Annotated in this window: 47 protein-coding genes (1 of these 47 only partly in view); 21 read left to right on the top strand and 26 right to left on the bottom strand. The window is 72.0% G+C overall.

Translation table 11 applies throughout. The annotated features are described in order from the left end of the window. Positions 1-162 precede the first annotated feature (162 nt). Positions 163-1,005 carry a mycothiol conjugate amidase Mca gene (gene mca, locus AB0L00_RS26810; protein ID WP_364439533.1) on the top strand — a complete coding sequence of 281 codons (843 nt, stop codon included), beginning with the start codon at positions 163-165 and terminating at the stop codon, positions 1,003-1,005. 21 nt (positions 1,006-1,026) lie between these two features. On the opposite strand, the gene AB0L00_RS26805 is transcribed toward mca, so the two are convergent. Next, on the bottom strand, positions 1,027-2,250 hold the full coding sequence (locus AB0L00_RS26805; protein WP_364439521.1) for a PP2C family protein-serine/threonine phosphatase: 1,224 nt from the start codon (positions 2,248-2,250) through the stop codon (positions 1,027-1,029). Positions 2,251-2,410: 160 nt separating this feature from the next. On the opposite strand from AB0L00_RS26805, the gene AB0L00_RS26800 reads away from it, so the two are divergent. Further along, positions 2,411-3,145 carry a hypothetical protein gene (locus AB0L00_RS26800; RefSeq protein WP_364439519.1) on the top strand — a complete coding sequence of 245 codons (735 nt, stop codon included), beginning with the start codon at positions 2,411-2,413 and terminating at the stop codon, positions 3,143-3,145. A gap of 48 nt (positions 3,146-3,193) precedes the next feature. Here the strand turns inward: AB0L00_RS26800 and dapB are convergent, their stop codons facing one another. From dapB to AB0L00_RS26770, 6 genes are all read right to left on the bottom strand, one after another. Next, complete coding sequence (gene dapB, locus AB0L00_RS26795; protein ID WP_364439516.1) at positions 3,194-3,931, bottom strand: 4-hydroxy-tetrahydrodipicolinate reductase; 738 nt, start codon at positions 3,929-3,931, stop codon at positions 3,194-3,196. Positions 3,932-4,142: 211 nt separating this feature from the next. After that, a complete protein-coding gene (gdhA, locus tag AB0L00_RS26790) occupies positions 4,143-5,492 on the bottom strand; it encodes an NADP-specific glutamate dehydrogenase (RefSeq protein WP_364439513.1) in 1,350 nt (449 codons plus the stop codon). Between the two features lie 147 nt (positions 5,493-5,639). Continuing rightward, the gene (locus AB0L00_RS26785) at positions 5,640-6,968 is read right to left on the bottom strand and encodes a pitrilysin family protein (RefSeq protein WP_364439510.1); all 1,329 of its coding nucleotides are present in this window, start codon (positions 6,966-6,968) and stop codon (positions 5,640-5,642) included. After that, on the bottom strand, positions 6,965-9,322 hold the full coding sequence (locus AB0L00_RS26780) for a polyribonucleotide nucleotidyltransferase (protein ID WP_364439507.1): 2,358 nt from the start codon (positions 9,320-9,322) through the stop codon (positions 6,965-6,967). Before AB0L00_RS26780 ends, AB0L00_RS26785 begins: the two co-directional genes overlap by 4 nt. 217 nt (positions 9,323-9,539) lie before the next feature. Then, entirely contained in the window at positions 9,540-9,809 is a 270-nt protein-coding gene (rpsO, locus tag AB0L00_RS26775) for a 30S ribosomal protein S15 (RefSeq protein WP_252776688.1), read from the bottom strand. Positions 9,810-10,047: 238 nt separating this feature from the next. Next, positions 10,048-11,016 carry a bifunctional riboflavin kinase/FAD synthetase gene (locus tag AB0L00_RS26770; protein WP_364439504.1) on the bottom strand — a complete coding sequence of 323 codons (969 nt, stop codon included), beginning with the start codon at positions 11,014-11,016 and terminating at the stop codon, positions 10,048-10,050. Between the two features lie 432 nt (positions 11,017-11,448). Here AB0L00_RS26770 and AB0L00_RS26765 point away from each other — a divergent pair, with 432 nt between their 5' ends. Then, positions 11,449-11,793 carry a hypothetical protein gene (locus AB0L00_RS26765; protein ID WP_364439501.1) on the top strand — a complete coding sequence of 115 codons (345 nt, stop codon included), beginning with the start codon at positions 11,449-11,451 and terminating at the stop codon, positions 11,791-11,793. On the opposite strand, the gene AB0L00_RS26760 is transcribed toward AB0L00_RS26765, so the two are convergent. After that, positions 11,790-11,945, bottom strand: coding sequence for a hypothetical protein (locus tag AB0L00_RS26760; RefSeq protein ID WP_364439498.1), 156 nt, complete (start codon positions 11,943-11,945; stop codon positions 11,790-11,792). The two genes, AB0L00_RS26765 and AB0L00_RS26760, sit on opposite strands and share 4 nt — an antisense overlap. An 85-nt stretch (positions 11,946-12,030) precedes the next feature. On the opposite strand from AB0L00_RS26760, the gene AB0L00_RS26755 reads away from it, so the two are divergent. After that, entirely contained in the window at positions 12,031-12,570 is a 540-nt protein-coding gene (locus tag AB0L00_RS26755) for a CGNR zinc finger domain-containing protein (protein WP_364439495.1), read from the top strand. 45 nt (positions 12,571-12,615) lie between these two features. Here the strand turns inward: AB0L00_RS26755 and truB are convergent, their stop codons facing one another. The 8 genes from truB to rimP form a co-directional block, all read right to left on the bottom strand. Beyond that, on the bottom strand, positions 12,616-13,482 hold the full coding sequence (truB, locus tag AB0L00_RS26750) for a tRNA pseudouridine(55) synthase TruB (RefSeq protein WP_364439492.1): 867 nt from the start codon (positions 13,480-13,482) through the stop codon (positions 12,616-12,618). Further along, complete coding sequence (locus AB0L00_RS26745) at positions 13,479-14,507, bottom strand: bifunctional oligoribonuclease/PAP phosphatase NrnA (RefSeq protein WP_364439490.1); 1,029 nt, start codon at positions 14,505-14,507, stop codon at positions 13,479-13,481. The genes truB and AB0L00_RS26745 overlap by 4 nt, the downstream gene beginning before the upstream one ends. Beyond that, the gene (rbfA, locus tag AB0L00_RS26740; RefSeq protein WP_364439487.1) at positions 14,504-14,986 is read right to left on the bottom strand and encodes a 30S ribosome-binding factor RbfA; all 483 of its coding nucleotides are present in this window, start codon (positions 14,984-14,986) and stop codon (positions 14,504-14,506) included. The genes AB0L00_RS26745 and rbfA overlap by 4 nt, the downstream gene beginning before the upstream one ends. 71 nt (positions 14,987-15,057) lie before the next feature. Then, positions 15,058-15,357 carry a DUF503 domain-containing protein gene (locus AB0L00_RS26735; RefSeq protein ID WP_345362488.1) on the bottom strand — a complete coding sequence of 100 codons (300 nt, stop codon included), beginning with the start codon at positions 15,355-15,357 and terminating at the stop codon, positions 15,058-15,060. A gap of 189 nt (positions 15,358-15,546) precedes the next feature. Then, positions 15,547-18,666 carry a translation initiation factor IF-2 gene (gene infB / locus AB0L00_RS26730; RefSeq protein ID WP_364439484.1) on the bottom strand — a complete coding sequence of 1,040 codons (3,120 nt, stop codon included), beginning with the start codon at positions 18,664-18,666 and terminating at the stop codon, positions 15,547-15,549. A 118-nt stretch (positions 18,667-18,784) separates the two neighbouring features. After that, positions 18,785-19,045: a YlxR family protein gene (locus tag AB0L00_RS26725; RefSeq protein WP_364439481.1), complete on the bottom strand. Its 261-nt coding sequence runs from the start codon at positions 19,043-19,045 to the stop codon at positions 18,785-18,787. A gap of 19 nt (positions 19,046-19,064) precedes the next feature. Continuing rightward, positions 19,065-20,087 (bottom strand): transcription termination factor NusA, encoded by a 1,023-nt coding sequence (gene nusA, locus AB0L00_RS26720; RefSeq protein WP_345361838.1) that lies wholly within the window; start codon positions 20,085-20,087, stop codon positions 19,065-19,067. 11 nt (positions 20,088-20,098) lie between these two features. Then, on the bottom strand, positions 20,099-20,632 hold the full coding sequence (gene rimP / locus AB0L00_RS26715; RefSeq protein WP_364439478.1) for a ribosome maturation factor RimP: 534 nt from the start codon (positions 20,630-20,632) through the stop codon (positions 20,099-20,101). Between the two features lie 167 nt (positions 20,633-20,799). On the opposite strand from rimP, the gene AB0L00_RS26710 reads away from it, so the two are divergent. The 8 genes from AB0L00_RS26710 (at position 20,800) to AB0L00_RS26675 (ending at position 30,857) form a co-directional block, all read left to right on the top strand. Then, positions 20,800-21,303 (top strand): hypothetical protein, encoded by a 504-nt coding sequence (locus AB0L00_RS26710; protein ID WP_364439475.1) that lies wholly within the window; start codon positions 20,800-20,802, stop codon positions 21,301-21,303. Between the two features lie 105 nt (positions 21,304-21,408). Beyond that, positions 21,409-21,864: a ferritin-like domain-containing protein gene (locus AB0L00_RS26705; RefSeq protein WP_364439472.1), complete on the top strand. Its 456-nt coding sequence runs from the start codon at positions 21,409-21,411 to the stop codon at positions 21,862-21,864. 331 nt (positions 21,865-22,195) lie between these two features. Then, positions 22,196-23,524, top strand: coding sequence for a threonine/serine exporter family protein (locus AB0L00_RS26700; protein ID WP_364439469.1), 1,329 nt, complete (start codon positions 22,196-22,198; stop codon positions 23,522-23,524). 439 nt (positions 23,525-23,963) lie between these two features. Further along, positions 23,964-24,968, top strand: coding sequence for an acyl-CoA dehydrogenase family protein (locus AB0L00_RS26695; RefSeq protein WP_364439466.1), 1,005 nt, complete (start codon positions 23,964-23,966; stop codon positions 24,966-24,968). 714 nt (positions 24,969-25,682) lie between these two features. Further along, positions 25,683-26,825, top strand: coding sequence for a lysylphosphatidylglycerol synthase transmembrane domain-containing protein (locus AB0L00_RS26690; protein WP_364439463.1), 1,143 nt, complete (start codon positions 25,683-25,685; stop codon positions 26,823-26,825). 149 nt (positions 26,826-26,974) lie between these two features. Continuing rightward, the gene (locus AB0L00_RS26685) at positions 26,975-28,042 is read left to right on the top strand and encodes an LLM class flavin-dependent oxidoreductase (protein WP_364439460.1); all 1,068 of its coding nucleotides are present in this window, start codon (positions 26,975-26,977) and stop codon (positions 28,040-28,042) included. A 99-nt stretch (positions 28,043-28,141) separates the two neighbouring features. Then, positions 28,142-29,218, top strand: a complete 1,077-nt coding sequence (locus tag AB0L00_RS26680; protein WP_364439457.1) for a hypothetical protein — start codon at positions 28,142-28,144, stop codon at positions 29,216-29,218. Positions 29,219-29,258: 40 nt separating this feature from the next. Then, the gene (locus AB0L00_RS26675) at positions 29,259-30,857 is read left to right on the top strand and encodes an AMP-binding protein (protein ID WP_364439454.1); all 1,599 of its coding nucleotides are present in this window, start codon (positions 29,259-29,261) and stop codon (positions 30,855-30,857) included. Between the two features lie 4 nt (positions 30,858-30,861). Here AB0L00_RS26675 and AB0L00_RS26670 read toward each other — a convergent pair whose 3' ends face one another. From AB0L00_RS26670 to AB0L00_RS26660, 3 genes are all read right to left on the bottom strand, one after another. Then, positions 30,862-31,779, bottom strand: a complete 918-nt coding sequence (locus AB0L00_RS26670; protein ID WP_345361805.1) for a hypothetical protein — start codon at positions 31,777-31,779, stop codon at positions 30,862-30,864. A 179-nt stretch (positions 31,780-31,958) separates the two neighbouring features. Continuing rightward, complete coding sequence (locus AB0L00_RS26665) at positions 31,959-32,372, bottom strand: OB-fold domain-containing protein (protein ID WP_364439452.1); 414 nt, start codon at positions 32,370-32,372, stop codon at positions 31,959-31,961. A 27-nt stretch (positions 32,373-32,399) separates the two neighbouring features. Then, positions 32,400-33,557 carry an acetyl-CoA acetyltransferase gene (locus AB0L00_RS26660; RefSeq protein WP_364439449.1) on the bottom strand — a complete coding sequence of 386 codons (1,158 nt, stop codon included), beginning with the start codon at positions 33,555-33,557 and terminating at the stop codon, positions 32,400-32,402. Between the two features lie 469 nt (positions 33,558-34,026). Here AB0L00_RS26660 and AB0L00_RS26655 point away from each other — a divergent pair, with 469 nt between their 5' ends. Together AB0L00_RS26655 and AB0L00_RS26650 are read left to right on the top strand one after the other, a co-directional pair. After that, positions 34,027-34,494 carry a flavin reductase family protein gene (locus AB0L00_RS26655; RefSeq protein ID WP_345362485.1) on the top strand — a complete coding sequence of 156 codons (468 nt, stop codon included), beginning with the start codon at positions 34,027-34,029 and terminating at the stop codon, positions 34,492-34,494. Then, positions 34,494-35,645 carry an acyl-CoA dehydrogenase family protein gene (locus tag AB0L00_RS26650; RefSeq protein WP_364439446.1) on the top strand — a complete coding sequence of 384 codons (1,152 nt, stop codon included), beginning with the start codon at positions 34,494-34,496 and terminating at the stop codon, positions 35,643-35,645. The genes AB0L00_RS26655 and AB0L00_RS26650 overlap by 1 nt, the downstream gene beginning before the upstream one ends. Before the next feature lie 44 nt (positions 35,646-35,689). Here AB0L00_RS26650 and AB0L00_RS26645 read toward each other — a convergent pair whose 3' ends face one another. Continuing rightward, positions 35,690-35,857: a hypothetical protein gene (locus AB0L00_RS26645; protein WP_364439443.1), complete on the bottom strand. Its 168-nt coding sequence runs from the start codon at positions 35,855-35,857 to the stop codon at positions 35,690-35,692. 472 nt (positions 35,858-36,329) lie between these two features. Here AB0L00_RS26645 and AB0L00_RS26640 point away from each other — a divergent pair, with 472 nt between their 5' ends. Beyond that, a complete protein-coding gene (locus tag AB0L00_RS26640; protein ID WP_364439440.1) occupies positions 36,330-37,679 on the top strand; it encodes a hypothetical protein in 1,350 nt (449 codons plus the stop codon). A 28-nt stretch (positions 37,680-37,707) separates the two neighbouring features. Here the strand turns inward: AB0L00_RS26640 and AB0L00_RS26635 are convergent, their stop codons facing one another. Then, positions 37,708-38,829: a hypothetical protein gene (locus tag AB0L00_RS26635; protein WP_364439437.1), complete on the bottom strand. Its 1,122-nt coding sequence runs from the start codon at positions 38,827-38,829 to the stop codon at positions 37,708-37,710. A 233-nt stretch (positions 38,830-39,062) separates the two neighbouring features. Between AB0L00_RS26635 and AB0L00_RS26630 the strand changes: the two genes are divergently transcribed. After that, the gene (locus tag AB0L00_RS26630) at positions 39,063-39,944 is read left to right on the top strand and encodes a polysaccharide pyruvyl transferase family protein (protein ID WP_364439434.1); all 882 of its coding nucleotides are present in this window, start codon (positions 39,063-39,065) and stop codon (positions 39,942-39,944) included. A 127-nt stretch (positions 39,945-40,071) separates the two neighbouring features. Here AB0L00_RS26630 and AB0L00_RS26625 read toward each other — a convergent pair whose 3' ends face one another. Continuing rightward, entirely contained in the window at positions 40,072-41,103 is a 1,032-nt protein-coding gene (locus AB0L00_RS26625; RefSeq protein WP_364439431.1) for an SDR family oxidoreductase, read from the bottom strand. 103 nt (positions 41,104-41,206) lie between these two features. Here AB0L00_RS26625 and AB0L00_RS26620 point away from each other — a divergent pair, with 103 nt between their 5' ends. Beyond that, positions 41,207-42,664, top strand: coding sequence for an MFS transporter (locus AB0L00_RS26620; RefSeq protein WP_364439428.1), 1,458 nt, complete (start codon positions 41,207-41,209; stop codon positions 42,662-42,664). Positions 42,665-42,669: 5 nt separating this feature from the next. Here the strand turns inward: AB0L00_RS26620 and AB0L00_RS26615 are convergent, their stop codons facing one another. Then, on the bottom strand, positions 42,670-43,299 hold the full coding sequence (locus tag AB0L00_RS26615; RefSeq protein WP_364439425.1) for a hypothetical protein: 630 nt from the start codon (positions 43,297-43,299) through the stop codon (positions 42,670-42,672). 84 nt (positions 43,300-43,383) lie between these two features. Here AB0L00_RS26615 and AB0L00_RS26610 point away from each other — a divergent pair, with 84 nt between their 5' ends. The 4 genes from AB0L00_RS26610 to AB0L00_RS26595 all read left to right on the top strand — a co-directional run bounded on the left by AB0L00_RS26610 (position 43,384) and on the right by AB0L00_RS26595 (position 46,558). After that, positions 43,384-43,797, top strand: coding sequence for an RpiB/LacA/LacB family sugar-phosphate isomerase (locus tag AB0L00_RS26610; RefSeq protein WP_345361766.1), 414 nt, complete (start codon positions 43,384-43,386; stop codon positions 43,795-43,797). A 23-nt stretch (positions 43,798-43,820) separates the two neighbouring features. Further along, entirely contained in the window at positions 43,821-44,360 is a 540-nt protein-coding gene (locus AB0L00_RS26605; RefSeq protein ID WP_364439422.1) for an NUDIX hydrolase, read from the top strand. Between the two features lie 98 nt (positions 44,361-44,458). Then, on the top strand, positions 44,459-45,880 hold the full coding sequence (locus AB0L00_RS26600) for an aspartate aminotransferase family protein (protein ID WP_364439419.1): 1,422 nt from the start codon (positions 44,459-44,461) through the stop codon (positions 45,878-45,880). A 276-nt stretch (positions 45,881-46,156) separates the two neighbouring features. Further along, entirely contained in the window at positions 46,157-46,558 is a 402-nt protein-coding gene (locus tag AB0L00_RS26595) for a hypothetical protein (RefSeq protein ID WP_364439416.1), read from the top strand. Positions 46,559-46,729: 171 nt separating this feature from the next. On the opposite strand, the gene AB0L00_RS26590 is transcribed toward AB0L00_RS26595, so the two are convergent. From AB0L00_RS26590 to AB0L00_RS26580, 3 genes are all read right to left on the bottom strand, one after another. Next, positions 46,730-48,013, bottom strand: a complete 1,284-nt coding sequence (locus AB0L00_RS26590) for a serine/threonine-protein kinase (protein WP_364439413.1) — start codon at positions 48,011-48,013, stop codon at positions 46,730-46,732. 40 nt (positions 48,014-48,053) lie between these two features. After that, the gene (locus AB0L00_RS26585; protein ID WP_364439410.1) at positions 48,054-49,088 is read right to left on the bottom strand and encodes a LacI family DNA-binding transcriptional regulator; all 1,035 of its coding nucleotides are present in this window, start codon (positions 49,086-49,088) and stop codon (positions 48,054-48,056) included. A gap of 88 nt (positions 49,089-49,176) precedes the next feature. Next, positions 49,177-50,439: the 3' portion of a GH1 family beta-glucosidase gene (locus AB0L00_RS26580; protein WP_364439407.1), read on the bottom strand. 165 nt of this gene lie beyond the right edge of the window; 1,263 of the gene's 1,428 nt are visible here — the last part of the coding sequence; its start codon lies beyond the right edge, outside the window; the stop codon is at positions 49,177-49,179.

Genomic DNA, 50,439 nt, shown 5'->3' with positions numbered 1-50,439 from the left:
CCCGCGCTCCCGAGCGCGGGCGTGGGCCCGGTCCGGTGAGTGAGCGCCTCCGGCCGGCCCGCCGCTTCCCACCACGACCGCGTTCCTCCGCCGCCTGGCGGACTTCACCGATGAAAGGCAGCCGTGAATCTGCGCATCACCCCCGGCGAACCGCTTCGCCTGATGAGCGTGCACGCCCATCCCGACGACGAGTCCAACAAGGGCGCGGCGACACTGGCCAAGTACGCCGCCGAAGGCGTGGACGTCCTGGTGGTCACCTGCACCGGAGGGGAACGCGGCGACGTGCTCAACCCAGCCATGGACCGGCCCGGCGTCCGGGAGAACCTCGCCGCCGTCCGGCGCGCCGAGATGGAGGCCGCCCGGCGGATCCTCGGAGTCCGGCAGCGGTTCCTGGGATTCGTCGACTCCGGGCTGCCCGAGGACGGCGAGCCGCTGCCCGACGGCTGCTTCGCCCGCACGCCGCTGGAGGAGGCGACCGGACGGCTCGTGGCCCTCATCCGCGAGTTCCGCCCACACGTGATCGTGACCTACGACGAGACCGGCGGCTACCCGCACCCCGACCATGTCAGGACGCACGAGGTCACCGCGGCCGCCTTCGACGCCGCCGGGGACGCCGGCCGCCATCCCGAGGCGGGTACGCCGTGGCGGCCGGCCAAGCTCTACTACCACGGCGCCCTGTCCAAGGCGTGGTTCCAGACCCTGCACGACGCCATGACCGCCTGCGGCCTCGACTCCGCCATGCGCGACGTGCTGGCCGAGTTCCCCGACGACGCCCCCGCGCCCGAGTTCTCCGCGCGCGTCCCCTGCGCGGAGTACTTCGCGGTCCGGGACCGGGCGCTGCTCGCGCACGCCACGCAGATCGACCCGAACGCCGGTTTCATGCTCCACGACCGCGACGTCGAACGCCGGGTCTGGCCCACCGAGGACTACCACCTGGCCCGTTCCCACGTCGCGGTCACGCTGCCTGAGGAGGACCTGTTCGCCGGCCTGCGTCCCGGCCGCTGAGCGCGTGGCCGAGGACCGGCGTCAGAACGCGTACTTCGGCCTCAGGTTCCCGGGCCGCCACTCCACGAGCACGGTGGTGGCGTCGTCGGCCAACCGGCCGTGCTGGAAGTCGAGGATGGCGCGGTTGAGGCGGCGCAACGTCTCGGGAGCGGGCAGGCCGGCCGCGCCGTGGCGGATGACGAAGTCGCCGAGGCGCCGCACGCCGAACTGGCTGCCGTCGGCCGCCCGTGCCTCGATGACGCCGTCGGTGTAGAGCAGCAGCCGGTCCTGCGGCTGGAGCTGCTCGGTGTAGACGGGCGGACTCTCGTCGAGGTCCGGCCCGTTCCGGTCGCTCCCCAGGCCGAGCGGCAGCCGTGGCCGGTGGAAGAGCTCCTTGATGACCTTGTTCCCCCGGATCAACAGGGGTGGCGGATGCCCACAGGGAACCCAGCTGAACAGGCCGGTGCCGACGTCGAGGTCGCACAGCAGCGCGGTGGCGAACCGGGACGTGCCGAACTGGCTGACGATCGCGTGGTCGGCGTACGCCACCATGTCGGCGAGCTCTCCGCCGGCGCGACGGGTGTTGCGGCAGCTGGCCAGCGCGACGCTGGCGATCAGCCCGGCCGGGAGGTCGTGCCCGACCGCGTCGAGGACCGAGACGTGCAGATGGTCACCGACCAGCGAGTAGTCGTAGGCGTCTCCGCCGACCCCGTAGACCGGCCTGATCGCGCAGGCGACGACGACCTCCTCGGTGGCGAAGGTCGGCGGGGCCATGAACGCCCACACCATCTCGGCCTGCAGCGCCATCTTCTGGCTCCGCCGGACCTGGGCGTGGGTGTCGCTGTAGTGGCTCTTGCTGACGACCATGAGGCCCGCCAGCGAGGCGAACGCCCGGCACCAGTCCAGCGCCTCCTCGCTCAGATCCTCGACGAGGAGTTCCAGCACGCCCAGCCGTTCGCTGCCGTCCATGAGCGGCAGCCACACCAGTTGCGATCCGCCCTCGTCCGCCGGGCCGCGCCGGATCTCGATGGCCCGGTAGCTCCGCCCGGCGACGGTCGAGTCGATCCGCAGGGCCGGCACCAGCCGGCCGTCCGGACGCGGCATCGGCCGCAGGTACTCCTGCTCCAGGTCGGCAAGGTAGATCGTCGCGTCCCGGACGCCGAGCGGGCGTCCCTCCTCGGCGATGATCTGCGCGGTCGCGCCCGGCCGTAGCAGGTGCGCGCGGTTCAGCACCTCCGAGAGGACCTCTCCTACCAACTCGTCCATCTCGTTGACCGCCTACCCTGCCGCGTTCGCGGTGAAACGGTGCGGCGGACCTCCCGGGCCGCCTTAGTCCCCGGTGCACGGCGGGTCGAAGTGCACCGGATGCCCAACGGCGCGACAATGTTCGCCGCAGCGAACACTTCCCCCGTACGGAGTTCATCCTGTGGGCCTCGCCGACCTCGACAGCGCCGACCTCGTGACAGGTCCCCCCGGCGGCGACCAGGGGCTGTGGCTCGTGGCGGACGACTGGGCGCCGGACCGCGAGGCCCTGGAGTACGTCCAGCTGATGATCAAGGTGGCGGGCGCACTGGCGCACGCCGAGCGGCTCGGCAGCGAGGGACACCGCTCCACCGTTCTGGTGCACAGCACCGGCCAGCCGCCCGAGAGCGTGCTGCAGTTCCTGTGGGACCGCGACATCGCGGCGACGATCGGCAGTCCCCTGCGCCCCCGCCCGGCCACCGGACGCCCGGCCCGCCATCCCAACCTGCTCGACGGCACACCGGACCTGGGCGCCCTGCAGGGCGCGAACGCGGCCGAGTTCGCCGCCCTGCACGGGCTGGACGGCTCGGTCGAGTCGCTCGTGCTCCTGGACGACGCGCTGGAGGAGCGGCGGCGCCTGCACGGCCTGCGCGCCGACGACGAGGACGAAAAGTTCTCCGACGGGGACCTGATCGTGCTCGCCGGGGCGTACGCGGGCGAGGTGCTGCGGCGGCACACCCGTGAGGCCGCCTGGTGGTTCGGGCCGCCGGGCCGCTCCGGTCCCCTGCACCTGCGGGCGGGCCTGGGCCACGGGACGCGCGTCGATGTGCTGGGCCGCGTCCGCGCCTACCTCCGGCGCGGCTCCCGCGAGTCCGTCCAGGCCCTGGTCGCGACCCTGCTGACCCGCCTCAACGCCTAGGCCCTGTCTCAAAGCCCGCTGTCCTACTGCGCGGCTTTGAGATGAGCCCTAGAGGCCGAGCAGCGACTCGATCCCGATCGTGAGGCCGGGCAGTTCGGCGACGCGGCGGACGGCGAGCAGCACGCCGGGGCTGAACGACTCGCGGCTGAGCGAGTCGTGCCGGATCGTCAGCGTCTCCCCGTGCCCGCCCAGCAGCACCTCCTGGTGCGCGATCAGCCCGGCGAGGCGGACGGCGTGCACGTGGACGCCGTCCACGTCGGCGCCGCGCGCTCCGTCCAGACCGGTCGTGGTCGCGTCCGGAGAGGGGCCCACACCGGCCTTCTCCCGCGCGGCCGTGATCAGCTCGGCGGTGCGCCGGGCCGTGCCACTCGGGGCGTCCGCCTTGTTCGGGTGGTGCAGCTCGACGATCTCCACCGAGTCGAAGAACGGCGCGGCCTTCTGCGCGAAGCTCATCATCAGCACCGCGCCGACGGCGAAGTTGGGAGCGATCAGGACGTTCGTACCGGGCCGCTCCGCGAGCCGGCCGCGCACCGTCGCGAGCCGCTCGTCGTCGAACCCGGTGGTGCCCACGACGGCGTGCACGCCGTTCTCGATGAGCCAGCGCAGGTTGTCCATGACCGCGTCGGGATGGGTGAAGTCGATGGCGACCTCGGCGGCCTGGAGGGGTGCCCGGTCGTCCCCGGCGTCCACCGCCGCGACCAGCTCCAGGTCCTCTGCGGCCTCGACCGCCCGGCACAGCTCAGCCCCGACGCGCCCACGCGCCCCCAGCACCCCGACTTTGATCACGACGTCCTCCCGGTCCGGTTGCGCAGCCGAGCCTATCGCCGAGCCCCGGACGACCGCGTCCCGGACCGGGCCAGGGACAGGCCACGGGTCCCCGCGCCTGGCCTCCGCGCTCGGCGCCAAGACCCACTTCCAGGCCGGCGCCCTCGCCGCCCGCCAGGGCTGGATCTGAGCAGCGGGCGCGCGGCCGAAGCGCCGGTGCCGCGAAGCCGCTCTAGATGACGCCGAGTGCGAGCATGGCGTCGGCGACCTGGGTGAATCCGGCGATGTTGGCCCCGGCGAGGTAGTTGCCGGGGCTGCCGTACTCGTCGGCCATTTCCAGGCAGCGGTCGTGGATGCCGCGCATGATGTCCGCGAGACGCTGCTCGGTGTGGTCGAAGGTCCAGGAGTCTCGGGAAGCGTTCTGCTGCATCTCCAGCGCGCTGGTCGCGACGCCTCCGGCGTTGGCGGCCTTGCCCGGAGCGAAGATCACGCCGGCGTCGGCGAAGAGCTGGACGGCCTCGGGGGTGCAGGGCATGTTCGCGCCTTCCGCGACGACCCCACATCCGTTCCGGATCAGTGTCGCGGCGTCGGTGCCGTTGAGTTCGTTCTGCGTGGCGCAGGGCAGGGCGACATCGCAGGGAACCTCCCACACCGAGCGGCCCTCAACGTATTCGACCGCGTCACCGCGGATCTCGGCGTACTCGGAGATGCGAGCGCGGCGGACCTCCTTGAGGTCCTTGAGCAGTCCGAGGTCGATGCCCTTCTCGTCGACGATGTAGCCACCGGAATCCGAGCAGGCCACCACGGTTCCGCCGAGTTGCTGGACCTTCTCGATCGCGTAGACGGCCACGTTGCCGGAGCCCGACACCACGACCTTCTTGCCGTCGAAGGAGTCCTGGCGGGTCCGGAGGATCTCCTCGACGAAGAACACCGTGCCGTAGCCGGTGGCCTCGGTGCGTACCTGGGAACCGCCCCAGCTCAGGCCCTTGCCGGTCAGGACACCGGACTCATAGCGGTTGGTGATCCGCTTGTACTGGCCGAACAGGTAACCGATCTCGCGGCCACCGACCCCGATGTCGCCCGCGGGAACGTCGGTGTACTCGCCGAGGTGCCGGTAGAGCTCGGTCATGAAGGCTTGGCAGAACCGCATGATCTCGCCGTTGGAGCGGCCCTTCGGATCGAAGTCCGAGCCTCCCTTGCCACCGCCGATCGGCATGCCCGTGAGTGCGTTCTTGAAGATCTGCTCGTAACCGAGGAACTTGATGATGCCGAGGTAGACGCTGGGGTGGAAGCGCAGACCGCCCTTGTACGGGCCGAGCGCGGAGTTGAACTCCACCCGGAAGCCCCGGTTGATCTGCACCACGCCGGTGTCATCGACCCACGGAACGCGGAAGATGATCTGCCGCTCGGGTTCGCACAGCCGGCGGATCACGGCCGCGTCGGCGTACTCGGGATGCTTGGCGACGACCGGACCGAGGCTGGTCAGGACCTCGTGCACTGCCTGGTGGAATTCGTCCTCGCCGGGGTTGCGGCGCAACACCTCGTCGTAGATCTCAAGCAGTTTCTCGTCCAGACCGGGCACGCCGCCGTTCCTCTCTGCCGTTCTGCCGCCGCTCGGCGATCGTAAGATCCTTTGCGGCCGGGCGCTCGCCAGGATAAGTCATCAGGCGAACGCCAGAGAGGGGTCCTGAGGCCGTCGCAGTCTCAGAACCCCTCTCGAGGACGTGTGTCAGAGCGTGAAGTCGCGGCCCTCGAACGGCCCGATGGCGGTCATCGTCATCGGGCGGCCCAGGATCTCGCGGCCGACCGTACGGACGTCGTCCAGCGTGACGGCCTCGATGCGGCCCAGGATGTCGTCGACCGAGAGCAGGCTGTCGTAGACCAGCTCGCTCTTGCCGATGCGGCTCATCCGCGACCCGGTGTCCTCCAGGCCCAGCACGAACGATCCGCGCAGCTGGCCCTTGCCGCGTTCGAGCTCCTCCTCGGTGATGCCGTGCTCGGCCACCTTGGCGACCTCGTCGCGGCAGATCGCGAGGACCTCGTCGACCTTGGCCGGCAGGCACCCGGCGTACACCCCGAAGATGCCGGTGTCGGCGTACTGGGAGTTGTAGCTGTACACCGAGTACGCGAGCCCGCGCTTCTCCCGGATCTCCTGGAACAGGCGGGAGGACATCCCGCCGCCGAGCGCGGCGTTCAGCACGCCGAGGGCGAACCGGCGCTCGTCGACGCGGGTGATCCCGACCGTGCCGAGGATGAGGTTCGCCTGCTCGGTCTGGCGGACGATCGAGCGTACGCCCGATGTGGGAGACGCGCCGGGTCCGCCGATCCGCGGGGCGCTGGGCAGCTGCGCGGCGTCGCCGAGCACGCCCGCGAACGCCGTCTCGACCAGGCGCACGACCTCGTCGTGGTCGACGTTGCCGGCGGCCGCGACGACGAGATTCTGCGGGACGTAGCGGTCCCGGTAGTACCGCGCGATGCGGTCCCGGCCGATCCCGCTGATCGACTCGACCGTGCCGAGGATCGGCCGCCCCAGCGGGGTGTCGCCGAACAGCGCGGCGGAGAACTCGTCGTGCACGGCGTCGGTGGGGTCGTCGTCGTGCATGGCGATCTCTTCGAGGATCACCCCGCGCTCGGCGTCGACGTCCTGCGGCTCGATGAGGGAGTCCGTCACCATGTCGGAGACGACGTCGATGGCCAGCGGCATGTCGGAGTCGAGCACCCGCGCGTAGTAGCAGGTGTACTCCTTGGCGGTGAAGGCGTTCATCTCGCCGCCCGCCGCGTCCATCAGCGAGGAGATCTCCAGCGCGGTGCGCTTGCGGGTGCCCTTGAAGAGCAGGTGCTCGAGGTAGTGGCTGGCGCCGGCGTCCTCGATCGACTCGTCACGCGACCCGACGCCGGCCCAGATGCCGAAGGCCACCGAACGCACGGTGGGCACGGTCTCGGTGACGACGCGCAGCCCGCCGGGCAGGACCGTCCGCCGGACCACCCCGGCGCCGTCGGCGCCGGGGTGAACGACGAAGGTGGAGCCGGGCTCCTGTTCCCTGGCGAGAAGCGTCATGAGTTGCGGTCGCTGTCGCCGCGGCCGCTGCCGCCGCCGCTGCGGGTGCGACGCCGGCGGGGGCGCTCACCCCCGTCGCGGCTCTCGCGGCGCTCCGGACGCTCGGCCTGGGCGGTCTCGCCGCCGTCGGACGACGGGGCCGCCGCCTCGTCGCCGGCGCCGCCGGCCTCCGCGGCCGCGGCCTCCCGCTCGACCACCTCGACCGGCACCAGCGACAGCTTGCCGCGGGGGTCGATCTCGGTGACCTCGACCTGGACCTTGTCGCCGACCTTGATGACGTCGTCGATGTTCTCGATCCGCGCGCCGCCGTGCAGCTTGCGGATCTGGGAGATGTGCAGCAGGCCGTCCTTGCCGGGCAGCAGCGACACGAAGGCGCCGAACGTGGTGGTCTTCACCACGGTGCCGAGGTAGCGCTCGCCGACCTCCGGCATGTGCGGGTTGGCGATCGAGTTGATCGCCTGCCGCGCGGCCTCGGCGGACGGGCCGTCGGTGGCGCCGACGTAGATCGTGCCGTCGTCCTCGATGGTGATCTCGGCGCCGGTGTCGTCCTGGATCGAGTTGATCATCTTGCCCTTGGGGCCGATGACCTCGCCGATCTTGTCGACCGGGACCTTGATCGTGATGATCCGCGGCGCGTTCGGGCTCATCTCGCCGGGGGCCTCGATGGCCTCCTGCATGACGTCGAGGATCGCCAGCCGGGCGCCCTTGGCCTGCTTGAGCGCGGCGGCCAGGACGGTCGCCGGGATGCCGTCGAGCTTGGTGTCGAGCTGCAGCGCGGTGATCACGTCACGGGTGCCGGCGACCTTGAAGTCCATGTCGCCGAAGGCGTCCTCGGCGCCGAGGATGTCGGTCAGCGTGACGTACTCGTCGCCCTCGTTGATCAGGCCCATCGCGATACCGGCGACCATCTGCTTCAGCGGGACGCCGGCGGACAGCAGCGACATCGTGCTGGCGCAGACCGAGCCCATGGAGGTGGAGCCGTTCGAGCCGACCGCCTCCGAGACCTGCCGGATGGCGTACGGGAACTCCTCGCGGGTCGGCAGCACCGGGATCAGGGCGCGCTCGGCGAGGGCGCCGTGCCCGATCTCACGCCGCTTGGGCGAACCCACGCGGCCGGTCTCCCCGGTGGAGTACGGCGGGAAGTTGTAGTTGTGCATGTAGCGCTTGGTGCGCTCCGGGTTGAGCGTGTCGATCATCTGCTCCATGCGGAGCATGTTCAGCGTCGTGACGCCCAGGATCTGGGTCTCGCCGCGCTCGAACAGCGCCGAGCCGTGCACGCGCGGCACGACGCCGACCTCGGCGGTCAGCTGGCGGATGTCCTTCACACCACGGCCGTCGATGCGGACCTTCTCCGCGATGACCCGCTCGCGCACCAGCTTCTTGGTCAGCGCGCGGAACGCGGCGCCGATCTCCTTCTCGCGCTCGACGAAGTCCGGGCCGACCTTCTCGGCCGCCAGGGCCTTGACGCGGTCGAGCTCGTTCTCGCGCTCCTGCTTGCCGGCGATCGTCAGCGCCTGGGCCAACTCGGTGCGGACCGCGGCCTCCACGGCGGCGTACACGTCGTCCTGGTAGTCCAGGAAGATCGGGTACTCGGCCGTCTCCTTGGCCGCCTCCTGGGCGAGCCGACTCTGCGCCTGGCAGAGCACCTTGATGAACGGCTTGGCGGCCTCCAGGCCCTCCGCGACCGTCTCCTCGGTCGGCGCGACGGCGCCGTCGGCGATGAGCTTGAGCGTTCTGGGGGTCGACTCGGCCTCGACCATCATGATCGCGACGTCGCCGTCCTCGAGCACGCGGCCCGCGACGACCATGTCGAACGTGGCGTTCTCCAGCTCCGAGTGGGTCGGGAACGCCACCCACTGACCCTCGATCAGCGCGACGCGCACGCCGCCGATCGGGCCGGAGAACGGCAGGCCCGCGAGCTGCGTCGACATCGACGCGGCGTTGATCGCGACCACGTCGTACAGGTGGTCCGGGTGCAGGGCCAGGATCGTCTCGACGACCTGGATCTCGTTGCGCAGGCCCTTCTTGAACGAGGGGCGCAGCGGCCGGTCGATCAGCCGGCAGGTGAGGACGGCGTCCTCGCTCGGCCGGCCCTCGCGGCGGAAGAACGAGCCGGGGATGCGCCCGGCGGCGTACATGCGCTCCTCGACGTCGACGGTGAGCGGGAAGAAGTCGAGGTTCTCCTTCGGCTTCTTCGACGCGGTGGTGGCGGACAGCACCATCGTCTCGTCGTCGAGGTAGGCGACGGCCGAACCGGACGCCTGACGGGCGAGTCGGCCCGTCTCGAATCGAATCTTGCGTTCGCCGAACTTGCCGTTGTCGATGACGGCTTCGGCGCTCTTCACACCATCCACGATGTGAAACCTCCTCGGGTGTGGTGAACCCGCAGTGCGTACCCGGAGGTGCGGCGCTCTGGTAAGAGGTGCCGGTCTTCGATCGAAGCCGTCGGATCCGTCTCATGATCCGAGGGCCACTACCGAGGACCGGCGCCCGGCGCACCGTACGGGGCGGCCGCGGGTATCTGGAGTTATACGAAGAGAGGGAGCGGCATACGCCGCTCCCTCCCGGACGCTATCGGCGGAGGCCGAGGCGCTCGATCAGCTGCCGGTACCGGTTGATGTCCTTCTTCTGGAGGTATCCCAGAAGACGACGGCGGCGGCCGACCATCAGAAGCAGGCCACGACGGCTGTGGTGGTCGTGCTTGTGCGTCTTCAGGTGCTCGGTGAGCTCGTTGATCCGCTTGGTGAGCAGCGCGACCTGAACCTCGGGCGACCCGGTGTCACCCTCGACGGTGGCGTACTCGGCCATGATCTGCTTCTTGGTGGCGGTGTCCAGCGACACGGCTCTCCTTCTCGTTCGGGTACGCGATCATCTGGGACACACCCGGGAACCATGCGTACCCACAGTCTCCCGGGTGGAGGGGCCACGACTCGGGTGAGCCGTATCGCCCTGCGCGGGGCAGCCGACTACTGCCGGTCACTTCCCCAGCGGCAAATCACGGTACCACGTCATGCCGGGCAGCCCATTACCAAGCTAACGCGGGTGTCCGCCGGGATGTTCCCCCGACGCCTCCGCCCGGTCAGGAACCGGTGATCTCCCGGACGCGTTCGACGTCGCGGCGCATCTGCTCGATCAGGGATTCGATCGAGTCGAATTTCAGCGTGTCCCGCAACCGGACCCCGAAGTCGACGCTCACGTGCTCGCCGTACAGGTCGAGGTCGTCGCGGTCCAGGGCGTACGCCTCGACCGTGCGCTCCTCCCCTTCGAACGTCGGGTTCGTGCCGATGGAGATCGCCGCCGGCCAGCAGGCGTCCGGGAACCCGGCCGAGTCGTCGTTCCGCGCCCGCCCGTAGCCGGCGCAGTTGAGGTGGCCGGCGTACACCCCGTCGCTCGGGATGGCCGTGTGCGACGGCGTCTCCAGGTTCGCGGTCGGGAAGCCGAGCTCACGGCCGCGCCGCGCCCCGCGTACGACGACGCCCTCCACCCGGTGCGGGCGGCCGAGCAGCTGCGCCGCGCCGTCGACGTCTCCGGCGGAGAGCCGCTCACGGATCCGGGTCGAGGAGATCGGCTCACCGTTGGCGACCAGCGGGACGCCCTCCGCCTCGAAGTCGTACTTGTCGCCCAGCTCCCGCAGCAGGGCGACGTCACCGCGCGCCTTGTGGCCGAAGCGGAAGTCCTCCCCCACCACGACGCGGGCCGCGTGCAGCCGGTCGACGAGGACCGACTGCACGAACTCGTCGGGCCCCATCCGGGACAGCTCCAGCGTGAACGGCAGGATCATCACGGCGTCGGCCCCGAGGCCCGCGAGCAGCTCGGCGCGCCGCTTCGGCGAGCACAGCAGCGGCGGGTGCGTGCCGGGACGGACGACCTCGTCCGGATGCGGATCGAAAGTGATCACCACCGCGGGCAGTCCCAGCTCGCGCGCGAACTCCGAGGCCCGGGCGACGATGCGCTGGTGTCCCCGGTGCACCCCGTCGAACACCCCGATGGTGACGACGGACCTGCCCCAGTCGGCGGGAACCTCGTCGAGGCCATGCCAGCGTCGCACCTGTCCACCCCTTTCGCGGTCGTCCCAAGCCTGCCACACCGGTGACAGCGGATCGGTTCCGGCTCATGATCAGGCCATGCCCCTCGCCTGGAGACCCGTTTTGACGGTCGGCGTCGTACTGACCGCACTGAGCGCCCGATACGGCTATCACCGCGACGAACTCTACTTCCGCGTCATCGGCTCCCATCCGGCGTGGGGGTACCCGGACCAACCGCCGCTGGTCCCGCTGTACGCGGTCGGCGCGGCGGTCGCCGTGCTCGCCGCGCTGCCGGGCCTGTGGTGGCAGGCCCGGCACGGCTGGCCGCAGCTCGAGATGGGCCGGGTCATCGCGGCCAAGGGCACCGATGGCGGCCGGCTGGGCTTCCTACCCTGGCAGGTGATCGACACGGGCGTCTTCACGGCGCCGATCTGGATCGCCGGGCTCGTACGGCTGTGGTCGCCAAGGTGTACCGCCCGGGCTACGTCATCCTGGCGGGCGACTACGGCGTCGCCGGGGCGATCGACCGGTACGGCGCGGCGTACGGCCTCCCGAAGGCCTACAGCGGCCACAACGGGATGTGGTACCTCGGCCGGCCGGCGGACGACGGTGCTCCGGTGATCGTCGTGCGGGCGTCCCGAGAGCAGCTCACCCCGTACTGGTCGGACGTCCGGGTCGCCGGGCGCGTGGACGACGGTGTGGGGATCCACAACGAGGAGCAGGGCCGGCCGATCTGGATCTGCCGGGGTCAGCGCGTGTCCTGGGACCGGCTCCGGCCGCGGCTGAAGACGCTCGCCTAGACCGGACGATCGGCCGCGTACGGGCGCAGGCGGACCTGGACCTCGCCGCAGACGCACCGGCTATAGGTCACGACGCCTTCCGATGTGAGGTGCCGGGACAGCACCTCGTACACGTCCGAGCCGGGCCAGCCGCAGGTCGGGCACTCGCTCACGAGGGATTCCACCTATGCGTCGCGTCGTGTAAGTCTTTAGATTGAGAAGACGCTTACAGCTTCTCATATACGGGAAAATGCGGCAATGCGGATTACGGGCTACAAGAGCCATGGCGTCGGCGCCGCCGCCGCGCTCGTCAACGCGGTCACGAGCCATGACGGGGACGCCGGCGACGACGCGCTGCGAGCGGTCCTCGCCGAGCACGGATTCTTCGTGCAGCGCTTCACCCCGGCGACCGCGGCGGCGTTGCGGCCCTGGGCCCGGGCGCTGCGCCCCTTCTTCGAGGCCGAGAGCCTCGACGCGGCCGTCACGCTGCTCAACGGGCTGCTGTCGGACGTGCCGATGCACCCGCACCTGGCCGACCACGACGAGCTGGGGCTGCACGTCCACTTCGCGCCGCCCGAGGTCGAGCTGGCGCACCGGGTCCGCGCGACGACGCTGATGAACCTCGCCGAGCTGCTGTGCGACCACGGCCTCGACCGGATCGGCGTGTGCGCGGCCGCGGACTGCGACCGGGTGTACGCCGACGACTCACGGGGCGGACGGCGGCGCTTCTGCTCCGACGCCTGCGCGAACCGCACGAACGTCGCCGCCTACCGCGCCCGCCGCCGCACCGCCGACTGAGGTCCGCCTCGCGGTGCGCGCGACGTGACCGGACGGCGCGCCGAGTCAGGACACGAAGACGGCGAGGGGCTTGGCGACCGGGCCGTGCTCCTCGACGAGGGCCAGCAGGGTTCCGTCGGGGGCGAATACCCCGATCGGGCCCTGGCCGAGCCCGGTGGCGGCCAGCGTGCCGCCGTGCGCGACCTTGCGCGCGTCGTCCTCGGAGACGTCCATCCGCGGGAACGCGGCGGCCACGGCCTCCTCCATCGGCAGCACGGTGAGCTTCTCGGCGAGCTGGTCCACCGTGTGCGCCATCGACAGGTCGTACGGCCCGACGCGGGTGCGGCGCAGCGCGGTCAGGTGGCCGCCGACCCCCAGGGCCGTCCCCATGTCGCGGGCCAGCGCCCGGATGTAGGTGCCGCTCGAGCAGGTGATCGTCGCGGTGACGTCCAGCAGGTCGCCCTCGAGGCGCAGCGCGCCGATCCCGAACTCGTACACGGTGACGGGCCGCGGCTTGAGCTCGACCTCCTCGCCGGCGCGGGCTCGCTTGTAGGCGCGCTTACCGTTCACCTTGATCGCGCTGACCTGCGGGGGGATCTGCTCGATCGGCCCGGTCAGGTCGACGACGGCGTTGCGCACGGCGTCCTCGGTCACCTCCGCCGCGGAGGCCGCGGCGGTGAGTTCGCCCTCGGCGTCGTCGGTGTTGGTCGACTGCCCGAGCCGGATGACCGCCTCGTACGTCTTCTCGGTCAGCGCCAGGTGCCCGAGCAGCCGGGTGGCCTTCTCCACCCCGATGACCAGGACACCGGTCGCCATGGGGTCGAGCGTGCCGGCGTGTCCTACGCGGCGGGTGCCCGCCAGCCGGCGCATCTTGCCCACGACGTCGTGGGAGGTCCAGCCGGCCGGCTTGTCGACGATGACAAGTCCGTTCATGGGCGTGCCGCTACCTCGTTCTCGGTCAGGAGGTCGCGCAGCCGCTCGACGGCCGGCTCCACCTCGCCGTGCAGGGTGAATCCCGCCGCCATCCGGTGGCCACCGCCACCGAGGGCCACGCAGGCCGATCCGACGTCGATGCGGCCCTTGGACCGCGTTGATACCTGCCAGGCGCCCTCGTCGTCCTCCTTGAAGACGACGGCGACCTCCGCCTCGTCCGTCCGGCGGACGACGTCGATGACGCCTTCCAGCAGGTCGTACGGGAGGTCGTGGGCGGCGCGGTCGGCGCGGGTGACGGCCGTCCAGACCAGGCCCAGCCCGTTCGCGACGTCCGGCTCCAGCCGGGCCCGGCCCAGCGCGGCCGCCAGCACGGGCAGGTAGCCGAACGGCGCGCGGTCCCACACCTCGCGGGCGACCCGCTCGGGCCGGATGCCCGTCGCCAGCAGCCGCTGCGCGAGGGCGTGGACCTCCGGCGTCGTGGAGCGGTACTTGAACGAGCCGGTGTCGGTGACCAGCCCGACGTACAGGTCCAGCGCGATGTCGTGGGTGAGCGGCACCCCGAGCAGGTCGATGAGGTGCTCGGCGACCACGGCCGTGGCCGCCGCGCCGGGGTCGACCAGGTGCGTGGTGCCGAACCGCGTGTTGGACGCGTGATGGTCCATGACGATCAGCTCCCCGGCCTTGCCCGCATTGGCGGCGAGCGTGCCGAGGCGGTCGCTGCTCGCCGCGTCGAACGTGATCATCACGTCCGGCTCGGCGGGGAAGTCGGCCGGGTCGGTGAGCAGGTCGAGGCCGGGCAGGAAGCGCAGGATCCGCGGTACGACGAACGCGTCACCGAACGAGGCCGTGAACGGCTTGTCCAGCACGCGCAGCGCCTGCGCGAATGCCAGCATCGAACCCAGCGCGTCGCCGTCCGGGCAGACGTGGCAGGCGAGGCAGACCTCGTCGGCCCGCCCGATCGCGTCGACCGCCCTGGCCCACTCGTCGGCGGCGATGGCTGGGACCTTACCCGGCGCGGAGCTCACGACCGGGAGTATCCCGCGTCGTCGCCGCCGTCGCTGTCGGTTTCGTCAACATCGTCGGAGATCAGCGTCTCCCGGTACGGGTTGGCGTCACCCGCGGGCCGGGCGTTCTCGGCCGCCTTGGCGACCCGCTCGTCGGCGGCGCGCGCCTTGGCGAGCAGGTCGTTGATCTGGCGGGCGTTCTCGGGCAGCGCGTCCGGCACGAAGGTCAGGCTGGGCGTGTGCCGCACGCCGGTGCGCTTGCCCACCTCCGAGCGGATGATGCCCTTGGCGCTCTCCAGCGCCGCGGCGCTGTCGGCGCGCTCGGCGTCGCTGCCGTACACGGTGTAGTAGACCGTCGCCTCCCGCAGGTCGTTGGTCAGCCTGGTGTCCGTCACGGTCACGAAACCGAGCCGCGGATCCTTGATCCGCCGCTCCAGCATCTCCGCGACGATCTGCTGAATGCGATCGGCGAGCTTTCGGGCCCGCGCGGGGTCGGTCACAGTTCCTCCATTGTCGTTCGGCCGCTGGGGGCGGCCGGTACGTGTCCTCGCCGATGCCTCGCGGGCCTCGATCACGCCTCTTCTTCGTTGAAGAGCCGCTGCCTGGTGGACAGGAGCTCGATCTCCGGTCGCCCGGCGATGAGACGCTCGCAGGCCTCGAGCACCTCGACGCAGTTGCCCGCCGTGTCGGACACGACCGCGACACCGATCTCCGCCCGCCGATGCAGGTCGAGATGACCGGTCTCGGCCGCCGCCACCGCCGGGAACCGGCGCCGTACCTCGGCGACGATCGGGCGGACGACGGAACGCTTCTGCTTCAGCGAGCGTACGTCGCCGAGCAACAGGTCCAGGGTCAGCGATCCCACATACACAACGGTCACCCCGCGCGATCCGTTCCGGTCATCCGCATCATCACCCTAGGGGAACGGGCCGACAGCCAGGACCCGTCTCGAAGTCCCCGTCCGCAGCGCGCGGGGACTTCGAGACAGGCCTAGGTGGCGTGCGACAGAGCCGCACGCCACCCACGCCGGGTCGGCCGTCTCAGGGCCTTCGGGTCTGGATCAGACTCGCGGCTTCTCCCGCATCTCGAAGGTCTCGATGATGTCGCCGATCTTGATGTCGCCGTAGCCGACCCCGATACCGCACTCGAAGCCCTCGCGGACCTCGGTCGCGTCCTCCTTGAACCGGCGGAGCGAGGACACCGTGAGGTTGTCGGCGACCACCACGCCGTCGCGGATCAGACGCGCCTTGCTGTTGCGGTTGATCGTGCCGGACTGGACCATCGAGCCCGCGACGTTGCCGATGCGCGGCACCTTGAAGATCTCGCGGATCTCCGCCGTGCCGAGCTGGGCCTCCTCGAACTCGGGCTTGAGCATGCCCTTGAGGGCCGCCTCGACCTCTTCGATCGCCTGGTAGATGACCGAGTAGTAGCGGATGTCGACGCCCTCGCGGTCCGCCAGCTCCTGAGCGTTGCGCTCGGGACGGACGTTGAAGCCGATGATGACCGTGCCCTGGGACGTGAGCGCGAGGTTCACGTCGTCCTGGGTGATCGCACCGACACCGCGGCGGATGACGCGCAGACCGACCTCGTCGCCGACGTCGATCTTGAGGAGCGCGTCCTCCAGGGCCTCCACCGAACCGGACACGTCGCCCTTGACGACGAGCAGCAGCTCCTGCACCTCGCCCTTCTCGAGGTCCTTGAACAGCTCCTCGAGGGTGCGACGGCCGCGACTGCGGAGCAGCTCGGCGTTGCGCTTGCGGGCCTGACGGCGGTCGGCGATCTGCCGGGCCATCCGGTCGTCGTCGACGACGATGAAGTTGTCGCCGGCGCCCGGCGTGGCCGACAGGCCCAGCACCAGGACCGGACGGGACGGCAGCGCCTCATCGACGTTGTTGCCGTTCTCGTCGAGCATCGCCCGGACGCGACCGAAGGCCTCACCACAGACGATCGAGTCGCCGACCCGCAGCGTGCCGCGCTGCACGAGCACGGTCGCCACGGAACCGCGGCCCTTGTCGAGGTGCGCCTCGATCGCGACGCCCTGCGCGTCCTGGGCCGGGTTGGCCCGCAGGTCGAGCTCGGCGTCGGCGGTCAGCACGACCGCCTCGAGCAGGTCCTCGATGCCCAGCCGCTGCTTCGCCGAGATGTCGACGAACTGCGTCTGGCCACCGAACTCCTCGGCGACGAGGCCGTACTCGGTGAGCTGGGCACGCACCCGCTGCGGGTCCGCCCCCTCCTTGTCCACCTTGTTGACCGCGACGACGATCGGCACACCGGCCGCGTTCGCGTGGTCGATGGCCTCGGTGGTCTGCGGCTTCACCCCGTCGTCGGCGGCGACCACCAGGACGACCAGGTCGGTCGTCTCGGCACCACGGGCACGCATGGCGGTGAACGCCTCGTGACCCGGGGTGTCGATGAAGGTGATCTTGCGCTCCTCGCCGTCGACCTCGGTCGCGACCTGGTAGGCGCCGATGTGCTGGGTGATGCCGCCGGCCTCGCCGGCCACCACGTTGGCGTTGCGGATCGCGTCGAGCAGCTTCGTCTTACCGTGGTCGACGTGGCCCATGACGGTGACCACCGGCGGCCGGGAGACGAGGCTCTCCTCGCCGCCCTCGTCCTCGCCGAACTCGATGTCGAAGGACTCGAGCAGCTCGCGGTCCTCGTCCTCCGGGCTGACGACCTGGACGTCGTAGTCCAGCTCGGTGCCGAGGACCTGCAGCGTCTCCTCGTTGACCGACTGGGTCGCCGTCACCATCTCACCGAGGTGCAGCATCACCTCGACGAGCGACGCCGGGTTGGCGCCGATCTTCTCGGCGAAGTCGGTCAGCGAGGCGCCCTGCGGCAGCCGGATGGTCTTGCCGTTACCACGGGGAACACGCACGCCGCCGATCGCCGGCGCCTGCATGTTGTCGAACTCTTGACGCCGCTGCTTCTTGGACTTGCGACCGCGTGCGGGACGCCCGCCCGGACGGCCGAACGCGCCCTGCGTGCCACCACGGCCACGACCGCCGCCACCGGGGCGCGGGCCGCCGAAGCCGCCGCCACCACCGGGACGACCGGCACCGCCGCCGGCACCGGCCGGACGGCCGAAGCCGCCGCCACCACCGGGACGACCGCCACCACCGGGACGGCCACCGCCGCCGCCGGGACGGCCACCGCCGCCGCCACCACCGGGACGACCGCGACCACCCGGGCCGCCGGGGCCACCCGTGTCACGCTGCGGACGGGACGGCATGTTCATCGGGCTGGGCCGCGGGCCTCCCGGCCGGGGCGGCATGCTGCCCGGGTTCGGACGGGGACCGCCGGCACCGGGAGCACCCGGACGGCCGCCGGGCGGTGCCGGACGCGGCGGGGCGCCCGCCGGACGGTCGCCACGAGGCGCGCCGCCGGGACGGTCACCACGGGGCCCGCCCGGACGGTCGCCGCGCGGACCCGCGGGGCGGTCGCCGCGCTGGCCGGGGGGACCCGGACGCGGACCCGGCTTGGCGGAACCCATGCCGGTGTTGGTCGAAGAGAACGGGTTGTTGCCCGGACGCGGGCGACCGCCGCCGGGACGCTGGCCGGGCGCGGCCGGACGCGGCCCACCGGGACCGCCCGTGCCACCGGCACCACCGGGACCGCCCGCGCCACCGGGACGCGGACCGGGCTTCGGCGCGGAGCCGGGACGACCGGCCGCAGGCCCCGGACGGGGACCGGGCCTGGGCCCGGGAGCACCGCCGCCGCCCTGCTGGGCCGGGCCGGGACGGGGCGTCGCGGGTCGCGGCGCGGGCTGACGGGGACCCGGCTTCGGAGCCTGGGGGGCGGACGGCGCCTCGGAGCGCGCCGCCTCCGGCTTGAACTCGGGCTTCAGATCCGGCCGGGGCTGCTGCTCCTGCCGGGGCTGCTGCTCTTGGCGGGGCTGCTGTTCTTGGCGAGGCTGCTGTTCCTGCCGCGGTGCGGCCGGCTTCGGACCCGGAACGGGCCTGCGCGGACCCGGCTTCGGAACCGGAGCCGATCCTCTTCTGTCGGCGGACGGCTTGGCCGGCCCGCCACCGAATGCTTCTTTAAGTCTGCGTACTACCGGCGCCTCGATCGTCGAGGACGCCGAACGGACGAACTCGCCCATCTCGTTGAGCTTGGCCATGACGGCCTTGCTCTCAACACCGAACTCCTTGGCGAGCTCGTACACCCGGACCTTTGCCACTGCACTCCCTACTCGGCCCGGGGAAACGTCCACGGACCGTCGCTACCTTGCGGTAATCATCGCTGCGTGCTCATCGAGCGCTCATAGCAATCTCGACCTGCTTCCGACTAGACGTCGCTTACGAACCGCCCTGCCCTGTCTCGAACCAGCGCCGGAGCGCACTGATGTCGAGCGGTCCCGGCAGGCGGAATGCCCGCGAGAACGCCCGACGACGCTCGGCCAGCTCAAAACACGCCAGGTCGGGGTGCAGGGAGGCGCCCCTTCCCGGCAGTCGCCCCTGCGGATCGGGGACGATGGAGCCCTCGATCACGACCAGGCGCAGCAGGTCGGACTTGGCCGTGCGAACCCGGCAGCCCACACACGTGCGCCGTGGGGCCACTCGGCCACAATTCATCAGTCTACCGCGTCGAGGCGTCGGCGGGACCTGCCGCATGCTCCCCTTCGGTAGAAGATCCCGACTCGGTGTCGGGACGGATATCGATTCGCCAGCCGGTGAGCCGTGCGGCGAGACGGGCGTTCTGCCCTTCTTTTCCGATCGCCAGGGAGAGCTGGTAGTCGGGCACCACGACCCGCGCGGCCCGCCCTTCGGCGTCGACGACCTCGACATGGTTAACCCGCGCCGGGGACAGTGCATTCCCGACGAACTCGGCAGGTTCGTCCGACCAGTCGACGATGTCGATCTTCTCGCCGTGCAGCTCGTGCATGACGTTCCGGACCCGGCTGCCCATCGGCCCGATGCAGGCGCCCTTGGCGTTGACCCCGGCCTTACGGGACCGCACGGCGATCTTCGTACGGTGGCCGGCCTCCCGGGCGATCGCCGCGATCTCCACGGTGCCGTCCGCGATCTCCGGAACCTCGAGCGCGAAGAGCTTCTTCACGAGGTTCGGGTGGGTACGGGACAGCTTCACCAGCGGCCCGCGGTGCCCCTTCTTGACCTGCACGACGTACGAGCGGATCCGCTCGCCGTGGTCGTAGTTCTCACCGGGGACCTGCTCCTCCGGCGGCAGCACGCCCTCGAGCTTGCCGAGGTCGACGAGGACGTTGCGCGGGTCCTTGCCCTGCTGGATCACGCCCGCGACGATGTCGCCCTCACGCCCGGCGTACTCGCCGAACGTCAGCTCGTCCTCGGCGTTGCGCAGGTGCTGCAGGATGACCTGCTTCGCGGTGGTCGCCGCGATCCGGCTGAAATTGGTCGGCGTGTCGTCGTACTCCCGGACGCCCACGCCCTCCTCATCGGTCTCCGTCGCCCACACGGTGACGTGACCGGTGTTCCGGTCGAGCTCGACGCGCGCCTTCGGCGCCGCACCCTCGGTCCGGTGGTACGCGATGAGCAATGCTTCCTCGATCGCCTTGACCACGAGGTCGAGAGAGATGTCCTTCTCACTCTCGAGACTCCGCAGGGCGGTCATGTCGATGTCCACGAGGCCTCCCCCTAGTCCTCGTCGCCGGCGGCGTCGTCGCCCCGGCGATTGAACTCCACCTGGACCAGTCCGCGGGTGAGCTCGTCGTAGCCCAACCGGCGCTCACGGCCGTCACTGTCCAGTACGACGGCCGTGTCGTCGGCACTCACGACCCGGCCGGTGAGGTCTCCGCCCTCGGAGAGCGTCGCGCGGACGAGACGGCCGGCCGCGCGCCGCCAGTGCCGCGGCTGTGTGAGCGGCCGGTCGACGCCCGGTGAGGTCACCTCGAGGACGTACGGGGCGGAGCCCATCGCGTCACTGTCGTCGAGGGCCTGCGAGATCTCCTGGCTGATGTCCGCGACGTCGTCGAGGCTCACCCCGCCGTCGGCGTCGACGATGACCCGCACCTGCCGGCGCTTGCCGGCCGGGGTCACGATGACGTCCTCCAGGTCGTACCCGGCACCGGCGACCACGGGTTCGAGCAGTCGCATCAACGCGGCCCGCGCCTCGTGCCCGGATCCGCGCCGGCCCGCCTGAGCGCTGCCATGGCGGCCGTCCACGCTCATGTGGGCCTCCTTCATGCCTGATGGGACGGTGGCCGCCCGATGCGCCCACTCCGCACCCAAGACTATCCACAGCCGAGGGGGCCGGGTGCCCGCATCGCCAGCAGGCGGGCACACCCTTGTGGAATGCTTGCGCCGCGGAGTGCAAGAGATCACGAACGGAGGCACGCTTGGACGCGCTGCGGTTCCCGGCTCCCACGCGGCGCACGGCGATGCTCGGTGGCTCCGCCGCGGTGCTGGCCACGATCACCGGATGCACCAGCGTCGGACAGGCGCAGGCACCGCCGCCCGGCCCTACGGTGTCCGTGCTGACCGCCGCGATCGACAACGAGGCGGCGCTCATCGCGCTGTACGAGGCGGTGCTCGGCGCGCACCGGAACCTGGCCGACCGGCTGAAACCGCTGCACGATCACCACACGCAGCATCTGGCGGTCCTGAGACGCCACTACGTCCCCGGCACGAAGACCGGCACCGCCACGCCGAGCCCACAGGCGACCGCGACCGCGCCGGGCACCGAGTCGCACGCCCTCGCAGCACTGCGGTCGGCCGAGCGCAAGGCCGCGAGCGCCCGCGCCGACGACGCCCGCCGGGTCGACCCGGCGCTCGCCCAGCTGCTCGCCTGCATCGGCGCCTGTGAGGCAGGCCACGCCCAGTCCCTCACCGGGGGCCTCTGATGGGTGCGATGGTCACTCCGCCGACGCAGGAGGCCCCGTGAGTGAGCGCAGCGAGCGAACCATGAACACAGCACCTCTGGTCACTCCGCCGACGCAGGAGGCCCCATGACCGGCACGCAGGACACGGTCGCGGCGTTGCAGGCGGCGCTCGCCGCGGAGCACGTCGCGGTCTTCGGGTACGGCGTGCTCGGTGGTCACGTCTCGCCCGCCCAGCGGCAGAACGTCACGCTGATCTGGAACGCCCATCGCAGCCGACGCGACCGGCTGCGCGGCTACATCCAGAGCGCCGGAGGCCGTCCGGTGGCCGCGGCCGCCGCCTATCGGCTGCCGTTCAAGGTCACCTCGGCGAGCAGCGCGGCACGGCTCGCCGCCACGCTCGAGGACGGCGTGATCGCGGGTTACGCGGTGCTGGCGGGCGCGAGTGATCCGAACCTCCGCCGCTACGCCGCCCAGGCGATGCAGGAGGCGGCGGTGCGCGCGGTCCGCTGGCGGGACGCGCCGCCGTCGGAGGCGTTCCCGGGGCTGCCGACCGGCGCCCTCTCTCCCAAACCGGAGGGCTGACGGCCCGTCTTCCCGAGGACTGACAGCCCGTCCGCCCGAACCGAGAGCTGACGCCTCGTCGTCCTGAGCCGCCGGCAGTCCGGCTTGTCGTCCCGAGCCGGACTGCCGGCCGTCTCCCCGGCCGGAAGGCCGACGGCCTGCCCATCCGAGCCGGAGAGCCGACGACGCGTCTTTCCGAGCCCGAGGGCCGACCGCCCGTCTCGTGAGCCGGATGGCCGACCGCCCGTTTCGCGGCTCCGGATAACCTGCCCCGGGACAACCGTTATTGGGGGTTACGGGCTGACTTATGGGCGTTGCGGCGAATCGACTCCGAGGAACGTTGCGGACGCTGATGGGCGACGCGTCCATCGAACCGCTTGAAGAGGAGCCCGGCGACTCCGTGTCCCCGCGCGCCCTCGATCTCGTTCTGCGCGTGGGTGAGCTGCTGCTGGCCAGCGGCGAGGCCACCGAGCGCGTGAACGAGTCGATGCTGAGCCTCGCGGTCGCGTACGAGCTTCCCCGCGCCGACGTCGCGGTCACCTTCACCGTCATCACGGTCAACGTCCATCCCGGCAACGGCGCGATGCCGGTGACCGGCGGGCGGGCCATCCGGCGCCGCTTCCCCGCGTACTGGCGGCTGGTCGCCCTGCACGCGCTGGTTCAGGAGGCGTCTCTCGGCCTGCTCGACGTCGAGGAGGCGCACCGCCGGCTGGCGGAGATCAAGCGGATGCCGCCGCCGTACCCGCCGTGGCTGATGATCGTCGGCCTCGGCCTGATCGCCGCGTCCGCCAGTGTCATGGTCGGCGGCGGGCCGCTCGTGGCGGGTACGGCGTTCGTGGCGACGATCCTGGGCGACCGCGCGGCCGCCGCGCTGGCGCGTCGCGGTGTCGCGGAGTTCTTCCAGCTCACCGTGGCCGCCGCCATCGGCGCGGCGAGCGCCTCGCTGGTGATCGCGATCGGCGCCCCGAGCCACGCCTCGGCGATCGTGACCGGTGCGGTCCTGGCGCTGCTGCCGGGACGGCCGCTCGTCGCCAGCATCCAGGACGGCATCACGGGCGACCTGATCAGCGCGGCCGCCCGGCTGCTCGAGGTGTTCTTCATCGTGGCGGCCATCGTGTCGGGTCTCGGGGTGGTGGTGTACGTCGCCGTGCGCCTGGGGGTCCCGGTCGATGTGGGCGCCCTGCCGACCGCGCCCACGTCCCTCCTGCCCGTGACGGTCATCGCCGCGGCGGCCGTGTCGCTGACGTTCGCGGTGTCCCTCGCCGTCCCCCGCCGGGCGCTCGCGGCGGCCGCGCTGGGCGGCGCGCTGATCTGGGTGGTGTACGTCCTCGCGCGGGGCGCCGGGGTGACGCCGGTGCTCGCCTCGGCGATCGGCGCGGTGGTCGTGGGCCTCCTCGGGAACCTCCTGGCCCGCCGCCGCCAGGAGCCCGCGCTCCCGTACATCGTGCCCGCGATCGCGCCGCTGCTGCCCGGAACGGCGCTGTACCGGGGGATGATCGAGCTGAACCTCGGGCTGCCCCAGACCGGAATGCTGAGCCTGATCGGCGGGATCTCGGTGGCGCTGGCCCTGGGCGCCGGCGTCAACCTGGGCGGGGAGTTCGTGCGCTCGTTCCAACGGGTGGGACTGGGCGTCTCCGGCCGCGGCGCCCGCCCTGCCGCCCGCCGCACCCGCGGCTACTGACCGCCGATCACCAGTGTCCACCCCCTCTGTGGGCGGTGGCACCTGCCCGCCGCCTCGCCGAACGGTGACGCCGGCCCGCCGCCGCTCTGACCGCCGATCACTGGCGTCCGCCGCCTCCGTGGGCGATGGCGCCTGCCCTCTGCCTCTCCGGACGGTGGCGCCGGGCATGGGCCTGCTGATCGCGTGCCTGGGAGGCGCGCTCGGGAGCCGCCTGGCCGTAATGCTCGGTGAACCCGTCGAAATCAACTCCCACATCGAGACGAATCGCCCGGCAGCACGAGCCTTCCCCGAGTCTTGATTCCGGCCGCTTCGCACGATCCTGCTCCAGGTGACGCCGGGTCGGCGCAGCTCCCGCGCCCACGCGTGCAGGTCGGCCTCGGCCTGGTCGGACCATCGGCCGATCACGGGCACCTAGCAAGCGTTTGGTTATCATCGCGCTGTGAGCGACGAACTCGACGACCTCCGTACGACCGTCCGCGCCTTCCTGGCCGAGGAGTGCCCGCCCGCGGCCGTACGACGGCTCATGGCCGACCCGGCCGCGCACGACGCGGCGCTGTGGCGGCGGCTCGCGGGCGAACTCGGGCTCACGGGACTCGCCGTCCCGGAGGAGCACGGCGGAGCGGGCTGCGGGCTCACCGAGCTCGCCGTCGTCTGCGAGGAGCTGGGCCGGGCGCTGACCCCCGTCCCGTACCTGGCCACCGCGGTGCTCGCCGCGTACGCCGTGCGGGAGGGACGGCTGCTCGCCGGGATCGCCGACGGCTCCCTGCTCGCGACCGTCGTCCTGGGCGGGGATCTGACGGCGGACGGCGACCGCCTGACCGGTACCGCGTCGTACGTCCTCGACGGGTGCCTCGCCGACGTCATCGTCTGCGCGGCCGCCGACCGGGTCTACGCGGTGCGGGGCGCCGACGTCGTACGGACTCCGCACGTGACGTTCGACCAGACGCGAAAGCTGGCGCGCCTGCGGTTCGACGGGGCCCCGGCCGAGCGGATCGACGGCGACCTGAGCCGCGTGCGCGACGTCGCGCTGACCGCGCTCGCCGCCGAACAGGTCGGCGGCGCCCAGCGCTGCCTGGAGACGGCCGTCGAGCACGCGCGGACCCGCGTCCAGTTCGGCCGGCCGATCGGCTCCTTCCAGGCGATCAAGCACAAGCTCGCGGACGTGCTGCTGCGGGTCGAGTCCGCGCGGTCCGCCGCGTACGAGGCGGCGCGCGTCGCCGACCGGGAGCCGGAGTCCCTGCCGGTGTACGCCGCGCTCGCCGGGTCGTACTGCGCCGAGGCGTACCTGCACGCGGCGCGTGAGGCGATCCAGGTCCTCGGCGGCATCGGGGTGACCTGGGAGCACGACGCCCACCTGCACCTCAAGCGGGCGACCTCGTCCGCGCGGCTCTTCGGGACGCCCGAGGCGCACCGAGCCCGGCTCGCCGCCGCCCTGGCACTGTGACCACCTGCCGACCTTCCGGTAGATGATCGTCAGCACCACCACGAGGACGATGAGGGCGACGACGACGATCATCCCCTTGATCAGGTAGTCCATCGCGAGCTCGCGGAGGATCCGGTCTCCGTCGCCGTCCGCGACGCCTCGAGCGCCCGCGGACGACAGGCTCCGCACGGCCCGGCTCACTCGCCGTTCCTTTCCCGTCCCGCGCCGGAGCCTCGTCGAGGTATCTCAGGAAGGCACGGACCGCCGTCTGTCGAGCGCCGCCGCCGGATGCCCCCGGACGGCCCGGCGCCGAACCGGCCGGACGGCCGCTCCCCTGACGTTCCGCGAACGCCTTTCGCCCTGCACTCCGTCCTGCAGCCCGGGCGCCTCGATGCGGACGCTTCCCGGACCGCGCTGAGGCGGCACCTCCACGAGATCATGCCGCCCGATCGACCGGCGACGCGGACCGCTTCCACCGATCGGGACCGGTAAGGGGAGCGCGAGGCCGTCGGGCGCCCCGCCGACGACGAGGGAACGCGACCTCCCCAGTCGCCCCGCCGACGATGAAGGGAACGGAAGCTCCCCGGGCGCCCCGTAGGCAATGAGGGGGACGTGAGGCTCTCGGGCGGCCCGCCGGTGACGTAGGACACACCGGCCTCGCCGGGGACGGCACCGGGGAATGCCGACCCGCCGGCGACTCGTTCAGCGAGCGAGACCCCCGCGAGGTGCCCCCCTGTGACCGACATCCCCCCGACGTCCGACGACGCCCCATCCACGGCGCGCCCCCCGGTGCGCCGTCGGTGGCTGCGCTGGACGGGACGCGCGGCGATGTTCGGGGCGATCGGCGTCTCGGCGTGGGCGTTCCGCGATCGGCTGCCCGACGCGGGCGCGCTGTGGGACGTCGCGACCGACGCGGCCCCCGGCTGGCTGGTCGTGGTGGTGCTGACCCAACTGGCCTCGATGACGATGTTCACGCGCGTGCAGCGGCGGCTGCTGCGGGCGGGCGGAGTCCGGATGTCCCTGCCCCGGGCCCTGCAGATCACCTACGCGGGCAACGCGCTGTCGACCACGCTCCCGGTGGGCCCGGCGGTCAGCGTGGCGTTCACGTTCCGCCGGTTCCGTCGTGCCGGGGCGACGCCACGGCTGGCGACGGCCGTGATCGTCCTGGGCGGCGTCGTGATGAACCTCGGCTACGCCGTCGTCGGCCTGACCGCTCTGGTGGCCGAGCCGCACTCCCGGTCCACGGCGATCACCGGCCTGATGGCCCTGGCCGGCGCGCTGTGCGCGGTCGCCTTGCTGTGGAAGTGGCGGCGGGACGCCATGAACCGCCTGGCGCTGCGCGTGTTCGGCCCGCTGCTGCGGCACCGCCTCGCCGCGCCGCTCACCGACATGTGGCAGGGCCGGGGCGCCCTACGCCTGAGGCCGCTCGACTGGGGCGTCCTCGGTCTGATGGCCGTGCTGAACTGGTCCTTCGACATCCTCTCCCTCGCGGCCGCGGCGCACGCGGTGGGGGTGCACACGTCGCTGTACGCCGTCGCGCTCACCTACTACGCCGCCCAGGCCGCCGGCAGCGTCGTCCCCCTGCTGCCCGGCGGGCTCGGCGCCATCGAGGCGAGCCTGGCCGCCTCCCTGGTCGCGTTCGGCGCGCAGGCCGTCCCGGCGGGGGCCGCGGTGGCGCTCTACCGGCTCGCGTCCTTCTGGGGCGTCATCGGCGCCGGCTGGCTCGCCTGGCTGGCGGTCCGGCTCGGCGACCAGGACCTGCCGCGGCTCGGCGCGCGGACGGCGCCCGGCGGCGGGGCGGTGTCGCCGCCCCCGGCACTGCTGCCGGTCGGCGCGGCCTCCGCCGTCCCGGGGCCGGACTCGGCCGAGTCCGCCTGACCCGCTCGACCGCGACCTCCGCCGCCCTGGCGGACGAACTCCGCCGAGTCCGCCCGACCCGCTCGGCCGCCCACGCCTTGTTGCCGTGCGATCGCACTGCTACGCTTCCCAAGCGAGCGCTTGGTCATTCGGAGCACACTGCCGGAGGCGTGATGTCCCTACGGGTCAGCGTGGGTTACGAGCTCGAGGTGCGCGGGCGCACCCGCGAGGTCGAGCGACGGGCCTTCGAGAACGTCATCGATCAGGTCGTCCTGGCCGATCGCCTCGGCTACGACACGGCATGGTTCGTGGAGCACCACTTCACACGCGGGTTCTCCCACTCCTCCGCGCCCGACCTGGTCCTGGCGGCCTGCTCGCAGCGGACCGAGCGAATCCATCTCGGCCTGGGCGTCGTCCTGCTGCCGTTCCAGCACCCCGTGCGCACCGCCGAGCGGGTCGCCACCCTGGACGTCCTCAGCGGCGGACGGGTGGAGTTCGGCACCGGACGGGGGGCGTCCCCCCTGGAGTACCAGGCGTTCCAGCGGCCCTTCGAGCAGTCCCGGCGGATCTGGGAGGACACCCTCGAGGCGGTGCTGGCGATCTGGACCGCCGACGGCGAGCCGGTGACGAGGTCCGGCGAGTTCTTCGAGGTGCCGAACGTCGCGGTGTACCCGCGCCCGGTCCAGGAGCCCCACCCGCCGGTCTGGGTCGCCTCGACCTCGCTGGACGGCTACCTCGCGGCGGCTCGCAAGGGCTACAACCTGCTCGGCATGACGATGCTCAAGGGCCTCGACGACGTGGCCGAGGACATCGCCGAGTACAAGGAGTGCCTGGCGAGCAACGGTTTCGACCCGGAGACCCGGCGGATCGCGCTCATGATCCCCTGGCACGTGGCGCCGTCGAGGGACGAGGCCGTCTCGAGGGCCGCCGACGCGATCCTGTGGTACATCCGCCGCCAGGTGAACCTCGTCACGCCCCCGGACTACTACGACGCCCGGCACGCCACCCACCGGGTGCTGGGCCAGCTCGCCGCCGGCCTGCCGCCCGAGGAGGCCATGGAGACGCTCCGCGAGCACCACATGGTCGTCGTGGACGACGTCGAGGGCTCCCGCAAGGCCGTCGAACGCATCCAGGCCGCCGGGGCCACCGACCTGATCCTCCAGGCCCAGGTCGGCGGCCTGGCGAACGATCACGTCACCGCCTCGATGCGGCTGTTCATGGAGGAGGTGATGGGGTGACGGCACCCCGCCTCCCTGACGAAGGAGGGTCATGACCGAGCGAAGCGAGGGAATCGGGAACGCAGCCCTACGGGTCGACTCTCCGACGAAGGAGGGCCCATGACCTGGACCACCCGCGACGCCCTCCCGGTCCCCCGTGACGCGGCGGGGCTGCTGCTCGTCTCCCCCGAGGCCGACGTGGTCGTGCCGCTGAGCGCCGAGGACCGCGCCGCCGCGCTGGACCTCGCCACGACGACGCTGCGGGCCGCCGGCGTCGGCCCGGCCGACCGGGTGGTGGTCGCGTTGAACAACGACGGCGAGGCGACCGGTGCCCTGCTCGCGCGGGCGTGCGCCGAGATCGCCCAGGCCGCCGCCGCCCCTGGCCCGCGGGGCCGGCTCCGCCTGCACCACGCCCTGGAGGCGGTACGGGCGACCACGCTGATCACGACGCCCACGGGCGCGATGGACCTGCTCGCCCGGCTGCACCTGGAGTTCCTTCTCGACCCGCTGGACCTCGGCCTGCGCCGGATCCTGCTCGCCGGGGAGATCCCCTCGCCTGGCACGTACGCCCAGCTGGCGTCCGAGTTCGAGGCGGAGGTCGGCGAGCTCTACGTCGACCCGTTCTTCGGCCTGCCGATGGCGCACCGGTCCGCGCGCGACGCCGCGTACGCCCCGGCCCGTGACGGGCTGCTCGGCGTGGCGCCGATCGGCAAGGACGTGCTGCTGGAGCCGCCGTACGAGGCCGGGGCCACGGAGATCGTGGTCACCCCCACCTGGCACTCCACCCTGTCCGGCGCGACGCTGCGCACCGGGCAGGTCGTGCGCCTGACCGGCGGCGCGGGAATCCCCGGGCCGGACCACACCGTGGGCGAGCACCTCCTCGTGCGGGGGCGGTGGCTCTCGCTCCCGCGCGTGGCCGCGGCCCTGGCCCGGATCGACGGCATCGCGCACTGGGACCTGCGCGTCTCCCGCGCGGGCACGCTCGACTCCGCCGCGCTGCACGTCACGTTCAACCGCGCGACGCTCGTGCGGAACCCGATGTGGCGGTCGCGCATCCAGCAGGCCCTCGTCGCGATCACCCCTGTGGCCATCGAGGTCGTCGTCGAGGAGGACGTCGCGGAACAGGCCCGCCCGGGATCGGTGACCGACCTGCGCGGACACCACCTGGGCCGGGACAGGGCGGCCGTCACGGAGTGACGGGAGGCCGTTCCCCACCCACAGGAGCGGAGGGCGTGTCATGGAACCGGTGCCGGACTGGGGAACGATCCCGCGGATGCTGCGCGACCAGGCGGCACGCCATCCCGACGACGTCGTCGTCGTGGACGGCGACACGACGCTGACGCTGCGCGCGCTCCGGGAGGAGGCCGCGCGGGTGGCCCGCGGGCTGATCGCCCTCGGCGTCGGGCCCGGCGACCGCGTCGCCGTGTGGGCGCCGAACTCCGCGGCCTGGGTGGTCATCGCGTACGGCGTCTGGGACGCCGGGGCGGTCATCACCCCGCTGTCGACCCGGTTCCGCGGGATCGAGGCCGCCGCCCTGCTCCGCCGGACCGGCGCGCGGGTGCTGTTCGTGGATGAGGGGTTCCTCGGCTTCTCCTACGTCGGCGCGCTGGAGGAGGTGTGCGGCGGGCCGGTCGGCGGACGGCCGTACGGCGACCTGCCGGAATTGCGGCACGTCGTCACCCTCGCCGGGACCGGCGCGCCCGCTCCGGCCCTTTCGTATGAGGCCCTGCTGGCGGCCGGCGAGGAGGTCGGGGACGCCGAGGAACGCGCCCTGGCGGTCGGTCCGGACGACCTCGCCGAGATCATGGCCACCTCCGGCACGACCGGTACGCCGAAGGGCGTCATGCTGCCCCACGCGCAACTGCTCCGCGGCTACTGGGACTGGGCCTCGATCGTGACGCTCCGCGCGGACGACCACTATCCGATCATCGCGCCCTTCTCACACGGATTCGGGATCAACGCCGGGCTGCTGGCCTGCGTGCTGAAACGCGCGACGATGATGCCGATCTCGGTGTTCGCGCCCGACGCGCTGCTGGAGATGATCGAACGGGACCGGATCAGCGTCCTGGCGGGCCCGCCGACGCTGTTCCACCGGATCCTGGAGGAGGTCGACGGGCGCGACGTGTCCTCGCTGCGGGTGGCGATCTGCGGGGCCGCGGCGGTGCCGCCGGAGCTGATCCGGCGGCTGGTCGAGCGGGTCGGGCTGGACCGGATGATCAACGCGTACGGGCTGATGGAGGGCACCGTCGTCTCGATGACGCGGGCCGGGGACCCGGTCGAGGTGATCGCCGCCACCACCGGCCGGCCCGTGCCGGGCGTGACGGTGCGGGTCGTGGACGACGACGGGAGGGACCTGCCGGCCGGCGGGCGCGGGGAGATCCTCGTCGGTGGGTACGGCGTGATGCGCGGCTACTGGGATGACCCGGAGCGCACGGCGGAGGCCGTGGACGCCGACGGGTGGCTGCACACCGGGGACGTCGGCGCGCTCGACGCGCGGGGCAACCTGGCGATCGTCGACCGGAAGAAGGACATGTTCATCGTCGGGGGCTTCAACGCCTACCCGGCGGAGATCGAGGCGCTGCTGCTGCACCATCCGGCCGTCGCCCAGGCGGCGGTCGTCGCGGTGCCGCACGAGACGCTGGGCGAGGTCGGATGGGCGTTCGTGGTCCCCTCGGCTCCGGTCGAGCCGGCCGAGATCGTCGCCTGGGCGCGCGAGCACATGTCGAACTACAAGGTCCCCCGGCACGTCACGCTCGTCGACGCCCTGCCCGCGAACGTCAACGGCAAGGTCGACAAGCAGGCGCTCCGCACCCGCGTCCGCGTCGGCGTCCGCTAGGAGGTCAGCCCGCCTGGTCGGAGGTCACGAGGGCCGGGGCGCCGAGCACCTCGACGGGCTCCTCGTCGTGGCGGGGTAGCAGCACGACCACGATGATCGACGCGGCGAACCCGGCCGACCGCAACACGAGACGGACCGGGTCCTCCGGCAGGGGCTCGCCGAAGACCGCCGTGCCGGCCATGACGGTGTACACGCTGCCGACGACGCTGGAGACCGGCACCACGATCGAGGCGCGGCCGCGCTGCAGGCCGGTCTGGAACAGCAGCAGGCCCGCGCCCGACAGCAGGATGTACAGGTAGGGGTAGGGCGAGGCGATCGTGCGGCCGACGACTCCGCCCGCGTGGTCGGCGAGGAAGCCGGCGACGCCCTTGGTCTGCAGCGCGCCCGCGCCGTACAGCAGGCCGGAGGCGGCGCCGTACAGCACGCCGGGCACCGGACGGCCGGTGCGCCGCCCCGAGCGCATGGCGGCGAGGAACGCGCCCATGGCCAGGACGACCGTGCCGGCCGACACGGCGAGCAGCACGCCCGTGTCGGCGCGCAGGCCGAGCCGGGTGGGCTCCATCGACAGGCAGACCAGCAGCAGCGACAGCGCGAGCACGCCCAGCCCGGTCCACTCCCGCGGTGTGGTGCGCTCCCCCAGGAACACCGCGGAGAACACCACCAGGAGCGCCAGGCCGGCGAGCTGGATCGGCTGCCCGACGCTCAGCGGGACCAGCGACATCACCCCGAGTTGGCAGAGCAACCCCATCCCCATGACGAGGAAGCCGGTCACCCACGCCCGGCTGCCGCACAGGACACGGACGAGGTGGCCCACCCGGTGCGCGCTGATCGGGGGCAGGTCGCGCAACGCCCGCTTCTCAAGGACGAAGCCGGCGTTGTACAGGACCGTCGCGATCAACGCGAGGATGATGCCGAAGAACAAGCAGCCTCCTGGGCTACAGGGGAAGAAGCAGAGCGATATGAGGCGCGTCGCGCGGCCGGATGACGCCTGCGAGCTGGATGGAGGCGTGCGGTGACACAGGCCGCTCCCGAAAATACCGGATCCGCCGCAATACGACACACCGACCCGGCGAAAAGCACGACACGGGCGTGGCGGACGTCTCAGCGGGGCCGCCAGCGCACGAGCGTGAGATCGTCGCCGACGTCCGTGAAGACCGCCTGAACCGGCATGCCCGGCGTCACGTCGGCCGGATCCGCGCCCGTCAGGTCGCCGTACATGAAAAGGTCGTCGGCCTCGTCGAGCCGCACGTGCAGGACGGCGTAGGGCACCTCGTCGGCGAAGGCGCGCATGAAGATCTGGTGGTTCACGATCCAGCTCGCGACGCGCCCGGTCCTCCGGACCGGCGCCCAGGCATTCCGCCGGGACCGGCAGCGACCACAGATCGCCCGGGGCGGGAAGCGAAGCGCTCCACAGTCGCCGCACTCCTGGACCAGCAGCTCATGCCGGCGGACCGCCTCCCACCACGGCGCGGAGTCGCGATCGACCTGCGGCCTTGGCCGCTCGGCAAGGCTCATGCCCTCTCCTCGCTCATGGGTCCGCCTTCATCGGTCCGCCCGGAGGATCAGCGCCGAGGTGCCGGCCAGCACGTAGCCGGGCTGGGCCGTGGACAGCGCGACCTCGGCGCCGCTCACCTGCCGGTCACCGGCGGTGCCGCGCAACTGGGCGACGGCCTCGGCGACGTGGTTGATGCCGTGCACGTACCCCTCCGAGAGGAAGCCGCCGTGGGTGTTGACCGGCAGCGGGCCGTCCAGCCGGGTCGCGCCAGAGGCGGCGTACGGGCCGCCCTCCCCCTTGGCGCAGAACCCGTAGTCCTCCAGTTGGACGAGGACCGAGTACGTGAAGCAGTCGTACAGCTCGGCGACGTCGATGTCCTCCGGGCCGACGCCCGCCGTGGCGTAGAGCCGGGGGGCGATCCGCGCGGCCTCCGAGACGGTGAAGTCGCCGCCCTGGCCGGAGAAGAAGCTGTTGCCGCCGCCCCAGGCGGCGCCGGAGATCAGGACCGGCGGCGCGGCGAGGTCCCGGGCGCGTTCGGCGGAGGTCACGACGACCGCGCAGGCCCCGTCCGTCTCCAGGCAGCAGTCCAGCAGCCGCAGGGGTTCGGCGATCCACCGGGAGGCCAGGTAGTCCTCGATCGTGATCGGGTCGCGTTTCAGGGCGCGCGGGTTCTTGACGGCGTTGGCGCGCTGACCGACCGCGATGGAGCCGAGCTGCTCGTGCGTCGTCCCGTACTTGATCATGTGCGCGCGGGTGAACATGGCGAACTGCTGCGGCGGGGCGAAGTAGCCGTACGGCGCCTGGTACTGCGCGTCGAAGACCGGCGCGACACCACGTCCGGTGCCGCCCATGCGGAACTCCGAACGCGCGTTGATCGCGCGGTAGCAGACGATGGTGCGGGCGACGCCGGTGGCCACCGCCATGGCCGCCTGCCCGATCACCGCGTGCGAGACGCTGCCTCCGCCGAACTGGTCGAGGTACCAGTTCACCTCCGGGATGCCGAGTGCCGGGGCGACCACCCAGGGCGGCGTGGAGTCGCCGACGCGGTGGGTGGCCAGCGCGTCCACGTCGTCGACGTCCAGCCCGGCGTCGTCCAGGGCGGAGAGGATCGCGTCGATGGCGAGGGTGAGCGTCGAGACGCCGGAGTCCTTGCTGAACGGCGTGTAGCCCACCCCGGCGATCGCCGCTCGATCCCGCAACCCCATGCGTCGTCCTTCGCTACCCACCAAGCGCTCGGTCAAGTCTTTCGGACGGTAGAGCCCGCCCGGCCGCATGTCAATGATCACCGGGTGAACCGGCAGGTCATCGACCGGAGTACCCCCGGAACATAAAGGGGGCGCCTCGATCACCGGCCGAGGCCAGGACCTAGGACTTTGGGCGGATTTCACTACCCGCCAGGAATGCGCGCGGTACGTCGGCGCTTTACTGAATGGCGTGGAGCACGGGCGGTGGCCGGTCATCTTGACACCCCAGCAGCCCGCCGCCTATCGTCCAAGCAAGCGCTTGGCTAAGAGAAAGGATCCGGTCATGCCCGACGGCGCGACCGCCGCCACGTCGATCCCCCTGGGCTCGGCTGCACGATCCTCCGGCCAGAACACGTCACGGCGCGCGCCCGGCTCGCCCAACGGAACACCCCGCCCGGGCGCCGCCGAGCAGGTCACCGACATAGACAGGATGCGGTTCCGCAACATCCTCGGCCGGTTCGCCACCGGGGTGGTCGCCATCACCGCGATCGACCCCGAGACCGGCCGGCCCACCGGCCTGGCCGCCAACTCCTTCACCTCCGTGTCGCTGGACCCGGCGCTCGTCTCCTTCTGCGTCGCCCACACCAGCTCCACCTGGCCCCGGCTCCGCGGCGCCGACCGGCACTGCGTCAACATCCTGTCCGCGCCGCAGCGCGAGGTCTGCCTGCAACTCGCCACGAAGGGCGGGGACAAGTTCGCCGGCCTCGACTGGACCGAGTCCCCCGGCGGCAGCCCGGTCATCGACGGCGCGCTCGCGTGGCTGGAGTGCTCCGTCGAGGCGGAGTACGTCGCGGGCGACCATGTCATCGTCGTCGCCCAGGTGCATCAGCTCGACAAACACCACGACGGCGATCCACTCGTCTTCTACAAGGGCGCCTACGGTCGCTTCGACGGCTGATGGACACCGGCTTCCGGGCCGAGGTGCGCGGCTGGCTCGAGGCGAACCTCACCGGTGAGTTCGCCGAGGCCCGCGGGCTCGGCGGTCCCGGACGCGAACACGAGGGATTCGACCTGCGCCGCGCCTGGGAGCGGCGGCTCGGCGAGGCCGGCTGGACCTGCCTCGGCTGGCCGAAGGCGTACGGTGGGCGCGAGGCGACGCTGGAGCAGCAGGTCGCCTTCCACGAGGAGTACGCCCGCGCGAACGCGCCCCACCGCGTCGGCCACATCGGCGAGGGCCTGATCGGGCCGACGATCGTCGACTTCGGCACCGAGGAGCAGCGGCGCCGCTTCCTGCCGCCGATCCGCTACGGCGACGAGCTCTGGTGCCAGGGCTACTCCGAACCCGAGGCGGGCTCCGACCTGGCCAACGTGCAGACCCGCGCGGAGCGGCGCGGCGGCGAGTGGGTGATCACCGGGCAGAAGGTCTGGACCTCGCTCGCGCACCTGGCGGACTGGTGCTTCGTCCTCTGCCGTACGGAACCGGGTTCCCGGCGCCACCACGGCCTGTCGTACCTGCTCGTGCCGATGCGCCAGCCCGGCGTCGAGGTACGCCCGATCGTCCAGCTGACCGGTACCAGCGAGTTCAACGAGGTCTTCTTCGACGGCGCCCGTACGGACGCGGCCAACGTCCTCGGCGCGCCCGGTGACGGCTGGCGCGTCGCCCTGGCCACCCTCGGGTACGAGCGCGGCGCCTCGACGCTCGGTCAGCAGATCGGCTTCCGGCGGGAGTTCGAGGAGGTCGTCGCGGCGGCCCGGCGCACCGGCGCGGCCGAGGACCCGGTACTGCGCGACCGGCTGGTCCGATCGTGGATCGAACTGGAGATCATGCGCCTCAACGCGCTGCGCACCATGTCGTCCCTCGCGGCAGGCGAGCCCGGCCCGGAGGTGTCGATCGCCAAGCTGTACTGGTCGGAGTGGCACCGGCGGCTCGGCGAACTCGCCATCGCCGCCCTCGGGGACGAGGCGCTCGTCGCGGACGCCGGACCGTACGAGCTGTCGGAGTTGCAGCGGCTCTATCTGTTCAGCCGCGCCGACACCATCTACGCCGGGTCCAGCGAGATCCAGCGGAACATCATCGCCGAGCGCACCCTCGGCCTGCCCCGAGCCTGACGGGCGGTACTGGAGGCCGTCGTCGCCTCCAGCACCGTCTCTCCTCAGTCGTGCTCGCCCGTTGTCGCGAGCACCCGCAAGACGCGTTCGACGGCGTCGTCGAGATCATCGACGCGAGCGATCCGCTCGGCCCACGACCACCAGTACCACCAGCCGTCGTCGGAGTTCTCGGCGAGGATGTGCTCGGCGAGAACCGACACCTGTGGGTTCACCACATGCAGGCTCGGTGGTCCGACCCGTGGGACCGTCAGCCGTACGGCGAAGCCCCGCCCCCGGAGCAAGTCGCCGAGGCTTTCGAGATATTGGATGCGTGTCCGCGCTAAGGCGGCCGTCTCGTTCGACACGCTGCGATCACCCCTCCTGGAACGGATCCGTTCCGATCGGGGATCAGCATTCCCGTGACGTGCTGCGGCGCGCAATCCGCAGCACCGAACACGCATGAACTTGCGATTCGCAAGCCCGTCAGGGGTGAGGAAAGTCCGTTCCGGTGGCAGGTTTCCCCTCCCGACCGGCATGCTCGCCGGAGAGAACTTTTGCCGAGATGTTCCGTCGTGCCGCCAACTCCGGGGGCCGCACGCACGTCATAGACGGCGTAAACGGAGAGGGGCGTAAATGGAACTCGACGCGGGATCACGGTCATCGGCTCAGGGAGCGGGGTGGCATCGCCTGCACTATCCGGTGGCCGTGTTTCTGATCGTCTTCGGCGTGACCCGGGTCGGCTCGCTGCTCGACTGGTCCGGTCGCCACCAGGACGCCGCCAAGCTGCTCGGAGTGAGTGGTGGGGCGGCGACGGGGCTGCTGGGCCTGTCCGCCGTCGGTGAGCTGCTCCTCACCGTCGCTGCGGTCCTCGCCGTGAGCCGCCGCCGCGGCGTGTGGCTGCTGGTCGCGATCGCCGGATGGTCGCTGGAGTTCCTGGTGCTGATCGTGGTGGCCGGCGTCGCCGGGAACGTCTCCCGGATCGTCGAGCACGGCGTGTTCCTCCTGGCCTTCGGCGTGCTGCTGATGGCGACCTACCGGTGGAGCGCGGCCACGCGCGCCGCCGACGCCTCCGACGTCCCCGACGCGGCGGCCGCCTCGCCCGCGCAGCTCATGCTCGCGCCCCTGACCCCGGCACCGCCTCCCGGCGCCTCGGCGGATCCCTCCACGGCGCTGCCCGTGCCCCAGGACTCCGCCGCCCCGGCGCCGCCGTCCACCCCCTCCGCGCCCCGCCAGGACCGCACCAGGACACTGGTCGCGCCGTCGGGCCCTGCGGAGACCCCGGTGCCGCCGTCGGCCCCCTCGGCCGCGCCGGCGCCGCCCGAGGACCCGGCAGAGACCCTGGTCGCGCCGTCGGACCGCTCCGTGACTCGAGGCGAGAAGGCGCCCGAGCGACGGCCGGTGGCCGGGCCGCCGAGCGTCGACATGACCCGGCAGGACCTCAGGGTGCGCAGGCCGGACGGCGAGGGCGAGCGCGTGGACGAACCGGCCGGCACGCGCCGGAAGGCCGGTGCCGCGGCGAGCGACGTCACGCACCGGGACGGCGTACGGTTCCCGAGCGAGGTCACCCGCCGGGACGGCACACCGGTCCCGAGCGACGTCACCCGCCGGGACGTCCGGACGGCCGAGGACGAGTCCGGCGGCAGGCGGACCGCCGCCGAGGAGCCGGCCGAGGCCGAGTCCGACGGCACGGGAACCGTGGGAGAAGAGTCCGGCGGCGCGGGAACCGCCGAGGAGGAATCCGGCCGCACGGGGACCGCCGAGGAAGAGTCCGGCGGCACGCCGCCCTCCGAGGAGGAGCCGGCCGGGGACGCGGGCGGGGCGACGAGGAGCGACGTCCCCATCCGCTCGCGCGACGTCCCCATCCGCTCGCGCGACGTCCCCATGCGCCCACGCGACGTTCCCATGCGCCCACGCGACGTTCCCGTGCACCCAGGGGACGCCGAGCCGTCGGCCGACGCCGACATCGACGCCGAGGCCCACACGAGCGCTGACGCCGACGCGAGCGCCGAGGCCGACGCGAGTGCCGCCGAGACGATGCTCGACCGCGACAGGTGAGGACCCGCGGCGGCGGACGACCGCCCGCCTACGGCGACACGGCCGGCGTCGTGCCCCGCAGGCGGGCGACCAGGTCGAGGAACTCGTGCCTGGCGCGTTCGGGGTCCTCGCCGCCGAGCAGCTCCTCGACGAGGTCGGCCAGCGGCCAGGCCACCACCACGCCGTACCGGGCGAGGTAGAGGGCGACGGTGCGGATCCGGTAGGCATCGGCGGTGTCGAGCCAGGCACAGCCCACGAGCCGCCAGATCCAGCGCCGCGCGCGGCGCGCGTCGTTGACCTTCAGTACCGAGGTGACGTCGATGAGCGTGGCGCCGCGCGGGCCGCCGACCAGGATGTCGTTGTCATCCCACTGCGAGCCGAAGACCGGCCAGGCGATCCCCCAGGGCCGCCCCGGTGGCGGGTGCCCGGCCAGCCGGCGCATCTCGTGCAGGGCGCCGGAGCCGTGCAGGCGTTCGACGAGCTGCACCAGCTCGGTGACGGCGTCCTCCTCGACCGCGGCGTGCAGTTGCTCGACGGTCGGTACCCCGTCCCGGAAGGCGCCGAAGAAGGGCTGGTCGACCGGGTCGTTCCGGAAGACGTACGAGAACATCGCCAGCAGCCAGCACAGGCGGGCAAGGCCCTTCTCCGCGCCGACCTGTCCGAAGGGCGCGTATGTCGCGAAATACGCGCGCATCCGGTCGAACAAGTCGTCGAGCACGGTTTCAGCGGTGGAATAGGGGAACCTGGCGTATCGCGCGGCCCCGTCCTCGGCCACGTACCGGTCCACGCCGTGTTCGTTCGCCAGGTCCAGCCACCCGGTGAACGTCGGCCGCAGATCCAGCGCCCTGTGGCGCTCGTCCTTTCCGAGGCGAATATGCGTCGGGTAGAGCCCGGCCTGCCGATGCGCCCAATCCCGACTCGCGAGGCCGCCGCGCACCAGTCCGTACAGCACCGAATACGGCGGAGCCGACTGTACGAGCGTGGCCATCCGCATCCCGAACGCCCGATCCACCTGCGCCCAGTGTCGCCTCCCGACCCGCCCGGCCGGGCGCACGACGGGCAGGCCCTTGGTCTCCGCCGTCAGGCGCTGGACGACCTCGCCGGTCCCGGTCATGCGTTCGGCGCACCATTCCCCGAGCTCACCGAAGTACAAATGCGAGATAAGCGACACAATGGCGACTATAACCGTCACTTTCAAAACGACATCTGCGGTCGGCCGCGCGTTCGCGTACAGATCGCTCGATGAAAGCGGCGCCGCGTCGGCGATTCGTACCGTTTCATCCCCATCTACGCCCGTGATCGCCGAGCATTCGGCGTCTCCGCCGCCTGGCCATGGTGGAACGGCCGCGTCGGACCCCTGGCCGGTTGCGGACTGAACCCGGGCCGGTGGGGCACGGGTGACTCATGCGGGTGCTGCTGACCGGATGGTTCAGCTTCGTCCATGGCGAGGTGACGGCCGGGGACGCCCTCGCCCTGGACTCCGTCGCCTCGGCGCTGACGCGGGCCGGCATCCCGTACGACGAGGCGTGGAGTCCGGTGTTCCGGCCGGACGCCATGTCACTGCGGGAGGCCGACCCGGCGCGCTACACGCACCTCGTCTTCGTGTGCGGGCCGATCCACGGCGACCAGGTCCGCGGCCTGCACGAACGGTACGCCGGCTGCCGTCGGATCGCGGTCGGCGTCTCGGTGATCGACCCGGCCGACCCGGCCGTCACCGGCTTCCACCGTGTGCTGGCCCGCGACGGGCTGGGCGAGCCGGGCCGCGATCTGGCGGGCCCGCCCGAGAGCGCCCCGCCGGTCGCCGGGGTCGTCCTGGCCCGGGGACAGGGAGAGTACGGCGCGCGCCGCCGGCACGACGACGTAGCGGCGCGGCTGACCGGCTGGCTCGGCGGGCGCGACTGCGCGGCCCTCCCCCTGGACACCCGGCTCGATCCGCGCGACTGGCGGTTGTGCTCGACCGCCGACCAGTTCGTCGCGGTCGTGCGGCGGCTCGACGTCTTGGTGACCACTCGGCTGCACGGTCTGGTCCTCGCCCTGCGCTCCGGGGTGCCGGCGCTGGCCGTCGACCCGGTCGACGGCGGCGGCAAGGTGTCGGCGCAGGCCGGCGTCTGGGAGTGGCCGGCGCTGCCCGCGAGCGCGGGCACCACCGAGTTCGACGCGGCCTGGGCGTGGTGCCTGTCCGAAGAGGGCCGGCGCACCGCCCGCGACCGCGCGGCCACGCCCCCGGCCGCCCTCGACCGCCTCGTCGAGGAGTTGTCTGCCACCCGCACCCTGAAACCGACCTAGATACCGACCTGGATCCGGCCCGACGGACGATCCTCCTCCGCCCGCGCTCCAGACCAGACCCAGGGGCGCGTCGCCGCCGCCCGCGCCCTCAACGAACGTGCCGCCGCCCGCACGTCCTGAACCGCCGTCAGCGGCGGCTGGTCAGCAGTTCGCGGAGCCGGCCGCCGGGCGGGTGGGGCGTCAGGGGCGGCGTCGGGAGGCCGGCACCCGTGCGGAGGCCCTCGAGGAACTCGCGCAGCGCGTCCAGCGAGGAGTACCGCGGCGACCAGCCCAGGTCACGGCGGGCGCGGCCGGTGTCCATGATCGGTATCCGGAGGACGGCGTCGAACAGGCCGGGTGAGGCGGGCACCAGGTTGAGCTGCCAGCCCGCCCAGACCGCTCCCCGTACGAGTGCGGCCGGGACCCGGACCCGCCGGGCGCCGAGCAGTTCGGCCAGTTCGGCGGCGCCCACGATCGGGTCGGCGGCGACGTTGAAGGGCCCGCGCGCGTCGCCCAGCGCGGCCAGCCGGTACGCCTCGGCGGCGTCGGTGGTGTGCAGCGTCTGGAAGCGCAGGCCCGGGATGTCGGGAACGACCGGCAGCAGCCCGGCCCGGAGGTTCGGCACCAGCGGACCGCCGAAGATCCGCCGCTGTTCCTGGGCGGCCTCCCGCTTGAAGATGAACCCCGGCCGCAGGCGTACGACCCGGCGGTCGGAGTGCGCCGCCTCGAAGGCGTCCAGGACGCGCTCGACGTAGGCCTTCTCCCGGGTGTACGAGGCGCCGGGCCAGCCGTGCGTGGGCCAGGACTCGTCGACGGCGCGGTCCTTGGGGCCCGGGGAGTACGCGCCCACCGACGAGGCGTACACCAGGGCCGGCACGCCGGCCGCGGCGACGGCGTCGAAGACGCGCGTGCTCCCGATGACGTTGGTCCGCCACGTCGCCGCGGAGTCGTGGGTCGGGTGGAACGCCCACGCCAGATGGATGACCGCGTCGGCGCCTCGGAAGAGAGGCGCGAGGTCGGCCGTCGCGACGTCGGCGGCCGCCCATTCGGTCTTCGGAGCCGTCCAGTCGGGCTCGCGCCGGGCCAGTCCCAGCACCGAGTCGACGCCCGGGTCCCCGCCGAGCGCCTCGACCACGCTGGTCCCGACATTTCCGGTCGCTCCGGTAACCACGATGCGCATGCTCAAGCGCTACCCGGCCGGGCCCGCCCTAACCCGTCACACCATCTGCCCTGGTAGCGGCGTGGTTGAGCATAAAACCGCTCTATAGGGGAGAAAGCCCGGCATGAAAAACGGCAGAACGATCGAGACGAGAATCCCCGCACGGCTCGATCGACTTCCCTGGGCGCGCTGGCACTGGCTGATCCTCCTCGGGCTGGGGACCGTTTGGATCCTCGACGGCCTTGAGGTGAACGTCGTCGGCGTCATCGGGCCCCGGCTGACGGACAAGGCCGGGGGCCTCGGGCTGACCGACTCCCAGGTCGGGCTCGGGGCCGCGTGTTACGTCGCGGGGGCCTGCGCCGGCGCGTTGTTCTTCGGCTATCTGACGGACCGGTTCGGGCGCAAGAAACTGTTCCTGATAACGCTCGCGGTCTATCTGCTGGCCACCGTGGCGACCGCCTTCTCGTTCAATCCTCTCTGGTTCTACGCCTGCCGCTTCGTCACCGGGACCGGCATCGGCGGAGAGTACGCAGCGGTGAACTCCGCGGTCGACGAACTGATCCCCGCGCGGCTGCGCGGCACCGTCGACGTGGTGGTCAACGGGTCCTTCTGGCTCGGGACGACGTTCGCCGCGCTGTTGTCCGTACCCGTCCTGAACGCCTCGGTGCTGCCGAAGGACGTGGGCTGGCGGCTCCTGTTCGGGATCGGCGCCCTCCTGGGCGTGGGCATCCTGTTCGTCCGGCGAATGGTTCCGGAGAGCCCACGCTGGTTGTTCATCCACGGCCGGGCCGACGAGGCCGAGAAGATCGTCGGCGACATCGAACGCACCGTCTCGGAGGAGACGGGCAAGAGGCTCGACGAGCCCGACGAGAGCATCGAGATCCGGCAGCGGCGGACGGTGGGCTTCGGCGAGATCGTCCGGACGGCCGTCAAGCTCTACCCGAAGCGGACCGTCCTGGGGCTGTCCCTGTTCGTCGGCCAGGCGTTCCTCTACAACGCCGTGTTCTTCACGTACGCGCTGGTCCTGTCGAAGTTCTTCAAGGTCCCCGACGACCGGACGGGCTGGTACCTGGTGCCGATCGGACTCGGCAACTTCTTCGGCGCGTTCGTCCTCAGCCGGCTGTTCGACCGGCTCGGCCGCAAGATCATGATCTCCGGGACGTACATCCTCTCCGGGCTGCTGCTGATCGGCACGGCGATGCTCTTCCGCGGTGGGCACCTGTCCGCCACGACGCTGACGGTCTGCTGGGTGATCGTGTTCTTCTTCGCCTCGGCCGGCGCCAGCTCCGCGTACCTCACCGGTTCGGAGATCTTCCCGATGGAGACCCGGGCCATGGCCATCGCGTCGTTCTACGCGATCGGCACGGCGGTGGGCGGCATCATCGGCCCGGCGCTGTTCGGAAAGCTCGTCGACACCGGCAAGGAGTCGGCGGTGAGCGACGGCTACCTGCTGGGCGCGGCACTGATGATCGCCGCGGGCATCGTGGAGATCTTCGTCGGGGTCGAGGCGGCCAGCCGGTCGCTCGAGGAGGTCGCGGCGCCGCTGTCCGCCCAGGAACAGCCGGAGAAGGCCGCAGCCTGAGCGCGTCAGGAGATGAGGCGGGCGACGGCGGTCATGGTGCCGGGGGCGACCTCGGTGAAGCCGCCGTCCCGTACCGCGACGTCGGCCTCGGCGACGCTTCGATCCCAGTCGCCCGCCTCCACGACCCGGACCCGCAGGCCCGGCCACTCGCCACGGGCGCGCAGCAGCAACTGCGCCGCGTGACCGCACTGCGCGGCGATCTTTCCGGTGGTCATGGCGACGCCGGGATCGACGGTGACCAGGGCGTACGGCGGCTCGGGCGGAGGTTTCGGCTCGTCGTCGCGCGGCAGGTCGGTGCCGCCGACCTGCAGCTTGGCGATCTCCGGCGGCACCTCCGTGACCGGTCCGGGCACGAACGCCCGCGCCAGCGCGCCGTCATGGTCGGCCAGCACGCCGGGCAGCGCGTCCAGGGCCTCCCAGCGCGCGCCCCGGGCCCGGCGCGCCACCTTGCGGATGCGCCGCGACTCCCAGGCCGCCACCGCGTCGTGCCACTCCCCGCCCGGCGCCGAGCGCGGGTCGGTCAGCAGCCGGACGACGGCCATCGCGGCCGCCTCGCAGATCGCCAGGTGCGACGGCGGCGCGGCCTTCTCGATGCGCAGGGCGAGTTGCATCGCCCAGGCGGGTTCCTCGGTCACGTCCCAATGTCTACCAGCCCCCGCCGGTCGTCCCGCCGGGAGTCTCCCTCGCGTACCGCCGGGCCGGCGTGCCAGGGTGAGCGTATGAAGGTGGTCTTCGGCGCGGACGACGAGAACGAATGCACCCGTGCGGTGCTCGAGCACCTGGGCAAGGTCGCCGAGCTGCGCGTCATCGACGACCTCGAGAAGTGGCCCGACTTCTCCCGGGAGGCGGGCCGCGCGGTGGCGAGCGGCGAGGCCGACTACGGCGTGCTGATGTGCTGGACCGGCACCGGCACGTCCATCGCGGCCAACAAGGTCCCCGGCGTACGCGCCGCGCTCGCGTGGGAGCCGTGGATCGCGCGGAACGCCCGGCTGTGGAACGACGCGAACGTCCTGGCCCTCAGCCTGAAGCGCCTCGCCCCGGACGTCGCCGTCGAGTGTGTGAAGGCGTTCCTCGAGACCGAGCACGAGGATCCCGAGGAGACCCCCAACATCGACCTGATCCGCGACCTCTGACGATCCTGTGGGACGCTGACCGCATGATCCAGATCTCCAGTCGTGTGGTCTATCAGAACCGGTGGATGACGGTGCGGGAGGACGACATCCGGCTGCCGGACGGGTCCCCCGGCATCTACGGCGTCGTGGACAAGCCCACCGCGGCGCTGATCATCCCGATGGAGAACGACGGGTTCCACCTCGTTGAGCAGTACCGCTACACGCTGTCCCGCCGGTCGCTGGAGTTCCCGCAGGGCACCTGGCCTGACGACCGGGAGACGAGCGTGGAGGAGCTGGCGACCGCGGAGCTGGCCCAGGAGACGGGCCTGCGCGCGGCGACGCTGGAGCGCATCGGGTCGTTCGGGATCGGGGTGGGGTTCACCAACCAGCGCTGCGACGTGTTCCTCGCGACCGGCCTGACGCCCGGGGACACGGCCGACCGCGACCCCGAGGAGCAGGGGATGACGCAGCGCTGGGTCGCCCGCACGGACCTGGAGCGGATGATCCGCGACGGGGAGATCGTCGACGGCTGCAGCATGGCCGCCTACACCCTCCTGACGCTGAACGGAACGGGCGGGCGATAGCCGCCCGGAGGAGTCCGCGGCGCGGGAGTGCCCAGGGAAAGGCCGATCCCCACGATTGGCCATCGACACGCGACGAATCGGCGTGATCGGCTACCCGCATGAGTCTTCCCCTCGACGACATCCACGCGACCGGCAAGGCCCTGGAACTGGTCACGGAGGCGGCCGTCCCGTACCTGGACTCGCTGTCGACCCGGCCGGTGAGTGATCCGGACACCGCGGCGTTGATCGGTGAGCTCGGCGGGCCGCTGCCCGAGCGAGGCGACGGCACCGTCGACGGCGTCGCGCGTCTGCTCCGGATCGGCACCTCCGCGGCCACCCACTCGGCCGGGCCGCGCTTCTTCCACTTCGTCGTCGGCGGCAGCACTCCCGCCGCACTCGCCGGTGACTGGATCGCCTCCCTGCTCGACCAGAATCCGGGCAACTGGGCGGCCTCTCCCTTCGGCACACAGGCCGAGACGGTGGTCCTGGGCTGGCTGAAGGACCTGTTCGGGCTCCCCGAGTCCTACGGCGGAGTGCTCACCACCAGTGCCACCTCCGCGAACTTCACGGCGCTGTCGGCGGCGCGGTTCTGGTGGGCGGAGCGGCACGGCGTGAACGTCACCGCCGACGGGCTGGCGGGGTTGCCGCCGCTGCCGGTCTTCTCCAGCGGATACGTCCACGTGAGTACCCGCAAGGCCCTGCAGATGCTCGGCCTGGGGCGTGACACGGTACGCAGGTTCGCCCGGGACGACGCGGGCCGGATCGACCTCACCGCGCTCGACCGGGCGCTCGCGGAGGCCGACGGCCCCGCGGTGATCGTGGCGAACGCCGGGGACGTCAACACCGGCGACTTCGATCCGATCGACGAGATGGCCGAACTCGCCGAGCGGCACGGCGCGTGGCTCCACGTGGACGGCGCGTTCGGACTGTTCGCGGCCGTGTCACCGCGGACGCGGCATCTGGTGAGCGGGATCGAACGAGCCGACTCCGTCATCAGCGACGGGCACAAGTGGCTGAACGTCCCGTACGAGAGCGGGTTCGCGTTCGTCCGGGACCCCGCGCTGCTGGGCCGGGCCTTCGGGGCGTGGGACGCGCCCTATCTGCCCGGGGAAGGGGACGAGCACGTCAACTACCAGTTCCTCGGCCCCGACTCCTCGCGTCGAGCGCGAGCCCTCCCGATCTGGGCGACGCTGCGCGCGTACGGGCGCGAGGGTCACCGGGCGATGGTGGAGCGGCATCTCGACCTCGCCGCGCACCTCGGCCGGCTCGTCGAGGAGGCCCCGGACCTGGAACTGCTCGCGCCGGTGCGACTGTGCGTCGTCTGCTTCCGTTACCGGCGACCCGACGTCGCGGGTCTGGACGCGCTGAACACCCGGCTGGGTGCCGAGCTGCTCGCGGACGGGCGGGTCTTCGCCGGTACGACCGTCTACCGGGGAATGACCGCGCTCCGGCCGGCGATCGTGAACTGGCGGACCACCGAGGCCGACGTCGAACTCCTGGTCTCGATCGTCCGGGAGATCGGCGCGCGGCTCAGCGGATGAGGCTCAGAACCGCGCTGCGATAAACGACGTCGGCCCGCCCGAACGGCGTCCTCGATCCAGCGGGAAGGCACTCCGCCGTTCGCTTCTTGTAACTCCGCCGTAACCATGCCGGCACGCGCAACACGAAAGTGCGTCATCCACATGCGAGCGCCGAAAATGACCATTGACGCGGATATCGGTCATCAGTATCTTGATTTTCGCCAAGACCGAATAAGGGTGCACTGGGCATACCTTTCTCCGGCCGCAGGCTTCAGGAGGATCATGAAAATCAGGAGCATGGCCGCAGCCGTCGCCGCGACCAGCGCGATCGCCGGTGCCGGCGTGGCCATCGCGCCCGCCGCGATGGCGGACACGATCTGCGGATCGGGCTACACCCAGTTCTATTCGTCGAATGTCTATACTTCGGGTGGCCTGTTCGCCGGCACCGTGAAGGTTTTCGACTCACCGAACAACTACAAGTGCGCATACTTCACGGTGAGCAGCGGCACTAAAGGCTCCGCTGGATGGGGCCACAGCGTCAATATTGAGCCTAGTTCCGGCGGGACCGCACACCACGACTCGGGCTATTACAACAGTTACGCCGGACCGCTCTACGCCGGCCCGGGCTGCGTAGACGTCTGGGCAAGCGTGTACGGGGCGGAAGACGGCTTCTTCTCCAAGTCGAACCTCTGCCATTGATCCTGCCGAGGCCCCGCCTCGAGCTTGCGTAAGGTCGGTTGGGCCGCACCACGGCCCAACCGATCTGCTTTTTCCAGACCGGCTCCAGGTCGGTGCCCAGCCGTGGATACCGGGATCGGCCGCTCGCCGAAGGGCCGGGCCGGGGTCTCCCGCATCATGGGCCGCAAGACACTAGACGGCGGGGAGTTCGCCGAGGAGCGTGTCGGCGCGGTTCTTCGTCAGGCCGCCTTCGCCGAGGCGAGTGATGATCTTCTGGCGGAGGTCCGTCAACCGCTGCCGCAGGTCGACGCGCTGCCCGGCGGCGACCTCGTTCGTCAGGGCGGTGATGATGTTGTCGAGGTCGACGGCCACGTCGGAGCGGACCTCGCGAACGGCCATGCCCTCGTCCACCGTGCGCCGCATCTGGGTGAGCGCCTCGACCGTGCCGGACGGGGTCGGCGCCATCCGGGTCCGGACCCGGTGGGGCGGGGGCTGCGCCGCCGGCGGTGCGGCCGCGGGCGTCGTCGACGACGAGCCGGCGGTCGATGCGCCCGGTGTTGCGGCGGGTGTGACGGGCCCCGAGGTGTCGGGCGAGGCCGAGGACTCCGCAGGGCTGGACGGCGCGGTCAGCGCGGCCTTGGAGCCGGGGTCGCCGGAGCTCAGCACGATGGCGATCACCGCGGCCATGATCGCGGCGGCGGCGCCGGCGGCCAGCGGCACCCGGCGCCGCTGGACGGCCGGGGCGGTCAGCACCCGGGTGATCGGGTGCACGTGCCTCCTCGGCGTGGCGGCGTCGGGATCGACGGCGGCCTCGGTGTCCACCCCCAGTGTCCTGGCGATCTCGGCGGCGGTCGGCCGGTCCGGCGCGGAGCGGGCGACGCAGCGTGCCTGCAGGCCGCCGAGGGTCTCCCCCGGTTCGGGGCGGCGGCCCTTCACCGCCTCGAACCACACGACCCCGAGGGAGTACACGTCGGCGGAGGGCGACAGGTCGTTCTCGGGCGGCAGGTAGTCGGGCGTGCCCATCCGCGCGTCACCGGCGATGCCGAAGTCGAGGACCTTCACGCCGGACGACGTGACGAAGATGTTGGTGGGCTTGATGTCCCGGTGCACGATGCGCGCGGCGTGCGCGGCGGCCAGCGCCGAGGCGATCTGGCCGATCACCCGCTCGACGTCGGGGACCGGGCGCAGGTCGGCGAGCGTCGAGCCGGTGAGCAGCTCCATCACGATGTACGGCGTGCCGTCCGACTCGCCGTAGTCGTGCACGGTGACGATGTGCGGGTGGGACAGGGCGGCCGCCGCGCGCGCCTCGTCCCGGAACCTCCTGCGGAACTCCGGGTCCCGGGCCAGCTCCGGGTCGATGAGCTTGACCGCGACCTGCCGGACCAGGACCTCGTCCCGCGCAAGCCAGACGGATGCCATGCCACCACGGCCGATCCGCTCACTGAGGCGGTACCGGCCGGCCAGAAGTGACTGCATCGGCTCAGTCTTCCCCAACTACCGCGTTTCGCACGGGCTTTCAGTGAGAGCCGGACTTCGCGGCGCCGAGGGAGGATTCGCGGGGCACCAGGTGGGTGTCCACGATGACCACGGGACGCACGATCTCCTCGCCGCGGATGCGGGCGACCAGCAGCCGCGCCATCTCCCGGCCCATCGCCTCCAGCGGCTGGTGCACGGAGGTGAGCGGCGGGTCGGTGTGCCGCGCCGTCGAGGAGTCGTCGAACCCCACGACCGCGACCTCCCGGGGGATGTGGATCCCGCGCTCCTTGAGCACCCGCATGGCGCCGACCGCCATGGGGTCCGAGGCCGCGAACACGGCGTCCAGCTCCGGTTCGCGGGCGAGGAGTTCACGCATCCCGCGCTCCCCGGACTCCTCGCTGAAGTCCCCCTGGACGACCGTGCCGGTGAGCCCGGCGGCGGCGAGGGCGTCGTGGTACCCGTCGAGACGGTCGACGCCCACCTGCATGTCCTGCGGCCCGGTGATCGCGCCGATCCGGCGGCGTCCCAGGCCGATGAGGTGCTCGACGGCCTGCCGGGCGCCACCCCGGTTGTCCGCGTCCACGCAGCTCACCGGCACCACGCCGACGGGCTTTCCGCCGAGCACGGTCGGCACGCCGTTCTCCTCCAGGTGGCGGGGCAGCGGGTCGCCGCCGTGCAGGGAGATCAGCAGGACCCCGTCGACGTGCTGGCCGGTGAGGTAGCGCTCGAACCGCGCGTGCTCGTCCTCCGACTGGGCGATCACCAGCAGCAGTTGCAGCCCGGTGTCCGCGAGACCGGCGCTGATCCCCCTGATGATGCCGGCGAAGTACGGCTCGCCGAAGACGCGCTCCTCCGACTCCGACACGAACAGCGCGACCGTGTCCGTACGGCGGGTGACCAGGGCGCGGGCCGCGCGGTTCGGGACGTACCCGAGCTCGTCGATGGCCCGCAGCACGGCCTCGCGCGCCTCCGGGCTGACCTTCGGCGAACCGTTGATCACCCGGGAGACGGTGCCGCGGCCCACGCCGGCCCGTGCCGCGACGGCCTCGAGGGTCGGTCGCCGCCCGCTCGTCACGTGGTCACCGGCCGAGGCGCCGAGAGCGCTCTCACGCCCGGTGAAAGGACCCGCGACGGCGGGCGACGTGATGGTCGGTCGACAGTGTTCACGCGTTCATTCTGCCGAGCCCGCCCTGCCCGATCACCGAGGAGTACCACTGTGCGCTGGTCTTGGGGATCCGCGCCTGGGTCAGGAAGTCGACGTAGACGAGCCCGAACCGCTTGGCGTACCCCCAGCCCCACTCGAAGTTGTCCATCAGTGACCAGGCGAAATATCCGCGCAGCGGCACGCCCGCGCTGATCGCCGTGTGGCAGGCGCGCAGGTGCGCCTCGATGTAGGCGACACGGTCGGGGTCGTCGACCAGCGGCCCGTCGCCGTTCTCGCCCTCCGCCACGACGTCGTCGAACGCCGCGCCGTTCTCCGTCACGTACAGGGGCACGGACGGGTACTCCTCGGCGACGCGGGTGAGCACCTCGGCGAGCCCGGACTCGTCGATCTCCCAGCCCATCGCGGTGACCGGCCGGCCGACCTGGACGAAGCCGACGTGCTCGCTGCCCGGCCACGGCGACGCCTCGGCGAACGGCGAGGTGATCGCGCGCGCCGCGCCCTCCTTGCCGGTGACGAAGAAGCGGTTGTAGTAGTTGATCCCGAGCTGGTCGACCGACCCGCCGATGAGCTCCATGTCGCCGTCGTGCACGTCCGGGGCGTGGTCGCCCAGGTCGGCGATGACGTCCTCGGGGTACTCGCCGCGCAGCAGGGCGTCGAGGAAGAGGCGGTTCTGCAGCCCGTCGATGCGCCGGGCGGCGTCGACGTCCTCGGGCGCCTCGCTGGCCGGCGACACGGCGTACAGGTTGACCGACGCGCCGACGTTCCTGCCCTCGCCGCGCAGCGACTGCGCGGCGAGGCCGTGGCCGAGGAGCAGGTGGTGGGCGGCGCCCACGGACGCCCCCGGCTCGCGGCGGCCCGGCGCGTGGTCCCCCGAGGCGTACCCGAGGAAGGCCGCGCACCAGGGCTCGTTGATCGTCGTCCAGTTGACGACCCGGTCGCCGAGCGCGTCGCAGAGGAGCTGGGCGTACTCGGCGAAGCGGTACGCCGTGTCGCGATTGGGCCAGCCTCCGGCGTCCTCCAGCGCCTGGGGCAGGTCCCAGTGGTACAGCGTCGGCCACGGCTGCACGCCCGCCTCGAGGAGGGTGTCGACGAGGCGCCGGTAGAAGTCCAGGCCCTTGGCGTTCACCGGTCCGGTGCCGTCCGGCCGTACGCGCGACCAGGAGATCGAGAACCGGTACGCCGTCAGGCCGAGGGAGGCCATCAGCGCGACGTCCTCGCGGAACCGGTGGTAGTGGTCCGTGGCGACGTCGCCGGTGTCGCC

The organism is Actinoallomurus sp. NPDC052308 (genome assembly GCF_040679195.1).
GTDB lineage: Bacteria > Actinomycetota > Actinomycetes > Streptosporangiales > Streptosporangiaceae > Actinoallomurus > Actinoallomurus liliacearum.
The sequence above is the reverse complement of the archived record's forward strand: the minus strand, read 5'-3'. Positions and strand labels throughout refer to the sequence as shown.

Coding starts and splice junctions, on each gene's coding strand:
- AB0L00_RS26595 (WP_364439416.1), top strand. CDS start 46,157: ATGGCCGCAGCCGTCGCCGCGACCAGCGCGATCGCCGGTGCCGGCGTG.
- AB0L00_RS26650 (WP_364439446.1), top strand. CDS start 34,494: ATGGACACCGGCTTCCGGGCCGAGGTGCGCGGCTGGCTCGAGGCGAAC.
- AB0L00_RS26600 (WP_364439419.1), top strand. CDS start 44,459: ATGAGTCTTCCCCTCGACGACATCCACGCGACCGGCAAGGCCCTGGAA.
- rimP (WP_364439478.1), bottom strand. CDS start 20,632: ATGAGCGTGGACGGCCGCCATGGCAGCGCTCAGGCGGGCCGGCGCGGA.
- AB0L00_RS26700 (WP_364439469.1), top strand. CDS start 22,196: ATGGGCGACGCGTCCATCGAACCGCTTGAAGAGGAGCCCGGCGACTCC.
- AB0L00_RS26630 (WP_364439434.1), top strand. CDS start 39,063: ATGCGGGTGCTGCTGACCGGATGGTTCAGCTTCGTCCATGGCGAGGTG.
- AB0L00_RS26680 (WP_364439457.1), top strand. CDS start 28,142: ATGACCTGGACCACCCGCGACGCCCTCCCGGTCCCCCGTGACGCGGCG.
- AB0L00_RS26625 (WP_364439431.1), bottom strand. CDS start 41,103: ATGCGCATCGTGGTTACCGGAGCGACCGGAAATGTCGGGACCAGCGTG.
- AB0L00_RS26805 (WP_364439521.1), bottom strand. CDS start 2,250: ATGGACGAGTTGGTAGGAGAGGTCCTCTCGGAGGTGCTGAACCGCGCG.
- AB0L00_RS26705 (WP_364439472.1), top strand. CDS start 21,409: ATGACCGGCACGCAGGACACGGTCGCGGCGTTGCAGGCGGCGCTCGCC.
- AB0L00_RS26755 (WP_364439495.1), top strand. CDS start 12,031: ATGCGGATTACGGGCTACAAGAGCCATGGCGTCGGCGCCGCCGCCGCG.
- AB0L00_RS26590 (WP_364439413.1), bottom strand. CDS start 48,013: ATGCAGTCACTTCTGGCCGGCCGGTACCGCCTCAGTGAGCGGATCGGC.
- AB0L00_RS26605 (WP_364439422.1), top strand. CDS start 43,821: ATGATCCAGATCTCCAGTCGTGTGGTCTATCAGAACCGGTGGATGACG.
- AB0L00_RS26610 (WP_345361766.1), top strand. CDS start 43,384: ATGAAGGTGGTCTTCGGCGCGGACGACGAGAACGAATGCACCCGTGCG.
- AB0L00_RS26655 (WP_345362485.1), top strand. CDS start 34,027: ATGCGGTTCCGCAACATCCTCGGCCGGTTCGCCACCGGGGTGGTCGCC.
- AB0L00_RS26660 (WP_364439449.1), bottom strand. CDS start 33,557: ATGGGGTTGCGGGATCGAGCGGCGATCGCCGGGGTGGGCTACACGCCG.
- AB0L00_RS26785 (WP_364439510.1), bottom strand. CDS start 6,968: ATGACGCTTCTCGCCAGGGAACAGGAGCCCGGCTCCACCTTCGTCGTT.
- AB0L00_RS26675 (WP_364439454.1), top strand. CDS start 29,259: ATGGAACCGGTGCCGGACTGGGGAACGATCCCGCGGATGCTGCGCGAC.
- mca (WP_364439533.1), top strand. CDS start 163: ATGAGCGTGCACGCCCATCCCGACGACGAGTCCAACAAGGGCGCGGCG.
- AB0L00_RS26620 (WP_364439428.1), top strand. CDS start 41,207: ATGAAAAACGGCAGAACGATCGAGACGAGAATCCCCGCACGGCTCGAT.
- truB (WP_364439492.1), bottom strand. CDS start 13,482: ATGAACGGACTTGTCATCGTCGACAAGCCGGCCGGCTGGACCTCCCAC.
- AB0L00_RS26665 (WP_364439452.1), bottom strand. CDS start 32,372: ATGAGCCTTGCCGAGCGGCCAAGGCCGCAGGTCGATCGCGACTCCGCG.